Here is a 57,236-nt window from a genome sequence, read left to right as displayed (position 1 = left end):
CTGGGTGCACATGCGCATGTTCGAACTAACGGGCACCGCCGATCCGCTTAAAGCCTTAGCTGTTGAGCTAGCCAGTAAGGTACGGGTGCTCTGCTTCGATGAGCTGTTTGTCAATGACATTGGCGATGCCATCATCCTTGGCCGCCTGTTTCAAGTCATGTTCGAACAAGGGGTCGTCGTCATTGCGACCTCCAATCAACCCCCTGAGCAGCTATACGCAGATGGTTTTAACCGTGAACGGTTTCTGCCTGCTATCACCGCGATACAACATCACATGAAGGTTGTCAGCGTGGCCGGCGAACAAGATCACCGCTTGCACCCCTGCACCCTGCAAACACGCTATTGGATCGCCGAAGCGGGTAAACCCAGTGCACTGAAAGCCACTTTTGACGAATTTAGCGGCGCGCATCCGGTCACTGAGGAACCATTGGCAATGGGTCCACGCAGCATCCATGTGATCAAACGCAGCCCGGATGTGATCTGGTGCAGTTTTGCTCAGTTGTGTGAGCAGCCTTTGGCCGCCCAAGACTTTATTGGCCTGTGTGACCAGTTCAAGGCCATTCTGCTTAGCGAGGTACCGCCCCTGAGTAGTGCCCAACGTGATGCAAAAATCGCCAGGGGGACGGAGGATGCTCCGGTAAAAGTCGAAGCTGGTGACCGCCAGTTACCACGCCTTTCCAGTAAAGATGACAGCGTGCGGCGGTTTATCGCGCTGGTGGATGAGTGCTACGACCGCAAGGTCCCGCTGTACATCGAAGCAGCGGTCCCCCTCGAGGCACTTTACACAGAGGGCTACCTCGAATTTGCTTTTCGCCGCACCCTCAGCCGTTTGCAGGAAATGCAGCTAACACGCTTTGGTCACTGAATCAGCAAAGTGTGAGATCAATAAAAAAGCGGACATCCCAGTTAAGGATGTCCGCTTTTACGAGGGGGGTTATTCACCCCCAATTGTCATCAGGCTAATGACAATCAGTTATGGCGGATCAGGTGATCAAACGCGCTCAGCGATGCTTTAGCGCCTTCACCAATCGCAATAACGATCTGCTTGTACGGCACTGTGGTGCAGTCGCCTGCAGCAAATACGCCCGGTACGTTGGTCTGACCTTTAGCGTCAGTCACAATCTCACCAAAACGGCTCAGCTCAATGGTGCCTTTCAGCCAATCAGTGTTCGGCAGCAGACCGATCTGGACGAAGATACCTTCCAGTTCCACAGTGTGCACTTGCTCTGTGGTGCGATCTTTGTAAGTCAGGCCGGTCACTTTCTGGCCATCGCCAACCACTTCAGTGGTCTGCGCGCTCTTGATCACAGTCACGTTCGGCAGGCTGTTCAGCTTGTTCTGCAGAACTTGGTCAGCACGCAGGGTGTCAGCGAACTCCAGCAGCGTTACATGGGCGACGATACCAGCCAAGTCGATAGCCGCTTCAACACCAGAGTTACCACCACCGATCACCGCTACACGTTTACCCTTGAACAGCGGGCCGTCACAGTGTGGGCAGAAGCAAACGCCTTTAGCCTTGTACTGCTGCTCACCCGGTACGTTCATTTCGCGCCAGCGGGCCCCCGTCGAGAGAATGACGGTCTTGGCCTTGAGGCTACCACCGCTCTCAAACTTCACTTCATGCAGACCGCCTTCGCTTGCAGCAGGAATCAGCGCGGAAGCACGTTGCAGGTTCATGATGTCCACGTCGTACTGACGCACGTGCTCTTCAAGGGCGCGAGCCAGTTTCGGACCTTCTGTCTCCTGCACGGAGATGAAGTTCTCGATGGACATGGTATCCAGCACCTGACCACCAAAGCGCTCAGCTGCCACGCCGGTACGGATGCCCTTGCGTGCAGCGTACACAGCTGCTGCAGCACCTGCTGGGCCACCGCCAACAACCAGTACATCGAACGCTTCTTTCTCGTTCATCTTCTCAGCGTCGCGCTTAGCGGCACCAGTATCGATCTTGGCAAGAATCTCGGCGGCTTCCATACGGCCTTGGCCGAAGACTTCGCCATTCAGATAAATGCTTGGCACCGCCATGATCTGACGACGCTCAACTTCTTCCTGGAACAGTGCACCGTCAATCGCTACGTGGCGAATGTTCGGGTTCAGCACAGCCATCAGGTTCAGTGCCTGGACTACGTCCGGGCAGTTCTGGCAGGACAGCGAGTAATAGGTTTCGAAATTGAACTCGCCTTCAATGCCTTTGATTTGCTCGATGATTTCAGGCTCGAGCTTCGATGGGTGGCCACCTACTTGCAGCAGGGCCAATACCAACGAGGTGAATTCGTGGCCCATTGGGATGCCGGCGAAAGTCAGCGCGATTTCAGCACCCGGGCGATTCAGCGAAAAGGACGGGATGCGAGCATCAGTACCGTCTTCGCGCAATGTGATCTTGTCAGTCAGGCTGACGATATCGTGGAGCAGACCACTCAGTTCGCGGGATTTTTCGCTGTCATCGAGGGTCGCGACAATCTCAAACGGCAGAGTGACCTTCTCGAGGTAGGCCTTCAATTGGGTTTTAAGCGTTGCGTCCAACATGATTCAGGTATCCCTTATCGCAAATTCTTACAGGAATAAAAACGCCCGGACGGATGGCGCCCGGGCGTCGGGCACTTGCTGGGCTGGGTCACAGCCCTTGAAGCGCGTATGAATCTAAGCTGCGGTAGTGAGAGCGCCGCAGGTGCGGCTGCTCTCGAACCGGAATTTAGATCTTGCCAACCAGGTCCAGGGACGGAGCCAGGGTCTTCTCGCCTTCTTTCCACTTAGCCGGGCAAACTTCGCCTGGGTGAGCAGCGGTGTACTGAGCAGCTTTCAGCTTGCGCAGAGTCTCGCCAACGTCACGAGCGATTTCGTTGGAGTGGATTTCCAGAGTCTTGATAACGCCTTCTGGGTTGATAACGAAGGTGCCACGCAGAGCCAGACCCTCTTCAGCGATGTGTACGCCGAAAGCGTTGGTCAGTTGGTGAGTCGGGTCACCGATCAGCGGGAACTGAGCCTTACCAACAGCCGGGGAAGTTTCGTGCCACACTTTGTGGGAGAAGTGGGTGTCAGTAGTTACGATGTAAACTTCTGCACCAGCCTTCTGGAACTCGGCGTAGTTGTTAGCTGCGTCTTCGATCTCAGTCGGGCAGTTGAAGGTGAATGCTGCCGGCATGAAAATCAGAACCGACCACTTGCCCTGCAGAGACTGCTCGGTAACTTCGATGAACTTACCGTTGTGGAAAGCGTTAACTTTAAACGGTTGTACTTGAGTATTGATCAGGGACATCTCTGGTTCCTTCTTGAGGGTTGGAAAACTTACGGGATCCATATTAACGCTAAAAAATAAAAAAGCTTATTGATTAGCGCCATCACATTGATTGAGTAACTCAATCGAACCTTTGGCTCACTCGAGCGACGGATCAATCCGCAGCGCCAGTTTGCCATTAACCTGGTTGCTAGCAAGCGTAGCAAAAGCCAGATCCGCATCCTTGAGCGGGTACAGCTGCTCTAGCTTAGGCTGAAGTTGTTTCTGTTCAAAGAGCGGCCACACGAATTGGCGCAACTCGCGGATCAGTTCAGCTTTAAAATCATCATCACGGTTGCGCAAGGTAGAACCCGTTAGCTGAATTCGCTTCCCGAGCAGTTGCGCCAGATCCAGCTCTGCTTTGCGCCCGCCCATCAGACCGATATTCACCCAGCGTCCATCACGGGCCAGCAGCTCCAAGTTTAGAGCGGCATAGGCACCTCCAACAGGGTCCATGATGACATCAAACGGCGCGAAATCTCGTAATCCTGGCAGATGCGCGTCATCTCTCAGCACACCACCCTGAGCCCCAAGACTCTGGCAGTAATCCAAGCGCTCAGCAGAACCCACACTGACCCAACATGGGCTGCCAAACGCTTTACACAGCTGAATAGATGCAGAGCCCACTCCACTAGCCCCCGCATGCAGCAATACCTTTTCGCCTGGGCGCAGGCGCGCCAGTTGAAAAAGATTGAGCCAAGCAGTTCCGTAGACTTCAGGTAGCGCAGCTGCTTCTGCCAGGCTGACGCCCTCAGGAACAGGTAGAACATGGCGTGAATCAACCACCACCTCCTCCGCCATGCCTCCTCCCGGTAGCAACGCACACACGCGATCACCCAGCTGCCAGGCGCTACCCGGGCCGACTTCAACAATCACGCCAGAACACTCCAATCCCAGCGCCTCACTGGCCCCGGGTGGTGGCGGATAAAGCCCTGCTTTTTGCAATAAATCAGCACGATTCAAGCCCGCTGCTGCTACGCGAATGCGAACTTGTCCCACATCACAGGCTGTTGTCGGGTACTCAGCCCACACAACACGCCCTTCAACGCCTTGCAATGCCTTCACACAGCCTCCATAGTGCAGATATACCGGGCCTGGCGAAACCGCCGGGCTTTTGCATTGCGCCGATGGAACCCGGCGCCCTTAAAGATGGCCTAATATGCGTTATCAACTCCCCACACGTCGAATCAGCATGAAGCGAACCATCCTCAGCGCCACTCTAGCTCTGTCGCTCGCCTTTAACGTCCTGCCTGCGGCAGCCAAAGTCCCAGCGTCCAGCACATGGGATTATCTGCAGCCAGACCGTGACCAGGTCATCGCCAGCCTCAACGTCGTGGAGTTGTTAAAGCGTCATCACTACAACAAGCCACCGCTCAATGATGAGCGCTCTGAAAAAATCTATCAGGGCTACCTGAAGATGCTCGATCCTGCGCGCGTGTATTTCACCGCGGCGGATATTGCTGAGTTTGATCAGTGGAGCACACGCTTCGATGATTTCCTGCGTAACGGTAATCTGGAGCCCGGATTCATCATTTACAAGCGCCACTTGGAGCGTTTACAGAATCGTTTGGAATACGCACTGAACATTCTGAACAAAGGGGTGGATAACATCGATTTCACGGTTGACGAATACTTAGTAATCGACCGCGAAAACGCACCATGGGCGAAAGATACAGCTGAGCTGGATGACCTTTGGCGTAAGCGTGTCAAAGACGAAATTCTTCGCCTCAAAATTGCTGGGAAAGAGCCCAAAGCAATCCAGGAACTGCTGACCAAGCGTTACAAAAATCAGCTCACCCGCTTGTCACAAACACGTAGCGAGGATGTGTTCCAGGCGTATATCAACGCCTTTGCCATGTCCTACGACCCGCACACGACTTACCTGTCGCCTGACAATGCGGAAAACTTCGATATCAACATGAGCCTTTCGTTGGAAGGCATCGGTGCGGTTCTGCAAAGCGACAACGAGCACGTTAAGGTTGTTCGTCTCGTGCCTGCCGGCCCTGCGGAAAAGACCAAGCAAATTTCCCCTGCCGATAAAATCATCGGTGTTGCTCAGGGCAATAAGGAAATGGTTGATGTGATCGGCTGGCGCTTGGATGAAGTGGTAAAACTCATCCGCGGCCCTAAAGGCTCTCAGGTTCGCTTGGAGGTCATCCCGGCCAGCAACGCACCGAATGATCAAACCAGCAAAATCGTGACCATTACCCGTGAAGCGGTGAAGCTGGAAGAACAAGCCGCCAAGAAGTCCATTCTCAATCTTAAGCATGAGAACCGTGACTATAAGCTTGGTGTTGTCGAGATCCCGGCTTTCTATCTGGACTTCAAGGCTTATCGCTCTGGTGATCCTGATTACAAAAGCACCACCCGCGACGTTAAGCGTCTGATCACCGAGCTTGAAAAGGAAAAAGTCGACGGCATCGTTATCGACCTTCGTAACAACGGCGGCGGCTCCTTGCAGGAGGCTACAGAACTGACAGGTCTGTTCATCGAACAAGGCCCGACCGTACTGGTTCGTAACAGCGATGGTCGTGTCGATGTACTGGCCGACGAGCACAAAGGCGCCTTCTACAAAGGCCCGATGGCCGTACTGGTCAATCGCCTCTCCGCCTCTGCTTCTGAAATTTTTGCCGGCGCCATGCAGGACTACCACCGCGCACTGATCCTCGGCGGGCAGACCTTCGGCAAAGGCACTGTGCAAACCATTCAGCCGCTCAATCATGGCGAGCTGAAGCTGACCTTGGCCAAGTTCTATCGTGTTTCAGGTCAGAGCACCCAACATCAAGGTGTGATTCCGGACATCACCTACCCGGACATCATGGACAACAAGGAAATCGGCGAGAGCGCCCTTCCTGAAGCGCTGCCGTGGGACAGCATCAAACCAGCTATCACTCCGGAAATGGACCCCATCAAGCCATTCCTGGCGCAGCTGAGTAAGCTCCATGAGAACCGCACCGCAACCGATCCGGACTTCACGTTTGCCCGTGAGCGTCTGGCATTGGCTAAAAAACTCATGGAAGAGAAAACCGTCAGCCTGAATGAAGCCAAACGCCGCGCAGAGCAGAGCACCATTGAGTCACAGCAATTGGCCATCGAAAACGCCCGCCGTCAGGCCAAAGGTGAAGACCTGCTGAAGAAGCTCAAGGAAGAGGATGAAGACGCTCTTCCGGTTGAAGAGGAGAAGGTCAAGCCAGAGGACGATGCCTACCTCACCGAGAGTGGCCGCATTCTGCTGGACTATCTTGGCCTGAACACACAGGTGGCCAAGCATTAATCGGTATCAAAACGCCTGTGCAAGAGCTTAAAGAGGGGGCTGGTTCATTCCAGCCCCTTTTTTTGCGCCTCAAATACAACGCCATTATTACGCTTCGCTAGCTGGGTGATTATGAAGTTTAGGGATGCATAACGCTGAAGCTGACAGCAGGCAACTCTCTACTCGACCCGCTCAATAAAGCTGCTGAAAGGGCCCCAGCTAATGAAAACTCAGGTCTAACTGCACGCCGACTGTTTTTTCCGTAAAGTTGACGGTATTTGAAGGAGGAGAACACCATGATCATCTCGGCCTCAACCGACTATCGTGTGGCGGCGCAACGACGACTACCGCCTTTTCTCTTCCACTACATCGACGGCGGTGCTTACGCCGAGCACACACTCCGTCGTAACGTCAGCGATTTGTCCGATATAGCCTTGCGCCAACGCGTGCTCCGCAATATGTCAGCACTGAGTCTGGAAACTCGGCTATTCAACGAAACCCTCAGCATGCCAGTAGTGCTCGCCCCAATTGGGCTGTGCGGTATGTTCGCGAGGCGCGGTGAGGCACAGGCTGCCAAAGCAGCAGCGGACAAAGGCATCCCCTTCACCCTATCTACTGTTTCTGTTTGCCCGATTGAGGAGGTTGCACCGGCCATACAGCGTCCGATGTGGTTTCAGTTGTACGTCCTCAAAGACCGGGGCTTTATGAAGAATGCGCTGGAACGCGCCAAATCAGCTGGCGTTACCACCTTAGTATTCACTGTCGATATGCCGGTTCCAGGTGCCCGCTACCGCGACGCCCACTCAGGTATGAGTGGCCCGAATGCGCCACTGCGCCGCATCCTCCAAGCCTGTACACATCCACGCTGGGCCATGGATGTCGGCCTACTTGGCCGCCCTCACGATCTGGGCAATATCTCGACCTACCGCGGCCACCCAACCGGGCTGGCTGACTACATTGGCTGGCTGGGCGCCAACTTCGATCCGTCGATTTCTTGGAAAGACTTGGAGTGGATTCGCGAATTCTGGGACGGCCCAATGGTGATCAAAGGCATTCTGGACCCGCAAGATGCCAAAGATGCGGTCAGTTTCGGAGCCAACGGCATTGTGGTTTCTAACCACGGCGGGCGTCAGCTTGACGGTGTGCTCTCCAGTGCACGGGCCATGCCGGCGATTGCTGATGCCGTAAAAGGCCAATTGGCAATTCTGGCCGACTCAGGCATCCGCACAGGCTTAGACGTGGTACGCATGATCGCCCTGGGCGCCGATACCGTTATGCTCGGCCGTGCCTTCGTCTACGCACTGGCAGCAGCGGGCGGCGCGGGCGTCAGCAACCTACTAGATCTGATTGAAAAGGAAATGCGCGTGGCAATGGTGCTGACCGGTGCGAAATCCATCAGCGAGATCAACGGTGACTCGCTGGTACGTGAACTGAAGCACGCCTCATCCTGATCCCGGAGCCAGTATGTCCCTACCCAGCGCCTTTCTCCGTACGGTTGAACACCTGATACCCAGGGATCGTCTGTTTGACGACCCGCTCTCCACCCTCGCCTTTGGTACAGACGCAAGTTTCTATCGCTTGGTCCCGCAGCTGGTCATCCGCGTTGAGGCTGAACTTGAGGTGGTTGATCTGCTCAATCTGGCCCGTGCGCACCAGGTATCCGTCACGTTCCGCGCCGCAGGCACAAGCCTTTCAGGCCAAGCAGTAACCGATTCAGTGCTGATCGTGCTGGGCGACAACTGGAATGGCCGTGAAATCCGTAGCAATGGCCAACAGATTCGCCTTCAGCCCGGCGTTATAGCTGCACAGGCAAATGCTGTCCTTGCCCCCTTTCAACGTAAAATCGGCCCAGACCCTGCCTCAATAAACGCCTGCAAAATAGGCGGCGTGGTTGCTAACAACTCCAGTGGCATGTGCTGCGGCACTCAGCAAAACAGCTACCAAACATTAGCCGGTATGCGGTTGGTGCTTGCCGATGGCACAGTACTCGACACTGAAGACCCTCATAGCGTCCAGCGTTTTAGAAACAGCCACGCCCATATGCTTCAACACCTAGCTGATCTGGGCAAACAGACACGGGCCAACACCGAGCTTGCGGATCGAATCCGCCACAAATACCGGCTTAAAAACACCACCGGCCTGTCCTTGAACGCCCTGGTCGATTTTGATGACCCATTAGATATCCTCACACACCTGATGGTGGGCTCTGAGGGAATTCTTGGCTTCATCAGCGCCGTCACTTACAACACTGTTGCAGATCACCCACACAAGGCTAGTGCCCTGCTGGTGTTCCCAGATGTCGAAAGCTGCTGCCGTGCGGTGACCGTATTGAAGCAGCAACCGGTTTCTGCGGTGGAGCTTCTTGATCGGCGCAGCTTACGCTCTGTGCAGGACAAGCCAGGTATGCCGATCTGGGTCAAAGCGCTGTCTGATCAGGCCTGTGCCTTGTTGATTGAGTCGAGGGCCGCCAGTGCCGCCTTGCTGGATGAACAGATTCAGCGTGTCATGCACTCAATTGCAGACTACCCGCTGGAAAAACAGGTTCCGTTCAGCACCGACCCGCAGGTTTGTAACCAACTCTGGAAAATCCGCAAAGACACATTCCCCGCCGTCGGTGCTGTACGCCAGACGGGTACGACAGTCATCATCGAAGACGTCACCTTCCCAATTGAACAACTGGCCGAAGGGGTTAATCGCCTGCTGCAACTTTTCGACAAGCACGGCTACGATGAAGCCATCATTTTCGGCCATGCCCTGGATGGCAACCTGCACTTCGTTTTCACCCAAGGCTTTGATGCCCCACAACAAGTCGCCCGCTACGAAGCTTTTATGGGTGATGTTGCGCAACTGGTTGCCGTTGAGTACGGCGGCTCCCTCAAGGCCGAACACGGCACAGGGCGCAATATGGCGCCCTTCGTTGAGCTGGAATGGGGTAAAGATGCCTACCACCTCATGTGGCAGATAAAGCGACTACTGGACCCACAAGGCATTCTTAACCCGGATGTGATCTTAACGACCGATGCGCAGCTGCATCTGAAAAACCTCAAGCCGCTGCCAGCAGCAGACGATATTGTCGACAAATGCATTGAGTGCGGCTTCTGCGAGCCCGTATGCCCCTCCAAAGGACTCACGCTGAGTCCACGTCAGCGCATTGTGATCTGGCGTGATATTCAGGCAAAAAAACGGGCGGGGATCGACACCTCAGAGCTAGAAGCCGTCTACAACTACCAAGGCATCGACACCTGCGCCGCGACCGGGCTCTGCGCCCAACGCTGCCCGGTTGGCATCAATACCGGCGACTTTATCCGCAAGCTGCGGCGACAAAAAGCAACTCGCCGGCAAAGTGCTGACTGGATTGCAGATCACTTCAAACGAAGCCTGCAAGGTGCGCGACTGGTGCTTAGTACGGCCAATACCGCCCATAAAATTCTCGGCAGTAAGCGCCTCAACCAATTGTCCGCCGGGATGCGCCACCTTAGCCGTCATCGGCTGCCGCAATGGACACCGTCCATGCCACAAGCGGTTACTGCTATCCAACTGGCACCAACTGTTCAGGATCACCGTCCACGGGTTGTTTACTTACCAGCCTGCGTATCGCGAACCATGGGCCCTGCCGTGGGCGACCAAGAACAGATCTCCTTGTTCGACAAAACTATCGCTTTACTGGAGAAAGGTGGCTTTCAGGTGGTCCTACCAGACCAGCTTGATAACCTTTGCTGCGGCCAACCCTTCGCCTCCAAGGGCTACCCCGACCAAGCTGATCGTAAACGCCAAGAGCTTCTCGCCACCCTGCTTAAAGCCAGCCGCGGCGGCGTTGATCCAATATATTGCGATACCAGCCCCTGCACCCTGCGCCTCCTTGAGGACCCTCAAGATGAACGCCTGAGGCTATTCGACCCGATAAAGTTTATCCGTGAACAACTGCTTGACCGGCTTGATATCGAACCCCAACGGCAGCCGGTAGCCGTACACGTGACATGTAGCACCCAGCATTTGGGGGAAGCACAAGGACTGATTGATATCACCCGGCGTTGTGCAACAGAGGTTGTGATTCCCGAAGGTATCCACTGCTGCGGTTTTGCGGGCGACAAAGGCTTCACCCATCCCGAGCTTAACAGCCACGCCTTGCGTAGCCTACGCTCAGCCGTGCAGTACTGTGTGGAAGGTATCAGCACAAGTCGCACCTGCGAGATTGGCCTCAGCCAGCATGGTGGTATCGACTATCACAGCGTGGTGTATCTACTGGATCGAGTAAGCCGCAAAAAAACTGCCGCAGCCATAGCGTGAAGCCCATCAGCTACGACCGACCTGCCCTGCAGTAAGGGTTGAGAAGTACTCTGCACGGGCCGGGTCGGCAGCAACACCTTGCGCACCTGCCCGATAGAGTTCTGACAGTCTGTAAGCCGCCGCGGGGTGCCCCGCCTCTGCCGCCTGAGTCCACCACTGCACCGCTGTCGTAGCATCTGGTGCAGTGTGTAAATCACCCGCGAGGCTAATCACGCCAAGCTGGTAGGCTGACTTTGCATCCCCAGCTTTAGCTGCCAAGGTCAAAAGCCGTCGCCCTTCGTTTCGAGCCGCTGCCCCTTGGCCACGAAACAAGAGAATGTGGCCATAAAAACTCTGTGCTTCACGATCCCCTAAATTGGCCATTCGGGAGAACTGCCCTTCCATCCAAGCCCACATGCGAGGCTGTTTAATCAGCCAACGCCAGTGAAACAGGCGGCGAGACAGCCAGTACCCCAAACGCGCTTTAATTGTGTGAAACATCAGAGAACTTCCGGATAGGTGAATTCGAAAACCCTGGCTACTTCAGATGCATGCCACGACGCAGCGGCTAGGCCATCAACCTCACCGTTAAAACGATTAAGTCGCGACGCACACTCAAAAAAACCAGGGCGCGGAAGGCGACTAACCCCCTGACTGATAACCAATGCACTACGCAGGGGACGGTCAGCCTTTGCATCCAACCCCGCCAGATACTCAAGGGCTGTTGCCAGCGTCTGCATTGCTGGCGTTGGCAACTCAAGGCGCTCAATGAGTGAGCGGTAAGTTAGCAAATGGCGCTTCTGGCGCGCCAACTCAAGCTCCGCTAATAGTGTCTCCCAATTCTGACGGCTGATGCGCAGAGTCAAGGTGCAAGCTCCCAGCCCTCAAGTTCGAGCTGCCAGGCCAATGCGCGCAGAATCGCATCATCCGGCGTTCTCTCACCGCTTTCTATCATTCCCAGATAGTGTGGGCTGATGCCTACATTACGTGCCAGCTGATCAATGCTTAGCCCTTTAGCCTCACGCAACGCAGAGATCTTAGTTAGCGGCGGACGGGAACTAGGAGCACGCACCGCAGATGGCTCATTCAAAAGCCCTGCACTGCGCAGCAGTGTCTGGTACTCATCCCACGGCAGGACGGCATACTCAGGCTGACCATCACGCTCAATTATCTGAACTTTCATCTGAAAAACTCCGAGCAATTAAAATGCCGTGCAACCTCAATTACTCGGCATTTTAGCAGCCTTAGTAGCAAGCAATCCGAATGAATGGTTAGAAAACACTAGAATGTACGCCATCGCATGGGGCGCCTACCTTGCCGACTCAAAAAAACGGACTCAGTAAATCCTGACGCCATCTACAGTCCCCTTTCATGGCGTTTGGGAATCGGGAATATGCTCTAAGGTTTGCCGAATTTGAGGGGGCTGAGCATCTCGCCATTGCTTAAATGCCGAAAGCTCACCCGACCACTTTTTTAGTACCCAGGCAAGCACGGCCAAATCATCTACAAATCCCACACCCAGCAACCAGTCTGGAACAGCATCCAGCGGTGATACGAAATATAAAAGAGCGGCAATCACTGAAAGAAATGCCTGTGGCTTGATGGCCCGGTATTCACCCTTGATCCAAGCGACGCAGAGTGACTGGAATAACTTGAGATGCTCTTTTATGTCTGTGAAACCGCTACCAAGACCCTCTCGTTTTCGAGCAACCGACATCAGCAAGGACGGTAACCGTCCCGTCTTGAGGAAACGTTTCGCCAGGAACTCGTAACGCGCAAAATTATTGAGTGGTTTCATGCTGACTCCTGCCAATCCCGCACAGAGACTGGGCTTGCGGCAGTTACCCACAAAGCCTGTGGATAAACCTGTGTGCAGAATATCTTCAATGCTGCAAAAAGCCCGTACTATGCGGTCTGCAGACGGATCGACCAGTTTTTGAACATACAATAAAACCCCATATATTTCAGTAACTTACAAACCAGTAAAAATTAAAAGTGAAACTGCTACTGACAAACAAATTAGGACCTTGGGAATGTGCATAACAGTAACATCAGTACACTGTCAGCAGTACACCACCGCACCTGTAACCAGACCAAAGTACAGTCCAGTTTTCTTAAAACAACAACGCCCCGACTTGCGGGGCGTTATTGTTTTAAGAGGGCAAGAGTTACTCTTTCGCAGCCTCTTTGATACCGATCAACTCAAGGTCAAAAACCAGCACCGAGTTCGCAGGAATTGCAGGTGAAGGGCTCTGTTCGCCATAAGCGAGGTTGCTCGGGATATACAGCTTGTATTTTTCACCTACGTGCATGAGTTGCAGGCCTTCTACCCAGCCTGGAATCACACCACCAACGGGCAGATCGACTGGGCTACCGCGCTCGACGGAGCTGTCGAAAACACTGCCATCTGTCAATTTACCTTCATAATGAACGGTAACCACATCAGACGGTTTAGGCTGCGCACCATCAGCCTTCTTGATCACTTCATATTGCAAGCCGCTTTCGGTGGTCACAACACCTTCGCGCTTGCCGTTCTCTTCAAGAAACTTCTTGCCAGCCTTAGCCGACTCTTCACTGATAGCAGTCATACGCTCTTCAGCACGTTTTTGCAGGAAAGCAAACGCCTCAATCAGCTCTTCATCTTTTAGACGCTGCTCTTTCTTGCCAATGGCGTCTTCGATGCCCAAAGCTACTGCTTTAGGGTCCAGATCATCCATGCCTTCCTGAGCCAGGCTTTTGCCCATGTTCAAACCTATGCCGTAGGAGGCTTTCTGAGGTGCTGTTTCGAGTTTGATTTCGCTTGTTTGCGAATCACAACCAGTCAGAACCAGTCCTACCAGGGCAACCGCCGCGGCTAAACGATGTTGTTTCATGCTTGATCCTTGTTCGGTACGCCTTGAGGCACAGTTATAAAACCACGAGCTTAACAGGCCGCTATGTTTACTGGCTATGGGCTTTGGAATAAGAAAAATCGCATAAGTTCAAATATTTAGCTGAACTTAAGGATAGGTAGAGGAATATGTATCACAGGAGGGGAAAAGAAGGGAAATGGCGCAGCGGACGGGACTCGAACCCGCGACCCCCGGCGTGACAGGCCGGTATTCTAACCGACTGAACTACCGCTGCGCGTAACTTAAAGAGATTGGTGGGTGATGACGGGATCGAACCGCCGACCCTCTGCTTGTAAGGCAGATGCTCTCCCGGCTGAGCTAATCACCCTTCACTCTCGAAGTGGGGCGCATTGTAGAGAGCAAGCCCGAGCTTGGCAAGCGCTATTTCCAAAAAAAATACCAAATATTCCAAAGACTTAGCCAGCACTTGGCCTGATGCGCCTGCAGATGAATAATGCATCTTAATAACTAAACAGGCATGAACTGTGATTTCATCTCAGGTTCAGACACTATCTGCTCCACCAGATCGTTGATGCCTTTTCTACCCTGCTAAGCGCAGGCTTATATGGAGATTCACGCGTATATGTGGTTTCGCAACCTGCTGGTCTACCGCCTAACCCAAGATATTGCTCTTGATGCCGACACCCTAGATCGCGCCCTGGCTACCAAGGAAGCACGCCCTTGCGCCAGCCAGGAACTCAGCACATATGGCTTCATCCCTGCACTGGGCAAGGGTGCAGATGCACCTCTGGTGCATGTGAGTGGCGACTTCCTGCTCGTAGCTGCGCGTAAAGAAGAACGCATTCTGCCGGGCAGCGTGGTTCGCGATGCTTTAAAAGAGAAAGTCGACGAAATCGAAGCCGAGCAAATGCGCAAGGTCTACAAAAAGGAACGCGATCAGATCAAAGATGACATCGTCCAAACCTTCCTGCCCCGCGCCTTTATCCGTAAGTCCGCGACCTTCGCTGCTATTGCGCCTAAGCAAGGCCTTATTCTGGTCGACAGCTCAAGCCACAAACGCGCCGAAGACCTGTTATCGACATTGCGTGAAGCATTAGGCTCACTCCCAGTTCGCCCGTTGACAGTAAAGATCGCCCCATCTACGACCCTCACCGACTGGGTCAAGACGCAGCAGTCAGCTCCAGATTTCCATGTACTGGATGAGTGTGAGCTGCGGGACACCCACGAGGATGGCGGTGTCGTACGCTGCAAACGTCAGGATCTGACCAGCGATGAAATCCAGCAACACATGAGTGCCGGTAAACAAGTGACACAGCTGTCTCTTGCCTGGCAGGACAAACTATCCTTCGTACTAGATGACAAGCTGGCCATCAAACGCCTGCGCTTTGAGGATCTGCTCCAAGAGCAGGCCGAACAGGACGGCGGTGATGACGCACTTGCCCAGCAAGACGCGAGCTTCACGCTCATGATGATGACGCTTGTAGACTTCCTTCCTGCACTCTTTGAAGCCCTAGGCGGTGAGGACACCCCAGAAGGCATCTGACGGCGCTAGCGGGCAGAGGCATAACCCCTCTGCCCCTTACCTTATCAATCCCTGTCGAGCAGATGGAATCGCGGAAGACTGATATGCCAGTGAATGGCTGCCAGGCGGATGATAAGCACCGACAACATTGCAACAGTGGTATCGAGCCAGTGAACCGTAGCAAATTCACGCATGCTGATAAACACAAAAGCTCCAACCAGACAGGCTGTCGCGTAGATCTCTTTCTGGAATATCAAGGGAATTTCGTTGCAGATCACATCCCGCATCACCCCGCCCGCAACCCCCGTCATAACACCCATAATCACTGCGGTGCTGTATGGAACCTGGTTCTGTAATGCCACCTCACAACCAATCACGGTAAACACCGCAAGACCGAATGCATCCGCCACAAGCAGCCCTTTCTCGTGAATTGGCCGAGTCATTCGCACCCACAATACAGTGCCAATGGCAGCAACCGAGGCCACCAAAATATAAAGATCGTTGCGAATCCAGCTTACCGGATGATTATCCAGAATAAGATCGCGCATCGTCCCGCCCCCCAAGGCCGTGACGATGGCAATAACCAGCACTCCGAACAAGTCCATGGACTTACGCCCCGCCATGAGTGCTCCCGTAATCGCAAACACGGCGACACCGAAAAGATCGGCTAAATAGAAGAGTGTCTCCATTTCCTTAGTTCGACACCGGAGTACGCATCGTTACAAACTCTTCTGCAGCAGTGGGATGTACACCAATTGTTTCGTCAAAAATCTGTTTGGTAGCCCCCGCCTTAAGCGCAACTGCCAAGCCTTGAATAATCTCCCCCGCTTCCGGCCCGACCATATGACATCCCAGAACCCGGTCTGTCGAAGCATCGACCACCAGCTTCATCAAAGTTCGTTCTTGGCAGTCGGTCATGGTCAGCTTCATTGCGCGGAATCGGCTCTCGTACACCTTGATGGAATAGCCATCTTCCCTTGCTTGCTCTTCAGATAAACCAACAGTACCGATATTCGGCAAGCTGAAAACGGCTGTCGGGATCATCCGATAATCCACCAAACGGTACTCGTCAGGTTTATAAAGCCTACGCGCCACAGCCATTCCTTCAGCCAAAGCAACAGGCGTTAGTTGGACGCGCCCGATAACATCGCCAATGGCAAGAATCGATGGCGTAGAGGTTTCATACTCATCATTGACCTTAATGAACCCCCTCTCATCCAACTCAACATCTGTATTCTCAAGGCCCAGGTTATCCAGCATCGGCTTCCGGCCTGTCGCAAAGAAGATGCAGTCGGTCTCTAGTGTTCTGCCATCTTTAAGCGTGGCCAGCAGACTTCCATCAGCTTGCTTGTCAATCCGGGTGATATCCGTATTGAACTGCAGATCCATCCCGCGCTTGAGCAGTTCATCCCTCAAGTGTTGCCGGACTGCCTCATCGAATCCACGCAAAAACAACTCACCGCGATACAGCAACGACGTATGCGCTCCCAATCCATGAAAGACCGAAGCGAACTCAACAGCAATATAGCCACCACCCACTACGAGAACCCTGTCAGGCAGATCTTTAAGATAGAAAGCCTGGTTTGAGGTAATAGCCAGGTCAGCACCTGGAATAGCCGGTACCTGAGGCCATCCGCCAGTGGCGATCAAGATATTTTTTGCAGTGTAGCGCTTACCACTAACTTCGACTTCATGGTCGCCAGTGATGCGACCGTGCCCTTCAAGCAGGGTAACGCCACTGTTGACCAGCAGGTTGCGGTAGATTCCATTGAGCCGTGCGATTTCCTTGTCCTTATTGGCAACCAGTGTTGCCCAGTCAAAGCGCCCCCCCTCCGCCAACTGCCAGCCATAACCGCGTGCCTGCTCGAAATCCTCGGCATAGTGCGCACCGTATACAAAAAGCTTTTTTGGTACGCATCCCACATTGACACATGTGCCACCTAAATAACGGCTCTCAGCTACAGCAACACGGGCGCCATAACCTGCTGCAAAGCGTGCTGCGCGCACGCCCCCAGAGCCCGCACCAATTACAAACAGATCAAAGTCGTAAGTCATTTCTATTTCTCCGGCCATAACCAAGCATACCCCAAGGTTGCCAAAACACCCTCTCCGACACACTCAGCCTTGCAGCAACCTGAATGCAAACAGCCACCCGAAGGTGGCTGTTCGCTCCTGCCTGACTCAACGGATCAGTAGGCTTTGCCTGTTTTGTAAAGGTTTTCAAAGCAGAAATTGGTCGCCTCGATATAACCCTCTGCGCCACCACAGTCAAAACGGCGGCCCTTAAACTTGTAAGCCATGACGCAACCAGCCTGAGCTTGCTTCATCAGCGCATCGGTGATTTGTATCTCTCCGCCTTTACCTGGCTCGGTCTGCTCAATGAGCTCAAAGATATCCGGAGTCAGGATATAGCGACCGATAATCGCTAGGTTGGAAGGAGCATCCTCAGGCTTAGGCTTCTCAACCATGCTGTTTACCCTATAGATGTCCTCACGAATCATCTCACCAGCGATCACACCATACTTATTAGTTTCTTCCGGCGGCACTTCCTGAATTGCCACAATTGAGCAGCGGAACTGGTTGTACAGCTTGACCATTTGAGTCAGAACCGCGTCACCCTCAAGATTCAGGCATAGGTCATCCGCCAACACCACGGCGAACGGCTCATCACCAATCAGTGGCCGACCACAAAGAATAGCGTGGCCCAGGCCTTTCATTTCAACTTGGCGGGTATACGAAAAGCTGCACTCATCAATGAGTCGACGAATACCGACGAGGTATTTTTCTTTATCAGTGTTACGAATTTGGTTCTCAAGCTCATAGCTGATGTCAAAGTGATCCTCAAGCGCACGTTTACCGCGCCCAGTGATCATTGCAATCTCCGTCAACCCCGCCTCAAGCGCCTCTTCCACGCCGTACTGAATTAACGGCTTGTTCACGATTGGCAGCATTTCCTTGGGCATAGCCTTAGTAGCTGGCAGAAAACGGGTTCCGTAGCCAGCTGCTGGGAACAAGCATTTTTTAATCATGTTTGACCTTGAGTAGGATTGAAAAAATTTACTCATTTTATCAGGCAGAAAAAGCCTTACAACTGATGAGTGATGCGACAAGAGTATGAGATCAAAAGTGCTGCTGCAGGTTCCTCAGGCATAAAAAAACCGGCTTTAAGCCGGTTTTTAAAGCACAAATAGGTGCTTAAGTATGGTGCCCGAAGCCGGGGTCGAACCGGCACGAGGTTACCCTCGAGGGATTTTAAGTCCCTTAGCGTTTGTTTGTAAAACAAAAACTTACGTATATTTTCGTTCCGCAATAATAGTTGACACGCTCCTCTCTAGCCCAGCACTGGCAAGGGGGGAATAAAGATTGCGGAAGCCTGCTCATAGTAGTCAGATCGGCAATCAATCAGGATTCTCTCAATGCAATCCCATCCCGTCACGGCTACGTTACGCGCAATCTAAACGCATGGGATTGCTATGAATGAGTCAGAGCGCGAGCTGCTTGAGCAGCTAGTTGCAGAGCAGAAAAAAACAAACCAACTCCTGATTGCACTGGCAACATCGGTGAGTGAAGAGCTTGTAATCTCTGACTCGCCGCAGGTCGAAAACCCGTCAAGACCTCCGGAGACGGTGCTTCAGGCCCCCATCTCGTAGCTCCAGAAGCAATACTGACCAGCCGCAAGGGCAAACCAGAGCTGATGCGAGGGCCTATCACTTCGTCATCACGCGCTCTACACTCGATCGACACTACCCGCACGGAGCACGGTCATGACATGGACTTTTGTCTGCTTGATCCTGGTATAACCTCGCCTGCCTTCGCAAACTGCGTAGGCTCCGACAGCATCAGTACCTGCACCGACAACGCTGGCAACACCTATAACGTCCAGCGCTTCGGCAATACCACAAACGTACAAGGCTACGGTGCCAATGGTTCCACCTGGAATCAGACCAGCAACACCGTCGGCAACACCACTTATCATAATGGCACCTCGGCCGGAGGCGGCAGCTGGAACGGCACCAGCACGCGCATTGGCGACACTACCTACAACAGCGGCACCGACTCCGACGGCAACTCCTACCAGTCCAGTTGCAATCAATACGGCTGCTATTAAATGACATTGCTCGAGTTCGGGGCTGGGGTGACCGGCCTCCTCTTTCTGGGCGGTTTGGTGATGACCCAAATGCCCAAGCACTGGCAGACAATACAGGGCTGGCTATTGATCAGCCTGGCAGGCATCCCACTGTTCTGCATGGCTATCGCGATCCTGGTGAAAGTGCCAATGCTTCTTTTCGGTGCCATTGCACTGATCTGTTTTCAGGCTGGGCGCAACAGTCGGTAGTGGTACTGATGATCCCACTGCTATGCCATACATCCTCACTAGCAATCCCCCTATCAGTACTTGCTGCCCAACTCACTGAACGATGCAGCCGCTCATGCCGAAAAATTGACGCCAGTCTCTCTCTCAGAGTTACCTGATGGAGCCGCTCACAATTCAGCGGCCGGGCCTGGTCGTCTGTAGATCTATGTAGGACAAACCGGGACAGAGTTTTTCGTGCCTGTTATATGCCGCTGTAAACGAGAAACCTTCGATGTACCGGGTTCCATAGCCCCCAGCCGGACAGCCTGAATACAGTTCGTTAACCGCAGCTGTGACCAACGCCTCAAGCTATGGAGAGCAATCATGCATACAACTCAAGTACTACTATTCCAATTTGATGCTCGTGTAATCCGCACCTTGCTAATCGACGAACAGCCTTGGTTTGTGGCTTCCGACGTTTCATCTGCCTTGAAGTATCGAATCGCAGGTGACATGACTCGTAATCTGGATGACGACGAAAAGGGTACGCAGATTGTGCGTACCCCCGGCGGCGATCAGGAAATGCTGGTCATTAACGAATCAGGTCTTTACACAGCTATTCTGCGTAGCCGGAAAACTGAAGCCAAGCGTTTTAAAAGGTGGGTCACTGCCGAAATCCTCCCGGCGATTCGTAAATATGGCTTCTACGCCGTGTCACCCAGCAAGAGCCTCGCCAGTGTTGACCAAACTATCGGCGCTACCGGTTTCAACTGTCTGGCAGCCGTTCTGGATGGCAAACTGCGCAACTTAAAAGGTGGGGCCAAGCGGGCTGCGAAAAACCATTTGTGGCAACAGGTGCACCGCGCTTTCTGCGTGATCAGAGCGAAGGACATTCCGTCATCCCAGCTGGATGCAGCTCGTAATTTCATAGCGTCTTACAATGTCTATGAAGGTGAATGGATATCCAATAAGGTTCCCATAGCCCTCCCTCGGCTCAATGTCGATTACCCACTGGAGTTCCTGACGATTCGCCGGCCAGATATGCTCATCACTCGCCAGCCGTACGGACACTACCTTGACTTAACCCTTAAAGATCTGTGTCCCTACAGCTCGCCCTGCGAACTGGTGTTGGCAGAACTTGCCCGCAATGGATATAACGTAGATGCGGCTTGGTGGGAGGTGCGGACGTATCGCACTGAGGTGGAACGACTTCTTTCAGCTATATCTGCACTTCAAAAAGAATCAGCCTCGCCTCAGAGGTACGCAATTTGACACTGCTAACAAGGTTGAGGGGGCTTCCCCCCTCATGCCGAAACTGTTCTTGTTAGCAGTGCATCTACACCGTCCGCACGCACTGCCTATATCTGAAACACAGGGCTGCAATTGATCAGCCATATCGGCATCCTCTAGCTATTGCAGTCATGGTGAAAGTGCCCGTGCTTCCATTTAGCGGCTTAGCCTTCACAGAATTTATTCGGGCACCGGTAGACGTCAATAACTATCTAAGAGACCTGCGTAAAGATTGAGAAACCCAGTCGATAGAACAGTCCCCACTTAGAAACCAAGAAACCTTGATTTCGCCTGCCCCCTCAAGAATTCTTATTATATGCTCAATCAAAAACGGATTGACATCGAGCTTGCTCTTAATATGCGAAAGCATCAAAAGATGATTATTCACTATATGTGAAACTACTGATTGAAAAACACTACTATAGTTCTCCACATGCTCACGAGCATACAGCTCAAATCCTGAATCAGATATAAATATTAAAGGAAAGCCTCCCCCGAGGTGATGCTTAAGTTCAAACGTCCCGTACTCACCTAGATACTCAATCGAGTTTTTTAGCTCACCTTCAGGAACTATAAACCCATCATCATTACAGAATGCCGCAAGCTCGATTTGTTTTGAACCAGACCTAAGGGCAAACTCACAGGCTGACTTACAAACAAAGCTATCTACATTATTGAACGTCCCTACTCCTATACCAAAACTCGAAACAAAGGAAGGAGGAGCCCCCAAGGCGGGTTTGTCAGAAGCGCCAAAGATTGAAGCGAGAATTCGATCAAAATTCTGTTGATATGAAGAAGTATCACTGATTTTTTCCCAAAGTGTTGCCTGCAATACTTCAGGTACTTCACAGTCATCAATAACAACTGGAATCAATTTGCTGCCACTATTTATCCGTTTCACACAAGCGGCATCTAGTTCATGCTTAACCCATGGTTTTTCAACACTATATCTGGAAAGAACAACAATCACCGCCTTGGCATTTTTTATGCCTTCCTCAAATATCTTTGTAATCAAACTATCTCCTGGCTTCATCTCCCACTTATCAAGCCAAGCGTCAACCCCATTGGACCTAAGCTTATGTGCAAAGTCCATGACAAAGCGCTCTTTATCTTCACTTGCATGACTGACAAACACCTTTGGAGCGTTTTCCATATGGATTCTCTGGCAGAGTTTTTAATATTCTTGTGAATCGCCCCGGGTTTCGTGGAGGCCGTTTCGTTTAAGTCAGGCCGCCATGGCCTGACTTGCTTGTTGCTGGTGGAAGTTTGCCTCAGCCTCCGCAGGCGGGATATACCCGATTGAGCTCAACAGCCGCTGGTGGTTGTACCAGTGCACCCATTTCAAGGTCGCCATCTCAACAGCTTCACGACTCTTCCATGACTGCCGGTAAATCAGTTCAGCCTTGTACAGCCCGTTGATAGTCTCGGCCAAGGCGTTGTCGTAGCTGTCGCCCTTGCTGCCAACCGAAGGCTCAATGCCGGCCTCTGCCAGCCGCTCGGTATAGCGGATCGAGACGTACTGACTGCCACGGTCGCTATGGTGAATCAGGCCACCCATACGATGTGGCTGTCGGGCGTACAGCGCTTGCTCCAGGGCATCCAGCACGAAGTCGGTCTTCATGCTGGTACTGACTCGCCAGCCGACGATGCGCCGTGCAAAGACGTCAATCACGAACGCCACGTACAGCCAGCCTTGCCAGGTCGAGACATAGGTGAAATCCGACACCCACAGCTGGTTCGGACGCTCAGCATGGAACTGGCGTTGGACACGATCCAGCGGACACAGCGACTTGTCGCCGGCCACCGTCGTCCGTACAACCTGGCCACGCCTAATTCCCTGCAACCCAGCTCGCCGCATTAGCCGCTCCACCGTACATCTGGCGACCTTGAGGCCCTCTCGCAGTAACTGCTTCCAAACCTTCACCGCGCCATAGCACTGCATGTTGGTATCCCACACGCGCTGGATCTCCAAGCTCAACGCCTCATCGCGCTGAGCACGGCAACAACGCAGTGCCGGATTGCGCAGTTGGGCCGCATGTCTGCGGTAACCGGACGGGGCGATCTGCAAGACACGGCAGATCGACTCGACCCCGAGACGGTCACGGTACTGATCGACAAAAGCCCTCAGGACTTGGTGCGGCGGTCGAGCTCCGCCTGGGCAAAATACGCACTGGCCAGACGCAGAATTTCATTGGCCTTGCGCAATTCCCGGTTCTCCCGCTCCAACGCCTTGATGCGTTCGCGCTCTTCGGTGGTCGGGCCTGGACGCTGGCCTGCGTCGGTCTGATGGCGGCGAATCCAGCCATGCAACGTTTGCGCTGCACAGCCAATCTTCGGCGCGATGGCTTCAATGGCGGCCCACTCGGAGGGGTAGTCGTTCAGGTGTTCCAGAACCATGCGCACGGCACGTTCACGGACTTCAGGGGAGTAGGTCGTAGTCTTTTTCATGGCCTCATCTTCTCAAGAGTTGAGGCCTCCACGAAACCCGGGGCGATTCATTGAGGGTTTATTAATACTTACTTTAACTCTTCCGTTCAACCATCTGAATAGTTTCTAGGCGCTTTCCTGTGAATTCTAACAATCGACTCTTGATTACTTGCAGGCGGTCTAATTCCCTCCGTTTCCTCTCCCCGCCCCATGCACTGAGCCGCACGACGTCCATCCGGGCGTTTATCACGCTCAACTGTCGCTGCAATTGGCCCAGCGGCTTGCGCATGGCCAAGATGCCGCGTTTCTCGCCTATCAACTCCCTTGCTTCATTCACTCGCCCCAGCTCTTGCAGACGCTTCACGTCGGCATAGACCCGCCCCGATTCCTTTAGCCCCTCGTAAAACAGCGTGCTGTAGCGGTCATACGACGCCGGTGCACCCAGATCCTTGTAGAAGCGCCGGATTGGCTGGTACTCGTGCCAGCGCTTAGCCGGTTCCTCCTCACCTTTGGCTGTGCGCCAGATTGTGTCGATAATGCCAGCCCCCAACCCCTACCTGCCCCAAATATCCTGCCCCAAATATCCCTGAATCAGGTGGTCAGCCTGTAAAGGCGATAATGTTAAGTCGTCACCCAGAATCGAGGTTGCCTCTGAGATCATGTGCGCAGGAGCTGTGGTACTGGCCCTAGCTCGTAATGTCGGGCTCATCCTTTCCATACCCGCACTCTCAATAGGCCGACCGGTGAAAGCATCCTTGTTGGAGTACACGTCGAGCGAAGGCTGGAACGCTTGTGGCACGGGAGAGAAGGCGAAGGTTTGCGTAACCATCGCCCAAAGACGCGCTCGGAATAGCCTGCCACTGGCCTTGTCATCCACAACTTGCTCAGCCAGACGCTCGGTCAGGGTCGACACAGCACCTACCTCGAAAGGCTTCGGGATGAAAAACGCCTGATCACCGATGCGGAAGAACCAGTAGCTATCCTTCTGCCAATCCTCAAGCTTCCGGTATTCCTCGTCGTCGTGGTTGGACAAGTAGAGCAGCATGCTGGCCATGGCTAGGGCACCGGTTACTAAGCCGAAACGGGCAGCAGCTTGTCGGTCGCTGGCCGTTCCCTTTCCGAAGGCAGTGAGCACAGCAGGTTTGACGCCAGACCGGTACAGTTTGTCCAATCCCTGCAATCGAGCATTTAGGAACGGAACAACCCGGATCAGGAAGCGCACTGCCGGCCAAGCACCTTCTTGACTGAAGTCCATTAAGTCGCGAGCCTCATAAGAGGCTCGTAACGCGCCCTTATCATGGTTCTGCTGGTAGGCTGCTGCACGGTTCGCGTTCTCGGCAGAGTTTGCGAATGAGTTATAAGCATCCCACCCAGCAGCCAATAACTTCGGAACCAACTTCGGTCCGTCTACCAACTTAGCGCCACGTAGCCCCCGACGCAGACCAGCCTTTACCTCTTCAGGGTCGGAGCCATATATGTGCCCGAAGCTAAATGCACCGCCACTGGCCAACATCTGGGCACGGGTTTTCTCGTCGCGGAAGCTTTTGATGCCTTGAAACATGTTAGCGGCCACGTTTTTGCTAACCGGTGTGGTGGCGGCGGCCTGGACTGAGTCGCGCAGGAAGTTGGCCAAAATGAACTGAGGCGTAATGGTGGTCATGTTAGTGAAGACCCTCTTGAACATGGCCATCGCGCGCACCGCGAAGTTGTTGAGGCCTGGGTCTGCCAGCGAAGTGAGCGCCTCAAATACCAGCGCGTCATCCACCTGGTAGAACACCCGATCGCCGCCTTTGAGCACAAAGGTAGACGTCTTTGGATCGCGTGCCGCCTCCGGAACAACCTTGGCAATACCCAGCTGCTTGGCGTTAGTAAGAGCTTGCTGGGCAGCCTGGTTCTTCAGGCTAGCGGTCAGCAGGTGATGGAAGTTCATCAGAGTATTTTCCAGCAGATCATTGAGGTTCTGCTTACCCCCCTTCAGTTTCTTGTACGCCTCCTGCCGACTCAGCCCCTTGGCCGCACGCGGGCCGGTTGCCTTGGCCTCCTCGTCCATCACCCGATAGAACGGTACATAGAACTCGTCCCGCCAAATGGCACGGTTCTCCGAGCTTATGATGCCGGTCTGTTCAGCGATGGCCAGTACGTCATCGCGGTACTGCTGGAACTCGCGGAATACCTCGTCATAGACCTTGGAACGGTTGCGGCCATCGGCGGTGGTGCCACGATTAATACCTTTCAGGGCAGCAATGTCCTTGGCATCGAACAGATTTTCACGCCCTTCTGCGGCCAACTTGGCGGCACGGTTGCCAGCTATCCAGCCCATGAAGCGCTCAATCTCAGAGGCATCCCCTAAGCGTGAAAACACTTCACCCAGCCCCAGGCTGCCGTCATCGCGCATGCCAATGACCTTCTGCTGCTGGTCAAGAATGATACGACCGTTGTGCATCATGGCATTGAGCGCACCAACAGCAGACGGTGCCATTCGGGCCAGTACCCAGGCGCTGGATGTGATCGAGGAATCAAGAAAATCGCTGCCGCTCAGCGCCTCGTCCATGTCTTTGAGTGCAGCATATTTGTCGACCACCCCCCGACGGAGCTTGGTCATTAGGCGGTCAGTGTGCTCTCGGTACCAGTCAACGGCGCGTTGGTGAACTGTACGCGGCGCAATCTTGCGCAATGCGTCCTGCTCGTCAGCATTGAGGTCGGGATGGGCATCACTAATGTGTGGTCGGCGGACGCCAAACAGCGAGTAAAGGTTCTCGCCGGGATCTACAGGTGCTTCAGTTCCGGGTCTATTGCTAGTTGCTTCTTGGCCCACTCGGAAGAGGCCTTCATCTCGCGCCGCAGTGATTCGATCTCGGAGTCGCTCAGGCGATAACTGTCCCTTGTCGAACGTGAGGAGTGTTCGAGCTTCAGATTGGGTGAGGCCTTCGAAGCTGTAGCCGAAGGTGTCACGCCACCAGGATTCGATGCTGCCGTATTTGTCACGGACTTCCGCCAGAGTGGATGGATCAAGCGATAGCTTGCGGGAGTAGTTCTTGCCGGTCAAGGAGACGGCCCCGACTACCCGACCACCGCTGTCCTCGATATGGGTCTTCAGCTGCGCCAGGGTGCCGCCCTGAGTCAGGGTGTCATCGAGGATCAGGAAGTCTCCAGCCACCACCTTGCCGGCGAAGGTTGGCTGCTTTGCGATGCGCTCCAAAGCGCTGGCCCTGGTACGGCCGATCTTCTGTTGCTGCATCAGCTCTGCCTCAACCTTCAGTCCTAAGCGCTGAGCTAGCACCTCCGCTGCCATCAGCGGAATTCGGTTCTTGCCAGCACCTTCAACTGCCAAAACCGGCACGATTCGCGGCTCGCTGTCTTTCGGAATCAGCCTACGCACCTGCTCCACGAACGCGGGGGTCACGGCGTCGCGGGCTACACGCAGCGCGGCGGCATCATCGCCAGGTTTGGCCGCCTCGTAGTCCGGGTGGTTGTTCAGGAAGCTGAGTGGATGCGCCAGCACAGCATCCGGGAACTCCTCGGACCAGCCCCGGCGCGAATACAGCACCGCGCTATCGACGTCCTGCTTGCCGTTCTGCTGGCGCAACCAAGCCCGCGATTGCTCGCCCAAAGCCAAGATATCGGTGTAGGTCCAAGGCACTTGTGGAAACATCTTGCGCAGCAGCTCGCGGATCTTCGACAGCACCCGCTGCAACATGGTTGGCCGGTCACCGTCCTCAAGCAGGTGCGCCACTATCTCCTGAGCCACCAGCAGTCGCTGCTGTTTAGGATCCAACCGCATCAGCACAGATGCATAGGCGTCTCGGATCTGTCCAATGCGTTGCCGGCCCTTGGCCGTAGACTGCTGGCTGGAGTAAAGGCGCTCCATAGTGGCGTCCAGTTCGTCGCCCAGCAGGCCATGAATACCACGGTGCCCGACCTCTTCATGCACTGCGGTGTAGATAGCATCGGCCACGCTGACGTGGTTACCTGCGACCACGTACGTTTTTCCGGAACTGCGCACACCGCGTAAGTCCTGTGGGGCTACACCATCACGCTTGGCACGGGTACGGGTCGATAGTGGTAAGTCATCAAAGTCTTGCACAACCTCAACGCCAGCAAGTTCCGGAGAAACCTTCAGGGCGTCACGCAACTGCTCAGCTGAGACCTTTGCGCCCTGTTCGGTTGTGTCCGGCTCCTCGGAATCCTGGCGGTATAGTTGTACCCCTTCCTCGGTTTCACGAGTCTCGATGACATCGACCAGCTTGCTAAAAGCCTCATTGATCGCCTTGCGTTCCTCTCCTGCTGGGAACGGCCGTTTCCAGCCCCAAGGCGTAATAATTCCTGCGTTTTCCGGGCCGTAGTTCAAGAACGGACTGCTATTGCCTCGCTCCGCAATCATATCCTCGACGTAACCTTGGAAGGCACGCGCCGCCATCTCGTGCGGGGTAGTCCAGTAGTTGGTGCCACGGCCCTGGTCCAGCTCCTTGGCGTCCATGGCAAAGCGCGTCGGTAGTTGCTTGGTTTTCGTACTGCCATCTTGTGCATCGGCCAGCATCTTTAGACGCGACGAGTAACCAGACATGACACCTCGCAGGCGATCAAGCTCCCCATTATTGTCGGCATTGAATCCACTGCGACCCCGCACGGCCTTATAGATTGAGCTGATCTGTTCCAGTGCATCGTTAGTCCAGCGCATGCCGCTGAGAGCATTGCGGCGCGTCAACTTCGCGTCAGGCTTAGTCGAGCGCAGATCAGTCTCCAGTTGCACACCATCAATAATCTGCTGGGCCACAGTATCGAATTCTGCCAACTGTTCGGCGCTAGCTGGCCTGTTATGGCGCTTCGAGTATTGCGGGTTCTTCTGCTCAGCCAGATCCGTACGCAGACGCGCTAACCGGTCGGCTACCTCCTTGCGGGAGCGGGCTACAAAAGAGTCGGCCCGCGCAGTGTCCTCAACGTACTGCTCAGCCTTACGCTGCATGGTGTCCATCAGCGTGGTGTAAGCCTGGCGCACTTCCAAGCGCACACCGGAGCCAGACCTGCGAAAACCAGAGCTAGCTCCCTCAGTCTCAAACGATCCGGAAGTCTTCAAGGAGCGTGTGCCGTCCTTGTCTACCACCCACTCGGCAGAGGCCTTTCCGTCCTGCCGACCGAAATAATGGTCAAGCGCGTGGAACCACTCATGCGCCAGGGACCCAGCACCGTTCATTTTGGTTAGATTGATAACGGCCTTCGCTGGTTCGTAGTGTGCACGGGCACCGCTCAGTCCATGGCCACGGGCACCGAATGCAAGCGCCAGTTCGCCGTTAAGGCTGATCGCCTTCGGTGGAATGCCCATCACTTCAGCCAAGTCCAGCAAGCCATCGTAGGCATCATCGAGCAGTTGCTGCCGCTCTTCCTGATTATTCCAATTACCGAACTCAACCCCACGAAAACCGAAGGTGTCGGTAAATGCGCTGTCCTTAACTGGCCCATCACGGCGAGCAGCGCCAATGCGCTGAGCACTTTCAGGGCGCGGCAGGTCGGCCTCACCAAAGGTTGTGTTGGTCTCAATGATCCGCTGCGCATTGGAAGCCATGTACTCCATGGCCTCCAACCGAGTCGGAAATACCTGGTCGACGACCTTCACCTGCTTGTGATCATTGATGGTTCGCCAGATTTCAAAACCATCACCGTCGCCCTGGCGCTGCGACACAACACGATGTTTGCGGGCCACTGCAATCAATGGCACAGCTTGTTCAGCTTCCTCTCGCGTGGCATAGCTTCCTACCCTTCTGGACCGCTTCATCCAATCCTTGCTGCGGCTATCGCGCACCTCCCAGCGTCCAACCTCTGCTGGATTAGCACTGCTAACCACCTGCGAAATATCGAAACGGCGAGCCCATGCAGGGCGGGCATCACTGTCACCTGCACGGGCAGGACGCGGGCCAGTAGAAACCGCCCGGTCCTTACGGGCTCCGCCGATCTTCTCGCCGAAATCCACGATCTTGTCTTTCGGGACAGTCTCGGCAAAGGGCTGCGGAACCGGTGAGCCCTCTTCTTCTGTTGCCGCCACCGGTTTCGCCAGGTCTCCGCCCTTCAGCCACTCCTTGAACTCGGCCACGGGCATAGCCGAGACCTTGCCCATCTGCCAGTCGGCGTCAAAGTTGCTACGGTACGCGGCTACGGCCGACTCCTCGTCAGGGAAACCGAGCATTACCTTGTGTTCATCGAAACTACCGTCTTGCTGGTTGAGCTGATCAACAACGAACACCTGATCGCTCTCTGCCTGCGGCCCCAAATAGACATCCACCTGCTCACCGTCGGTACCAGTGGTGCGTCGGATATAGCCATAGTGATCGCTCATGGTATGGCGCCATTCGCTGCCGTCCGGACGCTTACCGCTACGCTCGGAGCCACGCGGATTCTCAATCGACAGCTCCAGTCCGTGTACCCGCACCTTCCCCTTCTTGTAGTTACCCGCTTCGATCTGAGCCGCTGACGGTGACGGCAGATCGTTGGTCGGCGAGGTAGCTGCCTCGTTGGCTTTTATGTCCAGTGGGCGCATCGCCTGACTTACCAGATCCTGCTGCACCTGGATCGCATAGCCACCATCCACAGGGACAACTCGAGGCTGCCGACCAGCAGCTCGAGCCTCGCGAAATGCCTTGCTTGCTTCGGCCCCCTTAGGTGCGTCGAACGGTTTGCCGTTTGGCTTGTGCAGAAGCTCGATCTGGCTACGATCACGAGACGTGGCTGTCGGCGCCTGCTGGTCCATACCCGAGCCACCGCCCATGTTGGCCGGATCGTGCTTCGGATTGACCCAACTGCGAGCCTGCTGGTCCGGCTGCCGCTCGCCATCCACATTCCGCACAGGGCCGATGTCTTGCAGGTTGCCCTGAGCATCGCCATAAAACACTTTCTCAGGCGCTGGTAGTGAAGATACCCCTGGGGCAGGCAGAGCCAACGGCTCGGGTGTGGCCTCGAACTCTGCATCCGCGCGACCCTGAGCCTGGTGCCGCTGTGTTTTACCCTCACCCAATGCGGCACCGAGCGTGGCATGGCCTGCTCCACCAATAGCGCCCAGTACAGCGTCGGCAAAGGTGTCTTCGGTCAGACTGCGCTGCTCGCCGATGGCCTTGTTAGTCGAAGCCCTCGCCGCTACAGACTCGGCGACCTCTTGCAAACCTTCTGTTGGCGCGTCTATAGCAAGGCCATATCCCAGACGTCGGCCTACCCCGCCGCCAACAATGCGTTGCAGTGGCCCAAGGGCAAACTGGGTAGCCAGGCCACCAGCAGCACCGACTGGCGCCGCGCCATCGAAAGCTCCATCACGCGCTAAGATGGAGAGCTTCTGTCTTGCTTCTTCTTCCGTCGCGCCTTGGCTACGCATCTCTCGATACACTGACGAATTAGCCAACAGGTCTAAGTCAGAAGTATCGGTAATACGCTGCTCAACTTCGTTGGCAGCGGAACCGCCGGACTGTAGACCACCCACGGCCATCATGGCCGGTGCCTCGGCCTTTCCGCGAGTTGCGAGCATCACACCAGCCTGCGGTGCGAACTGCCCAAGCAGACCCGCCATCTGTAAACCGTAACCCGCCAGACTCGGGGCTTCGCCCATGCTCCAAGTCTCGGGATCCAGAACATCTCCGGACGGCGTGCTCTTCGCAAGAGCGTCTTTGGCGGGCTGACTTTTACTATCTGCGACAGCCTGCCCCTTCTCGTCCAGCCAGCCCCCTACGGCACGCGCGGCCGGGTCGACCACATTGGCCACAGTCTCTCGTATGCTCCACGGCTCTGGTAGTTTGGTGCCATCAGGTAGCGTATCTGACAACCCAGAGTCTTCTGGTCGGATCATATCGCCCAGACCACTGACGACAGCACCGGTGCCCTTTAGCAGGCCAGCACCGGCCTCCTTAGCAAAGTCCGTGGCCCCCAGTTCGCCCTGGGCCTCGATTGGCTGCGTAATGGAGCCTAGCGTGTCTTGGTCGTACAACTCACGCGCCCGCCCCTCCATGCCAGCCGGCACGCGAGGCAGCACCACATCCTGAAAGTAAAGTTGACGAGCGCGCTCTTGGCGCTCTGGGGCCAAGGAGCGGAATGGCTCGCTGGCTGCCACATCCGCCCAGCGGCGGGGTTGGCCGTTATTCGTCATCGTTGCCTCCCGGCAGTGATGGAATGTGTTCAGCAGTTACCAGAGGCCCAGCGCACGGATCTCGTTATCGGCGTCTGGGGCGGCTCGTTGCTGTGCAGCGGATGCCGGTGCTCTTTGCTGCTGAGGCCCGTTCAGACGGTCAAACATCTCTAGGCCTGCTTGAAATGCCTGATCGCTCGATACTCGCGATTCGGCCAATGGGTCCTGGTTGCTGCTGATCATCTTTGCATAATCCAGAGCGAAGTCCTGACGGTTCTTACCGCGCGCACCACGCACCATCGACCAGGCTGACTGGACATCCGGAGCTGCACCTGAATTGACCAACCATCTCGCCGTTTTCACGTCGGCAGGAGCTTCCTTGTCGTCGAATTGGTTGACGAATCCTAAGCGCTGCCCAAGGGCTACGGCACGTTCTCGTCCACCGGACGATTGCAGTACTCCCTGTAGAGATTTGTAGCCTGCTACGCGATTAACCAAATTTTCTATCGGCACTTGCAGCACTTCGTCATCATCGGCGCTACTCCGACTTTTGGTCATGGGAGCGTTATACGTCTTGCCATCCGCGCCAATTACTTCGAGTTCAAAGGCGATGGTGCCGGGTCTCTGGCCTGGATAGACACCGACAATGCGCTTCCTCCCACCATCACCACGCTGGACGTTCGGCCCAAACATGTAGTTGATCGCTTCTAGCGACTCTGGATCGTTAGCATCAGCCGGGTTGTTCGGGTCCAACACCTCGCCAGCCCGTTTCACCGCAGCCTCCATGCGTGGATCCGCCACATGCGCAGGTGACAGCCATGGATAGCGCTTGAAGGTTTCAACCTCATCGTCCCCCAGCTCTTGCCCTTCAGCAATCTTCCCGTAACCGGCGCGCAAGATTTGCATGTCTCGCTCATCGTTGCGCTCCTGCTGCCGCATACCCAACTCTCGTTCCTGAAGACTGAACCTCCGATTATCAGCACGCATCTGCCGATCGAACTGCTTGCTGGAAATATCCATCTGCCGCTCGTCCAGAGCATGGCGCTGATCAAACTGGTTCTGTTGTTGGCTAAGTTGCCGCTCGTCCAAGCCGAAACGTCGCTCTGCAAGGCCTCTCTGCTCCAGCATTTCACGCTCGCGCATATTTAGGCCGCGTTGCTGCATGGCTATCTGCTCATCAGCGTTCTGCTGCGCCTCCTGACGCGCTCGGTAGTTATCCATCAACTGGAAGCCTTCACGGAAACCATCCCAAGCACCGCGCGTATCAAGTCCGCTCATCATCGTCCCCTTACATAAACGAGCCAGCTAGCAGACCGACAGCTCCGCCAATAGCCGCCCCCCATGGGCCGCCGGCCTGAGCGCCCATCATGGCACCAGTTGTTGCCATACCTACCTGCGACTGCTTACGCTGAGTTTTTTGCGCTTGTTGCTGCTGTTCCTGCGCAAACTTGTTCTGCTGCTGTTGTTGGCCCAGTTCCTTCAAGCCCTGGAGCGCTTCGCCTTCCATTTCTTGCTTCAAACCGAGTAATCCATATCCCATAGCCTCTTACCCCTGCTGTACTTGCCCGGTATTCGGGATGTTGGAAAGCCCCATCCCACCGGCGAGGATGTTGTCCTGAAGGTCTCGGGCCGAAATGGATGCCTGATTGAAGGCCGCGGCCGAATCAGCAGCGCGTCCCAGCGAGAGTTTGCGTTGCTCCACCGCACTCTGTGCTGGCGTAAGCTGCAATCCCATACCAGCACGCTGCATCTTCAGCGCCTCACTGGTGTTTGCGTAGCTGGTATTAACAGCCGCAGAAGCCATTTCACCCTGCTGTCGTGCGAAGGTTGATGAGTTTGCAATGTCTGCCAGCTGGTCGATGTAAGGGCGAAACCGTGTTTTCCAGTCGTCCCACTGTGCGCGATACAACTGGCCAAGTACGTCAGAAGCGCCCTGATCCCCCTGAAATGCCTTATTGGCATCTATTAAGATGCTTGCCATTACATGTTCCTCACGTAGACCGGGTTATTGGTCAGAGGCTGTGTCTGGCCCTGCATGTTCAGTCCAACCCCATTTCCGTTTGGAGTGCTCAACTTGGCCATGGCGAAGTTAGCTCCCGCACCGGCGATCCCCCCGAGCAACTGCAAATTGGCAGAACGACGGTTAAACGCCGTCGCAGAATCCTGGCGAGCGTCGGCAGCCGACTGAGAAGCGATATCACTGAGCCCGCTCTGCGCCTGACCTGACTGACCTGACCCAATGGCGACGACATTCTGCAAGCCTCGGATCTTCTCCGTTGTCTGCTGAAACTGCGCACGCCCCATGGTCTCGCCGCCCTGCTGCGCACTTTCTCCAGCGAAATCATCCATCGTGCCGCTCCAGCGACCGCTGTTCGGGTTGATCCCCCCTTGCCCCAACTGGTCGCCAATATCAGCAAGCCCTTTGCTGAGCTGTGCCTGCGAGGCCTGGGTCGTAACCCCACGCAGATAACTCATGCGCTCTGGGGAGTCGAGGTCATCGACCCGACGCATATATTCGTCCTCAAGCGGTGCCAACACTTGTTGGGCGTAGTTCCACTTCTCAGCCGCTACTTGTGCGGCATAGCGCTGCTCAGGGGTGTCCTTGATTGTATTGTCGGCTTTACCGCCTCCACCACCACTCATGCTGAAGCCCTCCCTTTGTCGAGGCCGTCGATGTAGCCTTGCAGAGAGTCTTCGTGGAAGTGCATGCGCACGTCTTCCGACACCTGCTGCATCCAGCCCTTGCCACCCACCAGATACGCGCACTGCACCACCAAACTGGTAAGTTGATCACGCAACACAAACGCCAGAGTCTGGCAGTGATAATCGCCGCTACGCTCAAGCCTCACGCTGTCACGCCAGTCCTGCAACGCAGCGGCCATTAACGGGCGCAGATAGGGCTCATGTGTGCGGTAAAAGGGATTCGCCGGCAACTCAATCAGCGCCTCCCAGAAGGCGGCGTAAATCATGTCGTCGGATACAGGGCGATCCCGGTCTATCAGATCGTCAAGGGTTTGAGAGATGCGAAACAGCGTTTCGCAGAACAGAATTGGCGCGGGCTGCTGTTGCAGAACATGTTGAAGAAACTCGCGCTCCTCAGGACGTGGCATCGTTGTCTCCCGACAATGAGTAAACCTAGACTAGCAAGTGTTATGTGCGACTGAAATCGGCAGTCAGAAGGCCGAAGTTATTGAGCGCCGGGCCTGCCGTACCAGCATGCTGGATTGTCCCGTATGCAAGTGAGCAGCTGATATTAGCGCGGTCCACCCCCTCGAAGCCGATCATTGGTATCGTCTTGATTTGAGTGTTTTTATCACCCGTGTCGGCCATCACCACCATCGTGCAAAGCTGAGACAATAGAATGCCCATATCGCCATCCCTCGCTCCCCAGGCATGCCGATAAAGGCCGTAGCGATCAGCATCATCAATGCTTGTAGAGTTCCAGAAACTGGAACCCCAGTAGGCACCTGGCGTGTAATAACCGCCCTCGGCCTGCTGCCAGTTTTTCAGCAACCCCCGGAACGGAGTGATCGGCCAGCCGCTGTCGAATACCAACTTACCCTTCCCATCCCAGACGCGCATGCCGTACTCATCACCGCTCTGAGGAGCTTCAAAGCCGCAAACCCTATAGCTCCAGCCGGTATGTTGACCGATCTGCGCGGCATATATGTAGTTGAACGTGTCATGCGTGTAACGAATCGACGTAATGAAGATGACGCGAAAGCCTGTCCAAGCGCCTGGTCTACCGATATGTGAGAAGCGTCCGACTGCCCCACCCTTGTAGTACAAGTTTGGAACGCCAAAGACCATAGGCGGGTGCAACGTGGTGAAGGCACGGCCATAACTTATCAGGCAAGACGCAATGCCTTGGTCGCTGTATGGGGTTGCCGGTAAGTGGGTAACCTTGATGTCACCGCCGAAATACCGGGCCAGTACCGGGTGGTCCGGGCCTATGATCAAATTGCCCGCTTCACCGCGAGCAAAGAATCCGTAGTAGTCGCTCATAAATTGGCGAACAAATAAATGATGACGTCACGCATATATGTGCCACCCCACATAGGAGGAAAAAGCTCGATAAAACCGTCACCAACCCTGATCGCCGGAATGTCGGTTCCCACGAAGTGCCCCTGAGCACCGTAGCGACCGTCGTAGATCCATGTTGACATGAGCTCAGTTGCCGGAGCGGCTACAGCGAACATGCCGGCGGCAGCATTCACAGCTTGGAAACGCAAAACCTCGGACGTAATGCCCCCCGACAGCACAATGGTGTCGACCTGCCGAACGGTAAACGTTTCGGAATTGATGATCTCTCGGCCAGTTGCATCACGAATGAGCAGCCCGTAGCTCATACGGTCAAGTTCCCTAGCTGTACCCGCTTAACGCCGTTTCCATCAAATACCTTGATGACGTTCTCACGTACCTCCATCCGGCCACTTGTACCGGCACTGTTCAACTCCAGACCACCATTCTTGTCTAGAGCCCAGCGTGGTCGCCCGTTCGCCCCTGTCTGGCTGGACTTGAGAACGCCCGCAATATTGGCATCACCGACCCTTAAGCTATCAACATCAAGCATGTCTGCTCGCAACTTCCCCGCCAGAGTGGTGACCGGCCTACCTGTAGCATCGAATAACTTGCCGAACGTGATTGGTCCCAGTTGCCCCTCTTGAATAGAGGCCTCGCGGATAAATGCACTGTCGATGTACACCTTTCCATCGACCACCATAAACGGCTTCACTGCTGAGCTTTTAGCTCCTGGCCTTGCAATCCAAAACCGGTCAGCTAGTACTGCAAAGTCGGCTGTCTTACCATCATTGGCTGCACCGAAGCCTGAGACATAGCCATTCACGTCCAGTTTGAGAGTGAACTGAGCCGACAATCCCTTAACGGCTTCGGCTTGTTGCTGAATACTTGATCCAAAACCGTCCAAGCGACTGCGCAGCGCTTGCTCAAGCTCGGACTCACCCAGTTGGCCAGACAGCTGGCCCAATAAATACTTAGCGTCAGGCAGTGGCTTGGCGAATGTGCCATTGGGCGAATTCGGTGGTCCCTCAACATTTGAGGTGCTTGTGAAAGAAACCCAGTAGAAGAAGCCTGGCATGTCCAGAGGATTGTCGACGCTCACGACGTCGTCACGCACCTTGTCGCTGTAGAACATCCCCGCTTCCCGGCCAATGATCTTGGCCTGTCCGATGTTATCGACCTCGGAGCGATAGATATTGGTAAATGCATGGTTGTTGTAGATTTCCTGTGGCGTATCCCAGCTCAGATGCACCATGCCAAAAAAGCTACCATCTGCTGAAAATCCAGTCGGTGCAGGCGGCATCGACATGTCCGGAAGCGGTGTACTTGGGATCAGTCCACCATCTGGGTTCCCAGGGATGCGCAGCTTGGCCAAACCGCCATCCAGCATATCGCCCACGGTCAGCTTGCGATCAAGCTTGTCGCCCCTCATACCCTCGCCAGTTTCGATAATTTCCTTAAGTGCCTGGAAAAGCGGGCGAAGCTCGGACGGAACTCCAGGCGGCAGCGGCGGTAGCGTAGTTCTCTTGTTTGTCATAGGTGCCTCACGGCAAGCAGTTACACAATCTCGGAAGCCGAGGTTGCTACTTGAATCGACTGCACCTCACAGGTGCCCTCGACTTCAATTTCCCAGTCGCGGGAATCTACATACCCCGGAGGTAGGCGTACTAGACGCTTATCTTCGATCTCCAGCTCAGCGGCAACCTCTCCGTCGGCCAGCAGACGTAGCGTCACCGGGTAGTCGCGTGCAATTACTTTGGCGCAGGAGAACCCCCCTGAACTGGGTGAAACCTCGTATATCTTGGAGCGCCATCGCATTGTCATAGCTGCCCCCTTCCCCCAGCCGACAATGCTGTTTCCCTGGATCAAGCACAGCGTGTCCTTGTCCAGATCGAAGTAGCCACCCGAGGCGTTCACGTCGTAGAACTCGAAGCCATCGCCAGGTGTGAAAGAAAAGCAGCCGCCTTGATAGAAGGCCAAGTAGCGCCCGTCATAACGGTATGCATGAATTGTTTCAGGCTTAAGCGCTTGCCACTGTTCCTTTGAAATCATCTGCGAAGTTAACAGCTGAGCCTCACCTCCGCCTATGGCCACCAAACCACTCGGCGATGCATAAACAGCGTATTCACCCATATCTACAAGTGACCGCCTGGAGACACAGGGCTGAAGCTCATCGAGTAACGAGTCAGCCATACCAGCCGGTGATGACCCGCTGATCAAATGTGGGCGCCCATTGGTAACCACTACTAGACCTCCAGCCACAGCAGCGATGCCTACAATGGTCTCGGGAATGGCTATCTGGTAGGAAACCGGCCAAGCGTGAGGCATGTATGCTTCACTGAAACACAGAGTGTTTTCAAAGAAGCCGGCCATGAATCCGCCTGGCAACGCCGTAAGCCCGATCAGGCGATCGTCAGGCATATCCCACTCCAGCGATGGCAGCGATACCCCCATGGACTCGCTATACACGTTATCCGTGTATGTACCCAGTGCAGCCGCAACGGTGGCCACCTCTTGAAATACGCCAGCTGACTCTGCGCGATAAATACGCTTGCTTACTATGTCATGTGGTCCACTTGGGACCCCCGGCAACGCCAGCACTAGATCACCACCTGCGGGGGCACCACTGACCATATCCCAACGAATGGCAGGATTGCTTGGCAGGCATGGCGGGCCCTCTTCACCAAACCGGCTAATGAGCGTCACGACATAGCTGGCCTGCACAGCAGTAAGTGGCTGCTTGTCCTGTTCAACCCGGTCACCTGGAACCGAGACAACTGGTGACTCGGCAGGAACCGGCACTCCTAAGCGAAAACTGCTACTCGGGTATGGGCCACTGCCAGAAGTGATCTGACCGATCCCGCCCATCTTTGGGTAACCATCACCAGTCCAATAAACTCTGCTCCATGCATCATTTGCCAGCAAAGACTTGATCACACTGACCTGTTTTCCTCCCCCCCATACCAGCCAATAACCTGCACCATTATTCCCGCCTGGGTAGCGATACAGAGTCGATGGAGCGATAACACTGGGAAGACCAGCTAATTTTGCAGGCGCACGCTCAGGCTTCAGGGTTCCGCGACGCAGATATACGTTACGTGCAACCTGAGCATTCTGATCAGGCAATAAACGCTCATCTGCAATTGGAATTTCACCACGGAAAGCAGCCAGGGCCAGCTTCATACAAAACTACCAGCTGGGGGCTTGGGTCGATGGGTTGGATTGGGGAACAGAGCAGATTGCGGCCAATCCCTCAATTGCACCCGGTAGGCCCGCCAAGCGGTTGAGTCCAGCCCCAGGTCTTCCTGAGCCCAAATCGCTTTGTCGGCTCTTGTCAGTTCGCTGTCACGCCAAAGCCGTTCGGCGACTGGGTCGACTGGTTGCAGCTTTGCCCCATCATCAACCCACTGCCCTACCCACTCGCCGGTTTCGAGGCGTGGGCCTAGTTTGCGAGGCGAGTCACAAGGCTGGAGGGGCCGAGTGGAGGACCAATTCGTCAACACAACATTCTTATCAGGGCAGTCACAGAGGAAGCGACCGGTGCTGTCCAGTTCGAATCTCATGAAGCCACCTCGTAACTCGCACAAAATGCCCAAGATGCATTGGCGCTAGCAGGAACACCGAGAAGACCTATAGTAAGACGCCCATCAGTGCTAAGGGCGAGATCTCCAAGCTTCCATTGGAGATTGTCTGAGTACACGGTGCAGATAATCGGAACATATTTGTCAGGGCGATAACCCGCCGGAAGCGTCATCGCTTGCAAGCCAAAAGTCGGAGCATCTACACGCTTAAACTGCCCCATCAATGTCCCCCGCCCCCCAAATCTACGAAATCGCAGCGGCTCTGCCATGCCACTGAGGGTGAATGAGTTCACCAGCGTCGGAGTCAGCCATCCAGAATCATTCATGGAGGTGGCCATACTGACGTTTCCGGATAGATCAGTACTGATCGATCCAATCACATCGCCAACCAGGGATATTGTGCGCGCAGCCACCAACTTGCTTGCTGATACTGCGTTGGCGCTGATACCAAGCTTCCCAGCCAGAGCATTAACCATGGTTGTCGCGAAATTGGGGTCGTTTCCTAACGCAGCAGCCAGCTCTTTGAGTGTGTCCAATGCTGCAGGTGATGAGCTGACCAAAGCAGCAATTGCAGCCTGTACCGCGGCCATAGTTGCAATCTGGTTGGTGTTTGTCCCCAGTGCAGGGGTCGGTGCTGTAGGAGTACCGGTTAGAGATGCCGATGCCAGCGGTGCACGAGCGCTAATCTGAGCCTGTAATTTGGCAATACCGGCAAGCAAGCCATCAGTTGCACTGATAGGGGAATTCGCACCGGTCTGTAATCCAGACAAAATCACAGCCAGTACTGCGCTAGAAAGATCACGCCATGTCTTATCTCCAGCGTAGAACTGCCCGGCAGTGCTGAGGGCAATCAGATCCTGCTTACCATCCATTCCACCCGCAGTCAGCCTGGCCTCGATCAGCGAGCCATCCAGCCAGAGCCTTGCCTTTGTACCCTCTTGAGCACGCGATATTGTTAGGGTAGTTCCGTTCCATGAGGTCACCTTGACGACCTCCCAGGCCGTCTCGTTACCATTGCCATCCTGCTTGATGAGCGTTAGCAAGAAATGATCCCCAGCAGCTAGTACAGGTAGCCCAGCCGAACTGGCAACGACCAGCAGAGCATCCCCAACCGAAACGTCACCCACTAAGGCAGAGGCGTAATTGTTGATATATCGCTGCGTCATACTTCTCGTACCCTACAGAACAATTCGTCCTCGAAAATTTCACCGCCAGCGGTTTGCACCCTGACGGTGATCTTGTATATGGCACCGTCAACACCTGAACTGACCCAAAGCCGCACCCGGTTGCCGTCGACCAAGGTCGGCACCACCGCTAGATCTGCGCTATCAACCAAACAGGACATCACAACTGCGATCTCGTCGCCTTCGTCCAAAGCCTCGTCGTACACAATCGACTTGCTCAGCCGCTCTGACGGCTGTTTAGTAAAGGTCCCTAATTTCATTCATCGTCTCCATTCGCGGATGGCCGGCAGACGCACAAAATTTCGCGGTATTACCAACCGAGAAAAGATTTCTTCCGTTGGATCAAAGGCATTCGGGTTGATGTAGCTATCGGACTCTCCGAGAAAATCAAACACCGCTGTGCCTCTGCCTACACGTCGGCGCACACCAACGCCCAAAGCCTCCAGCTCAGTCACTGCTGCCCCAGAGCTAGTTATCACTCGGGTACCACTCATTGAGCTGTCTATTCGAACGATCGTTGCCTCTAAGTCTGGATACGTGCGCTTATAGCCAGTACCGAATGTGAGCAGAGACAGCACGGCTATACCTTCACCGCGCACAATCACCGCACCGTCAGTCACCATGTGCTGTTCCAGCACCGCTAAGCCGCTAATCGGCCGGATGGCATGGAAACCTCCAAGCACTTGCACTCCGAACTCCGCAGCCCCCGCCAGGGTTGGCTTAATCAGAGAGCCGCTACCAGAGCCCAGCAGTTCAAAGTCAAGAGAGCCGACGAAGGCCTGCCGAAGCATTCCTGAATCCTGTAGGTCCAACTCCAGTGGAGTGCCCCCCGAGAAGCCAATGTGCCGTACGCCTGCCGCATCAATATGCGAGGCCTCTAAATCACCAGTGAGATGTGATGGCACAAGCTCAACAACGCTTAGTCGAATTGCCGAGGGCATCAGAGAACCGCCAACGGCAATATCAGCAGCCCCCAACACCATCACGCGCTTGGCCGATGTCATCTCAACCTGCATCGGTCGAATGAACGCTTCACCTTCGATGAAAACTATGCCGACATGGCCCAGCATCTCTAGGCCAAACACCGCAAAGCCGGAGCCTAGAACTGTCCGAGAGTAGAAAAGATCAGCCGCAAGATTGAATACGGCCTCGCCGCTTCCATTACGGGCCACTGTCTCGATAAGAGTTGCATTGACAAGAGTGACCCACTCGCCCGTCGTCCGGCGCACAGCACTCGCCAGAAAGTCCCCCGCAAGAAGCTTTACCGCTGCGCCAGTACCGTGGACGACTCGCCTTGCCAGTATCTCGGTTGAGACGCTGAACAGTGCCTGTCCCGAGCCAAGGACAGGCACTCTCCTACCAGCATTGAGCCTGCGCTCATTGAGTGCGGAACCGTTCAGGCGCACGGGATACCCCTTAGCGGGAGATCAGACGCAAAGCGCCAGGGATGGCCGAAAATATATCGGTTGGGTCGATAGTCTTGGGCGCTGTCAGCGGGGCGTGTGCCCACATATTTCCGCTACTACCCGAATCCCAGATAGAGAAATGAGTAACTTGAACAGAGGTAGCACCGTTATTCGCCGGGAAATTCAAGGTATTGGCGTTGGTGATTTGTTTCCCACCACCAGCTTCGTCGGCGGAGGCCGTCCACGCAGATGACAGCGGTGTGCCTACAGATTGGCGGACATACGAAGGCCAAACCGCAGCACTTACCTCAGTTTTCAGAGCAGCATCGGTCGGATCAGCCGTGTGCAGTGCGACAAAGAAGTTAGAGGGTAACGGCAGCTGAGTGCCACGGAAGTGCTCAAGCAGAGCAGATTCAAGGTAGTTAGACGCAGCAGACATAATCGGCCCTCCCGGGCTAGATTTTGGGTGTTTGAAAAACCGTTACAGGAAACGCGGCACCTGCATACGCAGGTTTCCTTGTTGGTGTCCGGTTAAGGCCAGATGCCTAGCGTCAGCCTGAGCAGCCACGAAATACCGGTTGTGGAAGTCGCTTAGCGCCAAGTCGCGCCATGGCTGCGGCATACTGAACAGCCGATACTTAGCACCATGAATCAGAACCTCCGACCAACGCCCAAGCAGTTCGGCGGGCATATCGCGACCCAGGATCGGCTGGCAAACGAGCGCCCCGTCCAGTTCATCGCTCGTAGGCGGATGGCGAAACTCCACGGTACTGGCAGTCGGTTGCCAGAACGCATCCCCCGGAGCCAGCTCTCGACCGGCGTCCCTCAGCCAAAAAATTCGCAGAACATCGGCTCCGGGCGGGATCTCAATCGCCGGAGAGTCGGATTGGGCAGCCACAACAGCAAGTCCATCGCTGTGCACCCACACGTTCCCCTCACTGCACAGCTCACGCTGTGCCCAGCGCAGCATGTCCCGCAGAGTTGCTCGCGGGCAGCCCGGAAAGTCTGGCTGCAACTGGTCAATCAGGTCATTGATATTCATTGCGCGCTCTCTGCGTTAGGGCTAGCGGCTCCATCACCCTGGAGTTTGAGCCCGAGTGCGCTCTGGGCGGCCTGTAGATGCGAGTTGGCGCGAGCCTGGTTAGCACCGCCCTCCGCGTCCTTGGTGAAGGCTCTCGCCAGCACAAGGTCCAGCAGGATCGGCCCGTAGGTATCCGGAAGCCGAATTGCCTCAGTCGAGTCGGTCGAGGCTTGCGCTACAGCATGTGGTGTCGGCACAGCCGAACAACTGACCAGCACCTTCGCCCCAGTTGCTGAAGGCGGGTAGACGTAAAAGATTCGCGGCTCATCCTCCTCAAATACATAGTGCTCGATGGCTATGCTGGGCGTTTCGCCATGCCAGCGCGGACGCATGGCATTCAGCTCAGCACGCAGAATGGGGGTTATGACTAGCCCTTTGGCCTGCTGAGCAGTGTTGTGCAACACAGACAGCAGGCGCTCGTGCCCGCTCGGAATGGTCTGCCGGGTTCCTGCGACACAAGTAACTTCTGCGGTCACAGTATTCGCACCAGGGCGAATACCGATCACAACGCTGTACGCCTCATTTAGCCAGTCGAGCAGCTCCTTGTTAGTCCAGCGCGTACCGTCCTTGCTACGCTCCTGCAAGATCGTCCGTGCACGCCGCAGGACATCTCCCACAGTCACAGTCATTCTTTAGACCTCTTCCATGTGGCTAAGCTTTGCCAGCTCAGGGGTCCAGATAAACTCGCGGCCGTTCTCTCGGTTGCGCAGCAGGCGGTTAGCCGGTGCAGTTTCCTCCAGTTCCCACTCACCGCCCTCTTCTTCCAACTCGGGCAGCTCTGCCTCGTCCAACAGACTGTTCGTAGGCTCGGGCTGGCCAACCATCGGAGCCTCAGCCACCACCGTTACTGGCGTTTGCGGCTCGGTCAGTACGGCGCCCTCCTGCTCTTGCCCTGTGGCCTGATTTGTTTGGCCATTGAGCTGCGAATCCTCGGAGCTATTCGGCTCCTGATGCACGTTTTCCAGGACGGCCCCCAGACCGGCTAGAATGTCACCCCGCAGATCCTCCAGCTTGCGGCGTTTGTCCAAGTCGATGCCCAGCTCTTGCTTCACCAAAATTTCCAGCTCGTCCTTGGTCTTCGCGGCCTTCACCGCAGCAATCAATTCTTGCTCGTACATGGATTCACTCCAAGTTAACGAGAGCCGCCCCGAGGACGACTCCCGAAGCGGGCTCAGCCCTTGGTGGCGTAGAGATGACCAAGCGCTTTCGAGTCGATGCACTTGGAGCCGTAGACGTTCAGACCGCGCACCAATTTCCCGAAGTCGCTCGGGTTCGGTAGGGTCTCCATCTGGGTCATTTGGCTGGCGAAAGTCAGTGCCTTCTTATGACCGAACTGGATGTGGGTGCACTTCTTATTGCCGGCAGCAACATCATTCACCACCGACAGGTTATTGCTGTTGTAGACCGTAAAACGGTCCAGTACACCCAGCTTGCCATTACGGATCACCGATTGGGCGTCGCCCATGATGCCCGCATCTCGCAAGTCGGACTTTTTCAACATGCCGGACATCCAGGCCGGCAGAATGATCCAACGACCTGTTTCCGGGACGTTCTGCTCATCCAGTACGGTCGCGCAGTCGACGAGCAGATCCAGGACTGTGGCTTTTGTGACCACCACGGGATCGCCTGCGGCCCCCAAGTTGAAACCACCACTCTTTGCACCCGCGTTACCGCCGGAGTTTTCGGCGTGCGCATCGGAGTAATGTTTACCCAGCAAGCTTGTGTCGATGGCGATTTTCATCTGCTCGCCACCGTCATTGGAAAACTCGTCCATGAGCTTGATGTCAGCCTGGTAGGCATCAACGTCGTTGACCTCAAAGGCAAAGTACTTCGCCTGATCGATCTGCAAGGTCACCTTATCGGACGTCGGTTTCTCGTAGGTGAGGCCGCCACCGATCTGGTAGTCCTTGATGACAATATTGGGCACCGTGCGGATTTCGACGGTATCGCCCTTCTGCTTGATCTCGCCCTCGTAATCGGTGTTTGCGATCTCACCGAAGACAGTGGCGGCGTAGAGTTTCTCGACCAACTTGCCCGACCAGATGGCCGGAATAAATCCGACCGTACTGGTAGAACTTACGTTGGGGTGACCTGGTGCGCGGATAGGACCGGCCATGGTGTTTCTCCTGTGTGACGCCTCCCGGCGTTACTGGACCGCAGTTATTGGGTGATGCGGCCCTGCGATTGGGCGGCGAAAATATCGGTTTCGAGTGCCGCCGCGTCCGCCGGCAGGTACTTGCCCGCTGCCTTATCCTTGTAGAACTGGCTGATATCGGCAGAACTCCACATACGCTGCTGCGTAGCAGGCTGGAGAGTTTCGGCCCCAACACGGCTGGCTGCCGGCTGGACCTGTTCCGGAGGGATTGGGGGCGGCTGAGTACCGGGCGGCTTGGCGGCGGCGAATGTAGCTTGCGTGTAGGCGTTAAAGAGCGCCGCCACGCGGTATGCACTGAGTTCCTTCTGTGCGTTGATCAGCAATTGCTGCCGCGGCACTCCACTGAACGGGTCGATCTCACCGAGCCACGCATGGAACTGCTGGTCATCGTTGATCTGCCGAAAGTTCGGGACTGCTTGCTCCAGATCGGTCCAAAAGCGCGCGGTAGCGTCCTGCTGCCGCTCATCTCGAAGCTGGCCAACCTCCTGACGCAACGTTTCCACCTCGGCAGCGCCGACCGTACTGGCCGGACCTGCTGCCTTGCTGGCAATGCGCTGGATGACGGCTATTAGCTCGGGGCCGAACTGCTCCAGTTCTTCTTTGCTCAAGTCTGCTATGGCGTCCTGCGCACGCTGCGGAGCGCTTGCAGCAGGCAATTCCTGCTTAGCCTCTTGCAGTTGGCGTGTCAGCTCAGAAACTTGGCGTTGAAGTGGCGGTACTTCCGCATCGTACTTACCCTTCAGTACGCTGAAGCGGTGCTGCCAATAGGCCGCATCCCGGATTTCAGTTGCCTGTGGGGCGGGTTCTTGCGGGACGGTGGCTGCTACGGGCTGAGTCGGCTCAGTCGCCGTGGGCTCATCGGGAGCCGCGGGTGCGGGGTTTCCCTCTTGCTCGGGCTGATTGAGGGCAGCGATTGCGGCGTCTGCGGCCTCAGCTTGGACCTGGATGTTGCGGGGTAGCATTGTGCTGGTCATACGTGTCTCCGTAGTGGTGAGCCGACACTTGCCGGGGTTCACAGGTTGTGGGTATTGCGGGTTCTCCAGCCATGGCCAAGGCCGGGAGCGCGCCCACAAAAAAGCCCCTGAGACGAATCCAAGGGGCTTTGTTGTGAGGGCTGATTAGTTAGATCAAGTACCGAGCGTTTTCACGAGCCGACTCAATGTCCTGCAACAATTCCGCATAGGCCTGCGCACGTCCCTGCAACCGGGCAATACTTTCAACGCCGACGGCAATCTCAAGGTCCGTACGTGCCAACTCCCTGCGTTCTCGGATCAACTGAAGGAACGTCTGCCAATCCGGAGTGGCGTCCGATTGCAGGCGAGCCAGCGCTTTGATTTGCTGCTCTTCCGGTTGCATTTCCGCGTCCTTTCAGTAGTGCTGCTGTCGCGCCAAGTTCGAAAAGAATTTCCTGAGTTTCCGCTCGGGTTTTCTCGGCCGCGGCCTGCGTGTTGTCCACCTCAGCGGTGACACGCTGTTGCTCTAGTTGGGCAGCCTGCTCCATTTGCTGGCCTTGCTGAGCGTTCTCTTGGGCAATCCGGGAACTGATCTCTTCGTCACTGGGCACAAGGCCTGGCATATCGAGGATTTCCGCCACGGCTCGCAGCAACTTTGCCCTGCCCTCAACACCGAGAATCTGCATGTCCACGGGGTTAGCGGTCCCTTGCAAAAACTGCTGCCGCAGCATCTGGGTCTGTTCACGCTGCAACATAGCGCTGGAGCCGCGTGCTACTACCCGGCAGTCACCTTTGATGGCCTGATTATTCGAGTAACGCATGTTAAACAGCCAGAGCGCGTGAATGACTCGACGCACAAGACCGCGGTCGATATGACGGATCGCATCCTTGATGCCCTTATTAGCCGACTCCATCAGCATTGACAGGCCGCTCGCAGTATTTCCAGCGCCACCGATCTTCTCGCTGCCGTATATATAACGAGGGATATTGGTGGCATCGTCGGCACGCCTTTCCCACTCGCTGTAAACGCCCATCAGCTCACCCGCCATACTGGCCGGCTGGAAAAAACGAATTGCGGGCGATGGCGTGGTCTGACTCATAACTGACTTAGTTCGCCAGCGTTTGAGCGGGAACATAATGTTCGGGTTTTCTCCCGGCATCAGTCGTGTCTCGTCGATCTCAACCTGCGGACCAGACGAAAATGCCATGTTATTGGCCTGAGCACGGGCAGTCGCACAGCACATGTCTTGCACGTCGTTCATCAGTTCGGGAATGGCCATGCCCCAGAACGATCCCGGTACCGGCTGGAAGCTGGCAGCATTGTAGGGTCTGGCCCCAAGCGGGTTACGGTTGATCACGCAGCGGATAACGTGCTGCCCGATCAGAATAGCGTCGATCTCGTACTCATCCAGCGGATCTGGAATCTGTTCGGCAGGAACTCCCCATTGCAGCAACATCAGGCCTTGAGCGCTGCCCCAGTAGATCAAGCCTTCAATGGTCTCACCGTGATTGTTGAGCCAATCACCACTGCGATCTTCGATCACCGCCCGCTGGCCATCTACTGCCAGCCAATTGCGCAGACCACCGCGCCCATGTTCAAGCAACACTTTGCGGATAGCGTCCTCGGAATAGCCAGGCACACCGCGCAGTTTGTTCAGCCCCCGCCGGGTATAGCGCTCCCGCTCAATGATATAAGCCCCATCATCGACATCCGATGAGTCCGCTGAGGGGTAAATATCGAAGGGGCTGACCCGCTTGAATTGTGGTTTAACGACCTCAGTTTCAATCAACTCCCATCCCTGCCCCCACCCCAAATCCGGTGTTTTTTGCAGGTATGGCCCTTTCAGAATAGCTACTGGGTAGGTTGCAAAGTCATCAATAAACATCTCAAGCGCGTCATCCCAACCACCCTCCGCAAGCTGGTCGGCAATCAGATCCTGATGCGCGTCTGCGGCCGACCGAGCACGCTTGTCGATCTCCTCAAGCAGCATCTGCTCCAAGGTTTCTCGGGTCAGCGACTGCGCAGCTTGAGGGTCCTGCTGCAAGCGCCCCATCAATGTCTGCTTGAATGCCTCCAGCACTCCCTGCGGAATATCCGACACCGGCGTAGGGTCCAACCCCCATGGGCGGCCAGTAGTTGGCATCAAGATGTCACGAATCCATGCAGCAGCGGCCCGGCACTTGGTTGTTGTTAGTTTCGGATAAAGCTCACTACCGCCCTGAGCACGAATTGCTGTGAGTTTGTCGGCTGGATAAATACCCTTCTGCCGCTGCGCGCAGTCGATTAGGCGGCGCTCAATCTCCTGCTTAGTAGTCTTGGCGGCTTCAAAACAGCGGCGAATGTGACTGGCCAGCGAACTTTCGAGAGCTGCACGCTGCTGCAATTGATCTTGGCGCGCCTGCTCTTGAGCGATCAATGTACTGGCCGGAGTGAAGCCTAGAAGCCCCATGTCACGCATGCTTCATGGCCTCATAGACCGCAGACACCTCATCTTTACGACCGCTGCGGCGCATCAACGCCGCGTGGCGAATGCCTTGCAGATTATCGAACAGGTCAAAAAGGTAACCAGCTGGATCAGCTGCAAACTCGTCCAGTTTCACCAGCAACTCCACGCCGAGGGCCTCTGGCATTTCGAAAGATAGACGCACTGCGGGCAGCTGACCGCTAGCCTCGCGCACCAATACGTTGTCGATCTGTACTGCGCCGATGTCAGTTCGCAGGCGTGCCGAAGCAACAGCGAAAACGGAGACTTTTGTAGCAATAAAGACGGCTCCTTGGTTGGCGTCGACGTAAATCTTGCTCATGTATAAGCGCTCCAGCTGCCCTGGCTCTGGTGTGTGGTTGGGATGCTGCTGCTCGGCAGCGGTGTGCCGACGACACCGGCCAGTTCGAACACGCCACAGCGTGACATTGTTTCAAAAGCTTTAGCACCGTGGCTGGCCCAGTCGTGCCGAGGAATATCCTTGTAGCGGCCGAGCTTGTCGTCCCACTCTTTCCGGTAGCTATCAAGGCAGTCAATCAGCCGGTCGACTCCCGTAGATGCGGCTGCGTCCGGTGCGCTGTCATCCAGCGTGGTCTCAGAAAACCAGCAGAACGGCAGGAAGGACCGAACCGCTTGGATACCTTCCGCATGGCTGCTAATGCGCGGAACAGGATCCTCAAATCGAATGCCGTGCTGTAAGGCAACTTCATATCGCGACTTACCCGTACCGATCTCACGCACAGCCAAGTCGTGCGGGCCAAAGTGCTTGCCGTAGCTGTAGCCCTTCTTCTTCAGCTCAGTGGCGTAGTACTCGATACCCTCACCACTGTCTTCCAGGTAGTCGATGATATGCACCTCACGCCCTACGATCTGAAAGAAGACGATGGACATGGCGTCGCTCATACCCAAGTCCCATGCCGTGTGCACGGGTAGCACTGGCGTAAGCCTGCACTTGGTGGTGATTCTCCCGTTCTTACGCAGCCAGAGCATCTGCTGCATGTAGTAAGCACCATCGACACTTTGCGCGAACGCCTCGTCGGGTACAGACGGGTACTCACGCTTCATATCATCGTGCAGGCTCTCCGCCTTCTTCGCGTACCAGGCTTGCTGTGCAGCGGAGGTACGAATACCGAACTTTGTTTCGAGCTGAGAGAAGTACTCGCGCATCCACTGCGGAACGGCGATGCCGCTCGGGGGCAATTGATAGGCCGGTTCCTGGTGCCACGGAAAGAAGTGGAACTGCCAATCCATCAATGAGGGAAGCTTGCCGCTGGCCAGTAGACGCCTGGCGATCTGGGTATAGTCGAAGAAATAGCCTTCGCGCCCCTCGGCCGTACTTTCCAGCGTCACCTGGTTGCCAAGGCCTACCGCCTCAAACGCACCGGTAACGATCTCCTGCGCCTTGTCCGGGTATTTCCGACATATCTTCCCAAACTCGGATACATGCAGGCGCTGTAAGGTGTCGCCGCGGTATCCGGTGGACACCTGAATGCTTGATCCGTTATCGAATACATAGCCCAGATCTTTGTCACTTTTGGGCTTGGGAAAACGCAACCCGATCAACTTGAAGATTGCTTGCCAAGCTGTGTCCTGGGCCAGTTTTTCGTAAGCGAGCCTGATCTTGTTGCGGTAAATGTCCTTGGCGCTGTCCAGGCGGTGCGCAATACAGCCTGCACTGAAGTTCGGCGTCCAGAGGCAGTCATCCAGCGAGTCGATCATCTCGAACGTGGTAAAGCCTAACTGCCGCGCCTTGAGAATGAGATCACGACAGTGGCCGTCGGTGTAACGCTGCCGTTGTGCGTCGTTCGGTTTGAAACGCCGGACCCTGCCATCTTTGTCCTTAATCTTGTAGAGCGTGTTTAGCCGGTACCATTTATTGCACAAAGCCCGCAGAAGTAGCTTTTTGCCCTTCAGTTCCTTACGGCGGTGCAACTCCAGCAGCTCCTCCCCCTCACGTACTACGGTGGCTCGCAACTCACGAGGGATCATTCCCCTGCCACCTCGGCCAGCAACTCATCCAATGACTTGCCGGTGCCCCTGCTACTTTCCTCGTCCAATCCATAGGCCTGGCGCTCCAAGCGAATAGCACGATCCATGGCAACGGTTGCATTGCCCAGCGCCTTACCCACGTAGTCCAGCGGCAGGTCGATCTCAACCACTGCACCACCGCGTACCTGGACCTTAACCTTGCCATCGGCCAGCTGCTTCTCAAGCAAATCCATCAGCTTGTCAGTCAGATCCTTAGCACGGCGGATAATGCGTTGATGGCTCTGCACCACCGAAGCGCCCACAGCAGCTGCGTTTTCGACGATCTCAGCATCAGTTACCGACTGAACAACCTCAGCTGCTGCCGCACGGTTTGTTTTCTCACGAACGCGCTGGCGAATTTGCTCTGACAGATCACGGGACCAGCAACCATCGGCTGCTCGCTTGCGGATAGCCGCCTCAGACGGCCCATGCACGCGGCTCAACTCACGGTTGCTGTATCCCCCCGTACGGTAATCGCGCTCGACCGCAGCCCAGTCGTAGCGCTGACGGTCGCGGCTGATCATTGCGCTATTCACTCCCGATAAGTTGAAGCAGGCGACACAGCCATCCCATCAGAGTTGACTGGCCTGCCCCTGCACAGCCTCAACCAGCCCCTGATGACGGCGCTTACACTCCAGATACATTCCGGAGGCGGCTACATCCGATAAGGTCAGCTCGGCTGGGTCGCCGGTACCATCTTCATTTACTGGCACCTGCTGTAGATCGGGGCACAACTCCAGAAGGCTCTGGTCGAAGCTCACCGGCACGGGCGGCGTTGATGTTGTGCATCCAGCTAGCAGGAATGCGGCAATTAGGGTCCATCGGCTCACGAACGACCTCCTGACGAGTACGCTGGTAGATGGTGGTGTTTGTCACCTTGATACCCGCAATGGCCTCGGTAGTTTTCTCGGCCACTTGGGATACCAGCTCACGCGCCAGTTTTTCCTGTGCCTGATCAGCCTTCAACTGCGCGGCTTCGTCGTAACCGACCTTCCAGACATGCATTTGCCAACCAAATACACTGCTGATAACAGCCAGACTCAACAGCACAAGGGCACGCATTAGATTGATTTGCATCAGTCGAGGCTCTTATCGTCAGTGGCTGGCGCATTAAGCACTTCGGACTCAAGACATGTGCTCTTGGCGATCATGGGTAAAACTTTCGATCCAGCTCGAAGTGCGGACCGTCCTTAAAGGTTTTCCAATCGCCGCCCCACACAATGGGCACCTTCAGCTTTGAGGCCGCTGTCTTCATTGCCTCGGCAAGCTTGTGATACAGCGGCCAGTCCCAGCGCACCTCGGTACCGATCATTGCGGCCAAATCCACAGCATGAGAAACAGCACCAAGCTCAGGCCTGGCAGCCGGCTTCTTAGGGATATGGCGGCTGTTAGTTGTGGTGCTTGCGCCTTTGGCCACAAGCACCTTCTGACGCTCAGCCGTGCGAACGCCCTCAGTGACGCTGAAGTCCACTTCGGTCAGGGTGATGGCCAAACGAACTACCCCCTGCAAGTCTGGGTGCACTCCCTCTAAGCGCTGCTCGCTACGCCTACTCAGCTGGAACTGGCTCATATCCCGATAGCCCTCTTGAGTTCACGCAGAATCTCCACCAGGGAGGCAGTGCGGCGCTTCTCGGCATACACAAACCATGCGCGGACAACGACCCAACCGGGTAGCCCACAAACGAATACCAGGCCAAGTAACGCGATCAGCCCGAATTGATCGTTTGCCCAGTGCTGTAACTCATACCAGCGGATCACACCGGCGCCACCGCCTAGGCTGAACATCAGCGTACTGATCAGCGCGACTGTGAATTCACGGACGGTCTTAGGCACAGTCATGGCCATGACAACTATCGCAGCGGCCAGTGCGACCAGAAGTCCAAGCACACCCAGCTTGTACAACGCAATGCCGCCAGCAGCAGCCGAGGTTGGCTCAGGCATGGTATTTGACCTCATGAAGCATCTCCTGGGACTTTTCAGCCCTGGTGATGAGCCCACTTTGTGCGGACTTCAGGGAAAGGGTGCCGACCGAAGTCGGCGGGTTGGCAACGTCTCTCGACGTGACCACGGCGACGCCTCTCGGCGGGGCCGTATTCTGGTGACATACACGGACACCCCATTCTTTACGTAGAGAATGGGGTCAGGGTGTATCTAGGAATGTGGTGCTGTCTTTCCAGCTGTCCGCCATAGCTGCGCCTGACGCCAACACCCCATCGCATCGGTCTCGTCATCCGCCACACGCGCCCGGCCCGGAGCAACCCGTGAAAAAGCCTGCGCGGGCTGCCAGTGTTTTTCGGTGAGCGCCCCACCGCTGGCTGGGAGCGTCCAGGCTCCCCCGCAGGGCCGCCCTGGCTACGGGTGTTGCAAAGTTGCAGGTAATAAAAAACCCGGCGCGGTGGCCGGGTTTCAGATTGGGCGGTGTGCAGTCGTTACTTCACACGTTGAAAGTATCCTGCTCCGAGTGGCACGGGGTGTCAAGCACTACACTCATTATCAAGCTTCGCCAAACGCAGACTCTAGGTCTGCTAGGTTATACTTCACAAGCTTTATATTAAACCTATAGGTCGCTGCGATATTAGCAATGCGCCCAACACTCACCAAGCCCACATCTTGATCCTCTACAACAATTACAAATACAAACCTGAACCTAATACGATCTTTAAAGCTTAATGCCTCATAAAAGCTATCTACCTTTTTCAAAATCGCACTAATACTGCGCTTATCCATTTCAAACCGGACCAGCTTAATCTCAAAAACTACCAACTCCCCATCTACTTCAGCAACTGCATCAAAAATAATCTTTGGCATCCCCAAGGGTGAGACGTTTTTAACAAGTTCAACACCCATCTCATTTGATAATTTTTTTAACGCTAAATTCTCTGCACTATATACCTTGCCTGATATTTCGTACCGTTTACGTCGAAAATTTTCATTGGCAATCGACTCTTTAAAATCCGAAATCCCTACTGTGGCATCTGTATCTTCAGTATTTACAACAAATTCCCGATTAAGCGGCACTTCATCTTCGGGTTGTGTACGAGGTGGATTCGAAACTGGATCGACCTCAGCCGCCTCAAACTGCTCATCAATGATAATTTGATCAATTTCTAAGTCTGACTTCTCAGCGATTGCTTGTGCAGAACCGGCCCTAAACATATTCGTGAAATTTGACTCGTCCCTGTAGTCACCTGGGGCATAAAGCACATGATGCTTCCACCACAAAGTGATATAGAACAACAGGACTATCAGGCAAGGAAAACCCATCAGAAACCAAACGTAAGTTTCTTGTACTGGCCGCTCAATAAAGGGAAGTACAGCTGCCCCACTTACTTCTGCAATACCTGCGAATAGAGCGATAACTGTCAGTGGATTTTTTATGTGACCTATCTTTTCGAGCATGTTTAACCCTGGGTGGGAGTATCATCTGGCTGTCATCGTATCTCAGGCAGCTACCGTCATGCCACGCTCCTGCATAAGCACCGACGCCAAAGGTCCCAGCGCCAGCCGATCCAGCCGATCACACACCCTGAACAACTCCTGCACGATCCAACCCCATTCCCGAGACCAATTACGCCGGTCGAGGCGCACACTGTGCCGCTCAAGCAACCAACCACGGAACAGGCGCGGTTCTGCAAGCGGATCAGGATTACCCATGCCGCCCTGTACCATGAAGCGATAGCGGTACAGCACGCCGGCGGCAACCCACTGCGCTAGGCGTTGTTTCTCCTCGGTCAGCTCAGCGCGTTTATCCCAACTTTCCCAAAGCAACGCATGTGCAACCTCAAACCACTGGTTGGATTGCCGCGTACTAACCTCTGGCGCGTACAGGTTGTGACCGTAGCACTGCAACGCAAGCGGCAAAGATGCGATTGCATGCTGAAAGCGCCCCGCCAGTGCCTGGTGCGCAATGCAATGCAGGCTGCTGTCGATCTCGCTGAACTGCACCTGGCCCCAGATTGAGCGATCAACTAGGTTCTGAAGCATTGTCGTGCTGCTGTTGTACATGCAGTCGTGCCAGGCCTGCCGCGCACTGATCAGTCTCATACAGCCCCCAAACTGCGCGTCATTTGCGCAGTAACTGAATTTCGGTACCACATTGCATCCCTACTCACCGCAGCGTTACCAAGCGTTCGCAAGCGCGCACCGGGCTGTTGCGCACTTTTCACAGTTCTTCCCCGTTGTAGAGCGGCACAATGCGCACTCGCACGCAGGGCGTTTCCGAATAACGCCTCCGGAACATGCCGTCGGTGTTCTGCACGTCATCGCGCCACACTACGCCGTTGCAGCCGTCGCAGATGGCCTTGAGCACATTATCCGTGTCCGGTTTCTTCATGGGCTTGATCTCACCGGCCAAGGCAAGTGCCTTCCGCTTTTTCGACATGGACTGAGGGACGCCATGGAAGATGTACAGCTCAATCAGTGCGGGGCCAGTCATGAGCTCACGCCCAGCCATGGCCTCCTGCGCAGCTAGCGCTACCAGGCCCTCATAAGCCACCGTCTTCGTGGGTGTGAACATGCGTGCGTGCGGGCCTACACGACCGATACGTGGCCGGCCTTTGCCTTGGGGTTCGCCCGGCACGGTGAACTCAATGGGGCGCAGATCAGGCATGTTTCGCATCTCCGCGCTTGATCCCCAGCGAACTGAGCAATTGCTGCCTGGCAGATACACCTGCCGGAATACCTTGCTGAAGAATGCGTGCCTGCAGGCGCTGTTCCTGAACGGCGTCAGTTGCGGCGACTTCTGGACACATATCACCGCCCTTTCCTGCTAACTGCTTCGGAGGGGCAGGAAACTTCTCGCCTGCTAAGGCCGCTTTCATAGCGCGCTGGTAAGCGCTGTAGAACGCTTTCTCATGGCGCTCAGCTGAAAGCTTTCGCCAAACCGAATGATTCATCTGCCTCCAAGCCCAGTAAGTGGCTGGATGCATCACCGAAAGATCCCGCCTGTCAGCGGGAGCAGTTTCGTAACGCAGCACCTGGGCATAAGCCTCGTCACGAGATGGTGCCCCAAGAGCTTCAGGTTCAGGGTTACGACAGAGCTCCAGGAACTCAGAGGGTGCGCTGGGATATTTCATCGTGGCACGCAGACGATCCAGCCCGAACTTGAACTGCGCATCGGTGAGCTGGCGAAACTCACGAACGGCCATGTATTGAGTCTTCGCAGCGTTCAGGCGCTCTCTGGATGGCCAACTGTGGCGAAACAGCAATGGCTTGAGAGACTGCATCTCGGTGAACAGCAAATTCACACGCAGAGTCAGCTCATGCTTGCGCTCAGCCTTCATGGAGCTGGAGCCTGTCTGCCCAGCTGGTGTCATTGAGCTCATCTGCGAGACTACTGCTGCCGTGATTGAAGCTGCTTTGCTCGGCGCCTCGGCGTTGATTGTTGGCTTCGTCATTGCGCACCTTCCGCTGGAGTGATTGAGCCAGTTCATGTTCCCACTGGCCTTGGGACTGACACTTATCGGGGCGGTTGATCCAGTAGCTGAGAAACTCTCTGAACAGGTCCTCCGTGAGCGATTCAGGGTTGATAGCTCTGCGAACACACGTTGCCTTCCAGCCTTTGGGTGAAGGCTGCCAGGTGTCGTGCATTTGGAATCTTTGTGCGATTTCGCTAGGAGGAGGATTAGGAGGAAGACCGGATACCGGAGGTGTGCCCACTTTTGGCAATTCACCCCCTGCCACTTGACTGCCCTCTTTTTCCTGCAAAGCCTTGTCGTTACTGGGCTGCTGACTGCCCTCTTCCCTGCCCACTTCATCTGCCCACTTACTGCCCACTTTTTTTTGGGCGGATTTATCCCGTGATGCCAACAGCAGCTCAAAAATAAGTCGGCGCTCAGCCTGATTAGGGCCTAGCAGGCCCACTCGCTGTAACCACATAAGTGCGCGGCGAAGCTCCTTCTCACTGGGCTCCCCCCCTTTAATACCCTGGTGGGGTTCGACATACAGCTCTTCAGCGATGGACTTCCACGACACACCACGCCTCGCACCGACAACACCCGAGGCGTAATCCATAAATGGGCGTAAACCAAAGACGTAGATCTCGCGGGCTAGCATCGGCAAGCCACGCAATGCCTCACGCTCCTCATCGTTGATCTGGTACGCCCCCATACATCAACCCCTCACCAGCTCCAATCGCCGACCACTCTGTGCCAGCGCGTAAAGCTGTTGCTGCAAGCTCTCCAGAGCTACGGCCAGCATGGCCTCGCGAGGGGTGCAGCCACGTCGCACTGCCTCCTGCTCTAACGCCTGTATTTCACCTGCACTGAGCTGCATCAGCGCTGCATCGCATACTTGGCTCGAGAACATGACGCTCCCCTCCTTTAGCTAGGGCCTTTCAGGCCGTCTTCAGTTCGTCAACACTCTCGCCCAGAGCCTGCTGCGCCAAACTGGCCAGCGCAGCACTGAGCTGATCGGGTGTTAGTTGTTCGCCGCGAAACAGCGCAGCCAGCACATGAGCGCGCTGCTGCAACAGAACTGCGGCAAATATCTGTGCCTGCTGGCCCCCTTGCTGAAGCCTGTGCCCTATGAACATGCAATCACGGGCATAGCCCGTCAGGTTCTCGGCATGACTTAGTTTGGCGGCCTCGATCAGTTCAGCCTGGTCTGCCTCGCAGACCCGCAGCTTGATCAGCTCGGTTAAGTGGGTGCCGGGCGCTTTACGCCGGCGATCTTCTCGGAGTTTCACCTTGGATATGCCTCGGGGTTGGGATGAAAAGTACAAATAGGTGTCAGGCGCGGCGTGGTAGCGTTGGAGTTCTCACACAACCAACGGACACGGAGGCCCGACATGGAACTGAAAGAGATGGCAGAAATGCTGCTGGCACTGCACCTGCGGCAACAGGCAATGCACGATGCGCTCACCATAATTTGCTCCGGACTTCACCAAGAGCAGTCAGAGCTAGCCACAGAGCTGATCCGGAAATTCCAAGCAATAGCAGCAGTACCACCGCCACACATAACACCCGCTCTGGCCGATATCGCCACGCGCTAAGCAGCCACTCTTTCAAGCGGAGAAGTGATTTTGATGGCTTCGGACAAATCACCAAGCCCGGAGTCTTTTCGGGCGACG

57 protein-coding genes, 2 tRNA genes and 1 other annotated feature (2 of these 60 only partly in view) are annotated in these 57,236 nt (G+C 55.3%); of the genes, 8 read left to right on the top strand and 51 right to left on the bottom strand.

Annotated elements, in window-relative coordinates; translation table 11 throughout:
- Positions 1-865, top strand: partial view of a cell division protein ZapE gene (gene zapE, locus WG219_10220; GenBank protein WXL27795.1) — the 3' portion only. The gene continues 251 nt to the left of window position 1, outside the view; the window shows 865 of its 1,116 coding nt (coding positions 252-1,116); the start codon falls outside the window, past its left edge; it ends in the stop codon at positions 863-865.
- 104 nt (positions 866-969) lie between these two features.
- On the opposite strand, the gene ahpF is transcribed toward zapE, so the two are convergent.
- The 3 genes from ahpF to WG219_10205 all read right to left on the bottom strand — a co-directional run bounded on the left by ahpF (position 970) and on the right by WG219_10205 (position 4,339).
- A complete protein-coding gene (ahpF, locus tag WG219_10215) occupies positions 970-2,526 on the bottom strand; it encodes an alkyl hydroperoxide reductase subunit F (protein WXL27794.1) in 1,557 nt (518 codons plus the stop codon).
- A 166-nt stretch (positions 2,527-2,692) separates the two neighbouring features.
- Positions 2,693-3,256, bottom strand: a complete 564-nt coding sequence (ahpC, locus tag WG219_10210) for an alkyl hydroperoxide reductase subunit C (GenBank protein WXL27793.1) — start codon at positions 3,254-3,256, stop codon at positions 2,693-2,695.
- 117 nt (positions 3,257-3,373) lie between these two features.
- On the bottom strand, positions 3,374-4,339 hold the full coding sequence (locus WG219_10205) for an NAD(P)H-quinone oxidoreductase (GenBank protein WXL27792.1): 966 nt from the start codon (positions 4,337-4,339) through the stop codon (positions 3,374-3,376).
- A 94-nt stretch (positions 4,340-4,433) separates the two neighbouring features.
- Here WG219_10205 and WG219_10200 point away from each other — a divergent pair, with 94 nt between their 5' ends.
- The 3 genes from WG219_10200 (at position 4,434) to WG219_10190 (ending at position 10,814) form a co-directional block, all read left to right on the top strand.
- A complete protein-coding gene (locus WG219_10200; GenBank protein ID WXL27791.1) occupies positions 4,434-6,548 on the top strand; it encodes a carboxy terminal-processing peptidase in 2,115 nt (704 codons plus the stop codon).
- Positions 6,549-6,823: 275 nt separating this feature from the next.
- Positions 6,824-7,978, top strand: coding sequence for an FMN-dependent L-lactate dehydrogenase LldD (gene lldD / locus WG219_10195; GenBank protein WXL27790.1), 1,155 nt, complete (start codon positions 6,824-6,826; stop codon positions 7,976-7,978).
- 13 nt (positions 7,979-7,991) lie between these two features.
- Positions 7,992-10,814, top strand: coding sequence for an FAD-binding and (Fe-S)-binding domain-containing protein (locus tag WG219_10190; GenBank protein WXL27789.1), 2,823 nt, complete (start codon positions 7,992-7,994; stop codon positions 10,812-10,814).
- Positions 10,815-10,820: 6 nt separating this feature from the next.
- Here the strand turns inward: WG219_10190 and WG219_10185 are convergent, their stop codons facing one another.
- The 7 genes from WG219_10185 to WG219_10155 form a co-directional block, all read right to left on the bottom strand.
- Complete coding sequence (locus tag WG219_10185; protein ID WXL27788.1) at positions 10,821-11,294, bottom strand: sel1 repeat family protein; 474 nt, start codon at positions 11,292-11,294, stop codon at positions 10,821-10,823.
- Positions 11,294-11,659, bottom strand: coding sequence for a hypothetical protein (locus WG219_10180; protein ID WXL27787.1), 366 nt, complete (start codon positions 11,657-11,659; stop codon positions 11,294-11,296). The genes WG219_10185 and WG219_10180 overlap by 1 nt, the downstream gene beginning before the upstream one ends.
- Complete coding sequence (locus WG219_10175; GenBank protein WXL27786.1) at positions 11,656-11,976, bottom strand: helix-turn-helix transcriptional regulator; 321 nt, start codon at positions 11,974-11,976, stop codon at positions 11,656-11,658. Before WG219_10175 ends, WG219_10180 begins: the two co-directional genes overlap by 4 nt.
- A 186-nt stretch (positions 11,977-12,162) precedes the next feature.
- The gene (locus WG219_10170; protein WXL27785.1) at positions 12,163-12,591 is read right to left on the bottom strand and encodes a DUF1232 domain-containing protein; all 429 of its coding nucleotides are present in this window, start codon (positions 12,589-12,591) and stop codon (positions 12,163-12,165) included.
- Between the two features lie 370 nt (positions 12,592-12,961).
- Positions 12,962-13,666 (bottom strand): FKBP-type peptidyl-prolyl cis-trans isomerase, encoded by a 705-nt coding sequence (locus WG219_10165; protein ID WXL27784.1) that lies wholly within the window; start codon positions 13,664-13,666, stop codon positions 12,962-12,964.
- A 176-nt stretch (positions 13,667-13,842) separates the two neighbouring features.
- Positions 13,843-13,919 (bottom strand) — tRNA-Asp (locus tag WG219_10160).
- A 17-nt stretch (positions 13,920-13,936) separates the two neighbouring features.
- A tRNA-Val gene (locus WG219_10155) sits at positions 13,937-14,012 on the bottom strand.
- 255 nt (positions 14,013-14,267) lie between these two features.
- Between WG219_10155 and rdgC the strand changes: the two genes are divergently transcribed.
- Positions 14,268-15,188 (top strand): recombination-associated protein RdgC, encoded by a 921-nt coding sequence (rdgC, locus tag WG219_10150; GenBank protein ID WXL27783.1) that lies wholly within the window; start codon positions 14,268-14,270, stop codon positions 15,186-15,188.
- A 44-nt stretch (positions 15,189-15,232) separates the two neighbouring features.
- On the opposite strand, the gene WG219_10145 is transcribed toward rdgC, so the two are convergent.
- The 3 genes from WG219_10145 to galU all read right to left on the bottom strand — a co-directional run bounded on the left by WG219_10145 (position 15,233) and on the right by galU (position 18,196).
- Positions 15,233-15,856, bottom strand: a complete 624-nt coding sequence (locus WG219_10145) for a trimeric intracellular cation channel family protein (GenBank protein WXL27782.1) — start codon at positions 15,854-15,856, stop codon at positions 15,233-15,235.
- 4 nt (positions 15,857-15,860) lie between these two features.
- On the bottom strand, positions 15,861-17,222 hold the full coding sequence (gene gorA / locus WG219_10140) for a glutathione-disulfide reductase (protein WXL27781.1): 1,362 nt from the start codon (positions 17,220-17,222) through the stop codon (positions 15,861-15,863).
- Between the two features lie 134 nt (positions 17,223-17,356).
- A complete protein-coding gene (gene galU / locus WG219_10135) occupies positions 17,357-18,196 on the bottom strand; it encodes a UTP--glucose-1-phosphate uridylyltransferase GalU (GenBank protein WXL27780.1) in 840 nt (279 codons plus the stop codon).
- Positions 18,197-18,936: 740 nt separating this feature from the next.
- On the opposite strand from galU, the gene WG219_10130 reads away from it, so the two are divergent.
- From WG219_10130 to WG219_10120, 3 genes are all read left to right on the top strand, one after another.
- Positions 18,937-19,275, top strand: a complete 339-nt coding sequence (locus WG219_10130) for a hypothetical protein (protein ID WXL27779.1) — start codon at positions 18,937-18,939, stop codon at positions 19,273-19,275.
- Positions 19,276-19,503, top strand: coding sequence for a hypothetical protein (locus WG219_10125; GenBank protein ID WXL27778.1), 228 nt, complete (start codon positions 19,276-19,278; stop codon positions 19,501-19,503).
- A 342-nt stretch (positions 19,504-19,845) separates the two neighbouring features.
- The gene (locus WG219_10120; protein WXL27777.1) at positions 19,846-20,733 is read left to right on the top strand and encodes a BRO family protein; all 888 of its coding nucleotides are present in this window, start codon (positions 19,846-19,848) and stop codon (positions 20,731-20,733) included.
- Positions 20,734-20,959: 226 nt separating this feature from the next.
- Here WG219_10120 and WG219_10115 read toward each other — a convergent pair whose 3' ends face one another.
- From WG219_10115 to WG219_09930, 38 genes are all read right to left on the bottom strand, one after another.
- A complete protein-coding gene (locus WG219_10115) occupies positions 20,960-21,904 on the bottom strand; it encodes a toll/interleukin-1 receptor domain-containing protein (protein ID WXL27776.1) in 945 nt (314 codons plus the stop codon).
- 72 nt (positions 21,905-21,976) lie between these two features.
- Positions 21,977-23,199, bottom strand: a protein-coding gene (locus WG219_10110) for an IS3 family transposase (protein ID WXL27775.1) whose coding sequence is annotated in 2 segments (ribosomal slippage) — positions 21,977-22,914 and positions 22,914-23,199 — 1,224 coding nt in all. Because the reading frame shifts where the segments join, the coding sequence is not laid out codon by codon here.
- Positions 22,805-22,921, bottom strand: a sequence feature (AL1L pseudoknot). (Overlaps the previous gene by 117 nt.)
- Positions 23,200-23,272: 73 nt before the next feature.
- Positions 23,273-23,728: a hypothetical protein gene (locus WG219_10105; protein WXL27774.1), complete on the bottom strand. Its 456-nt coding sequence runs from the start codon at positions 23,726-23,728 to the stop codon at positions 23,273-23,275.
- A gap of 3 nt (positions 23,729-23,731) precedes the next feature.
- Positions 23,732-31,297 (bottom strand): LPD38 domain-containing protein, encoded by a 7,566-nt coding sequence (locus WG219_10100; protein WXL27773.1) that lies wholly within the window; start codon positions 31,295-31,297, stop codon positions 23,732-23,734.
- 36 nt (positions 31,298-31,333) lie between these two features.
- On the bottom strand, positions 31,334-32,554 hold the full coding sequence (locus WG219_10095) for a hypothetical protein (protein WXL27772.1): 1,221 nt from the start codon (positions 32,552-32,554) through the stop codon (positions 31,334-31,336).
- 10 nt (positions 32,555-32,564) lie between these two features.
- The gene (locus WG219_10090; protein ID WXL27771.1) at positions 32,565-32,795 is read right to left on the bottom strand and encodes a hypothetical protein; all 231 of its coding nucleotides are present in this window, start codon (positions 32,793-32,795) and stop codon (positions 32,565-32,567) included.
- Between the two features lie 27 nt (positions 32,796-32,822).
- Positions 32,823-33,257, bottom strand: a complete 435-nt coding sequence (locus WG219_10085; GenBank protein WXL27770.1) for a hypothetical protein — start codon at positions 33,255-33,257, stop codon at positions 32,823-32,825.
- Positions 33,257-33,919, bottom strand: a complete 663-nt coding sequence (locus WG219_10080; protein ID WXL27769.1) for a hypothetical protein — start codon at positions 33,917-33,919, stop codon at positions 33,257-33,259. Before WG219_10080 ends, WG219_10085 begins: the two co-directional genes overlap by 1 nt.
- Positions 33,916-34,386, bottom strand: a complete 471-nt coding sequence (locus tag WG219_10075) for a hypothetical protein (GenBank protein WXL27768.1) — start codon at positions 34,384-34,386, stop codon at positions 33,916-33,918. The genes WG219_10080 and WG219_10075 overlap by 4 nt, the downstream gene beginning before the upstream one ends.
- 40 nt (positions 34,387-34,426) lie before the next feature.
- Positions 34,427-35,281 (bottom strand): hypothetical protein, encoded by an 855-nt coding sequence (locus tag WG219_10070; GenBank protein ID WXL27767.1) that lies wholly within the window; start codon positions 35,279-35,281, stop codon positions 34,427-34,429.
- Positions 35,278-35,625: a hypothetical protein gene (locus WG219_10065; GenBank protein ID WXL27766.1), complete on the bottom strand. Its 348-nt coding sequence runs from the start codon at positions 35,623-35,625 to the stop codon at positions 35,278-35,280. The genes WG219_10070 and WG219_10065 overlap by 4 nt, the downstream gene beginning before the upstream one ends.
- A complete protein-coding gene (locus tag WG219_10060; GenBank protein ID WXL27765.1) occupies positions 35,622-36,833 on the bottom strand; it encodes a DUF1983 domain-containing protein in 1,212 nt (403 codons plus the stop codon). The genes WG219_10065 and WG219_10060 overlap by 4 nt, the downstream gene beginning before the upstream one ends.
- A 20-nt stretch (positions 36,834-36,853) precedes the next feature.
- Positions 36,854-38,479, bottom strand: a complete 1,626-nt coding sequence (locus WG219_10055; GenBank protein WXL27764.1) for a hypothetical protein — start codon at positions 38,477-38,479, stop codon at positions 36,854-36,856.
- Complete coding sequence (locus tag WG219_10050) at positions 38,476-38,859, bottom strand: phage tail assembly chaperone (protein WXL27763.1); 384 nt, start codon at positions 38,857-38,859, stop codon at positions 38,476-38,478. Before WG219_10050 ends, WG219_10055 begins: the two co-directional genes overlap by 4 nt.
- Positions 38,856-40,043: a hypothetical protein gene (locus tag WG219_10045; protein ID WXL27762.1), complete on the bottom strand. Its 1,188-nt coding sequence runs from the start codon at positions 40,041-40,043 to the stop codon at positions 38,856-38,858. The genes WG219_10050 and WG219_10045 overlap by 4 nt, the downstream gene beginning before the upstream one ends.
- Entirely contained in the window at positions 40,040-40,321 is a 282-nt protein-coding gene (locus tag WG219_10040) for a hypothetical protein (protein WXL27761.1), read from the bottom strand. The genes WG219_10045 and WG219_10040 overlap by 4 nt, the downstream gene beginning before the upstream one ends.
- Positions 40,322-41,467 carry a hypothetical protein gene (locus WG219_10035; protein ID WXL27760.1) on the bottom strand — a complete coding sequence of 382 codons (1,146 nt, stop codon included), beginning with the start codon at positions 41,465-41,467 and terminating at the stop codon, positions 40,322-40,324.
- Positions 41,468-41,477: 10 nt separating this feature from the next.
- Positions 41,478-41,906 carry a hypothetical protein gene (locus WG219_10030; protein WXL27759.1) on the bottom strand — a complete coding sequence of 143 codons (429 nt, stop codon included), beginning with the start codon at positions 41,904-41,906 and terminating at the stop codon, positions 41,478-41,480.
- 42 nt (positions 41,907-41,948) lie between these two features.
- Positions 41,949-42,509, bottom strand: coding sequence for a hypothetical protein (locus tag WG219_10025; GenBank protein ID WXL27758.1), 561 nt, complete (start codon positions 42,507-42,509; stop codon positions 41,949-41,951).
- The gene (locus WG219_10020; GenBank protein WXL27757.1) at positions 42,506-43,177 is read right to left on the bottom strand and encodes a DUF6682 family protein; all 672 of its coding nucleotides are present in this window, start codon (positions 43,175-43,177) and stop codon (positions 42,506-42,508) included. The genes WG219_10025 and WG219_10020 overlap by 4 nt, the downstream gene beginning before the upstream one ends.
- Before the next feature lie 3 nt (positions 43,178-43,180).
- On the bottom strand, positions 43,181-43,666 hold the full coding sequence (locus tag WG219_10015; GenBank protein ID WXL27756.1) for a hypothetical protein: 486 nt from the start codon (positions 43,664-43,666) through the stop codon (positions 43,181-43,183).
- Positions 43,667-43,719: 53 nt separating this feature from the next.
- Entirely contained in the window at positions 43,720-44,664 is a 945-nt protein-coding gene (locus WG219_10010; protein WXL27755.1) for a hypothetical protein, read from the bottom strand.
- 44 nt (positions 44,665-44,708) lie between these two features.
- A complete protein-coding gene (locus WG219_10005) occupies positions 44,709-45,677 on the bottom strand; it encodes a hypothetical protein (GenBank protein ID WXL27754.1) in 969 nt (322 codons plus the stop codon).
- Positions 45,678-45,937: 260 nt separating this feature from the next.
- Entirely contained in the window at positions 45,938-48,115 is a 2,178-nt protein-coding gene (locus tag WG219_10000; protein ID WXL27753.1) for a hypothetical protein, read from the bottom strand.
- Positions 48,108-48,461: a hypothetical protein gene (locus WG219_09995; protein ID WXL27752.1), complete on the bottom strand. Its 354-nt coding sequence runs from the start codon at positions 48,459-48,461 to the stop codon at positions 48,108-48,110. The genes WG219_10000 and WG219_09995 overlap by 8 nt, the downstream gene beginning before the upstream one ends.
- The gene (locus tag WG219_09990) at positions 48,458-50,128 is read right to left on the bottom strand and encodes a terminase (protein ID WXL27751.1); all 1,671 of its coding nucleotides are present in this window, start codon (positions 50,126-50,128) and stop codon (positions 48,458-48,460) included. The genes WG219_09995 and WG219_09990 overlap by 4 nt, the downstream gene beginning before the upstream one ends.
- Positions 50,125-50,691: a hypothetical protein gene (locus tag WG219_09985; GenBank protein ID WXL27750.1), complete on the bottom strand. Its 567-nt coding sequence runs from the start codon at positions 50,689-50,691 to the stop codon at positions 50,125-50,127. The genes WG219_09990 and WG219_09985 overlap by 4 nt, the downstream gene beginning before the upstream one ends.
- Before the next feature lie 175 nt (positions 50,692-50,866).
- The gene (locus WG219_09980; GenBank protein WXL27749.1) at positions 50,867-51,244 is read right to left on the bottom strand and encodes a hypothetical protein; all 378 of its coding nucleotides are present in this window, start codon (positions 51,242-51,244) and stop codon (positions 50,867-50,869) included.
- 70 nt (positions 51,245-51,314) lie between these two features.
- Positions 51,315-51,737 carry a M15 family metallopeptidase gene (locus tag WG219_09975; GenBank protein WXL27748.1) on the bottom strand — a complete coding sequence of 141 codons (423 nt, stop codon included), beginning with the start codon at positions 51,735-51,737 and terminating at the stop codon, positions 51,315-51,317.
- Positions 51,734-52,123, bottom strand: a complete 390-nt coding sequence (locus WG219_09970) for a hypothetical protein (GenBank protein WXL27747.1) — start codon at positions 52,121-52,123, stop codon at positions 51,734-51,736. Before WG219_09970 ends, WG219_09975 begins: the two co-directional genes overlap by 4 nt.
- 537 nt (positions 52,124-52,660) lie before the next feature.
- On the bottom strand, positions 52,661-53,566 hold the full coding sequence (locus tag WG219_09965) for a hypothetical protein (protein WXL27746.1): 906 nt from the start codon (positions 53,564-53,566) through the stop codon (positions 52,661-52,663).
- Positions 53,567-53,608: 42 nt separating this feature from the next.
- Positions 53,609-54,151, bottom strand: coding sequence for a hypothetical protein (locus WG219_09960; GenBank protein WXL27745.1), 543 nt, complete (start codon positions 54,149-54,151; stop codon positions 53,609-53,611).
- 178 nt (positions 54,152-54,329) lie between these two features.
- Positions 54,330-54,776, bottom strand: coding sequence for a RusA family crossover junction endodeoxyribonuclease (locus WG219_09955; GenBank protein WXL27744.1), 447 nt, complete (start codon positions 54,774-54,776; stop codon positions 54,330-54,332).
- Positions 54,769-55,449: a replication protein P gene (locus tag WG219_09950; protein WXL27743.1), complete on the bottom strand. Its 681-nt coding sequence runs from the start codon at positions 55,447-55,449 to the stop codon at positions 54,769-54,771. Before WG219_09950 ends, WG219_09955 begins: the two co-directional genes overlap by 8 nt.
- The gene (locus tag WG219_09945) at positions 55,439-56,275 is read right to left on the bottom strand and encodes a DnaT-like ssDNA-binding domain-containing protein (GenBank protein WXL27742.1); all 837 of its coding nucleotides are present in this window, start codon (positions 56,273-56,275) and stop codon (positions 55,439-55,441) included. Before WG219_09945 ends, WG219_09950 begins: the two co-directional genes overlap by 11 nt.
- 3 nt (positions 56,276-56,278) lie before the next feature.
- Positions 56,279-56,473: a hypothetical protein gene (locus WG219_09940; GenBank protein WXL27741.1), complete on the bottom strand. Its 195-nt coding sequence runs from the start codon at positions 56,471-56,473 to the stop codon at positions 56,279-56,281.
- 28 nt (positions 56,474-56,501) lie between these two features.
- Positions 56,502-56,852: a hypothetical protein gene (locus tag WG219_09935; GenBank protein WXL27740.1), complete on the bottom strand. Its 351-nt coding sequence runs from the start codon at positions 56,850-56,852 to the stop codon at positions 56,502-56,504.
- A gap of 172 nt (positions 56,853-57,024) precedes the next feature.
- Positions 57,025-57,236, bottom strand: partial view of a hypothetical protein gene (locus WG219_09930; protein WXL27739.1) — the final stretch only. Its footprint extends 382 nt past the window's final position; only the last 212 of its 594 coding nucleotides appear in the window; the start codon falls outside the window, past its right edge; the stop codon is at positions 57,025-57,027.

Origin of the sequence: Pseudomonas mendocina, from assembly GCA_037482215.1 — a bacterium.
Lineage (GTDB): Bacteria > Pseudomonadota > Gammaproteobacteria > Pseudomonadales > Pseudomonadaceae > Aquipseudomonas > Aquipseudomonas mendocina_E.
Note: the sequence above shows the minus strand (reverse complement) of the source record. Positions and strands in the feature narration are given on the sequence as shown.

Bases quoted from the DNA above. Each gene is read 5' to 3' on its own strand.
- WG219_09955 (WXL27744.1), bottom strand. From the start codon at position 54,776: ATGCCTGATCTGCGCCCCATTGAGTTCACCGTGCCGGGCGAACCCCAA.
- WG219_09970 (WXL27747.1), bottom strand. From the start codon at position 52,123: ATGAGGTCAAATACCATGCCTGAGCCAACCTCGGCTGCTGCTGGCGGC.
- WG219_09965 (WXL27746.1), bottom strand. From the start codon at position 53,566: ATGCTCGAAAAGATAGGTCACATAAAAAATCCACTGACAGTTATCGCT.
- WG219_10165 (WXL27784.1), bottom strand. From the start codon at position 13,666: ATGAAACAACATCGTTTAGCCGCGGCGGTTGCCCTGGTAGGACTGGTT.
- WG219_10120 (WXL27777.1), top strand. From the start codon at position 19,846: ATGCATACAACTCAAGTACTACTATTCCAATTTGATGCTCGTGTAATC.
- WG219_10200 (WXL27791.1), top strand. From the start codon at position 4,434: ATGCGTTATCAACTCCCCACACGTCGAATCAGCATGAAGCGAACCATC.
- galU (WXL27780.1), bottom strand. From the start codon at position 18,196: ATGATTAAAAAATGCTTGTTCCCAGCAGCTGGCTACGGAACCCGTTTT.
- WG219_10015 (WXL27756.1), bottom strand. From the start codon at position 43,666: ATGTACGAGCAAGAATTGATTGCTGCGGTGAAGGCCGCGAAGACCAAG.
- WG219_10070 (WXL27767.1), bottom strand. From the start codon at position 35,281: ATGAGCGACTACTACGGATTCTTTGCTCGCGGTGAAGCGGGCAATTTG.
- WG219_10095 (WXL27772.1), bottom strand. From the start codon at position 32,554: ATGAGCGGACTTGATACGCGCGGTGCTTGGGATGGTTTCCGTGAAGGC.
- WG219_10040 (WXL27761.1), bottom strand. From the start codon at position 40,321: ATGAAATTAGGGACCTTTACTAAACAGCCGTCAGAGCGGCTGAGCAAG.
- rdgC (WXL27783.1), top strand. From the start codon at position 14,268: ATGTGGTTTCGCAACCTGCTGGTCTACCGCCTAACCCAAGATATTGCT.
- WG219_09945 (WXL27742.1), bottom strand. From the start codon at position 56,275: ATGGGGGCGTACCAGATCAACGATGAGGAGCGTGAGGCATTGCGTGGC.
- WG219_10030 (WXL27759.1), bottom strand. From the start codon at position 41,906: ATGTCTGCTGCGTCTAACTACCTTGAATCTGCTCTGCTTGAGCACTTC.
- WG219_09985 (WXL27750.1), bottom strand. From the start codon at position 50,691: ATGATCAGCCGCGACCGTCAGCGCTACGACTGGGCTGCGGTCGAGCGC.
- WG219_09990 (WXL27751.1), bottom strand. From the start codon at position 50,128: ATGATCCCTCGTGAGTTGCGAGCCACCGTAGTACGTGAGGGGGAGGAG.
- WG219_10175 (WXL27786.1), bottom strand. From the start codon at position 11,976: ATGAAAGTTCAGATAATTGAGCGTGATGGTCAGCCTGAGTATGCCGTC.
- gorA (WXL27781.1), bottom strand. From the start codon at position 17,222: ATGACTTACGACTTTGATCTGTTTGTAATTGGTGCGGGCTCTGGGGGC.
- WG219_10075 (WXL27768.1), bottom strand. From the start codon at position 34,386: ATGCCACGTCCTGAGGAGCGCGAGTTTCTTCAACATGTTCTGCAACAG.
- lldD (WXL27790.1), top strand. From the start codon at position 6,824: ATGATCATCTCGGCCTCAACCGACTATCGTGTGGCGGCGCAACGACGA.
- WG219_10065 (WXL27766.1), bottom strand. From the start codon at position 35,625: ATGAGCTACGGGCTGCTCATTCGTGATGCAACTGGCCGAGAGATCATC.
- WG219_10115 (WXL27776.1), bottom strand. From the start codon at position 21,904: ATGGAAAACGCTCCAAAGGTGTTTGTCAGTCATGCAAGTGAAGATAAA.
- WG219_09950 (WXL27743.1), bottom strand. From the start codon at position 55,449: ATGAAGGCTGAGCGCAAGCATGAGCTGACTCTGCGTGTGAATTTGCTG.
- WG219_09980 (WXL27749.1), bottom strand. From the start codon at position 51,244: ATGCAAATCAATCTAATGCGTGCCCTTGTGCTGTTGAGTCTGGCTGTT.
- WG219_09995 (WXL27752.1), bottom strand. From the start codon at position 48,461: ATGAGCAAGATTTACGTCGACGCCAACCAAGGAGCCGTCTTTATTGCT.
- ahpF (WXL27794.1), bottom strand. From the start codon at position 2,526: ATGTTGGACGCAACGCTTAAAACCCAATTGAAGGCCTACCTCGAGAAG.
- WG219_10145 (WXL27782.1), bottom strand. From the start codon at position 15,856: ATGGAGACACTCTTCTATTTAGCCGATCTTTTCGGTGTCGCCGTGTTT.
- WG219_10085 (WXL27770.1), bottom strand. From the start codon at position 33,257: ATGGCAAGCATCTTAATAGATGCCAATAAGGCATTTCAGGGGGATCAG.
- WG219_10010 (WXL27755.1), bottom strand. From the start codon at position 44,664: ATGGCCGGTCCTATCCGCGCACCAGGTCACCCCAACGTAAGTTCTACC.
- WG219_10100 (WXL27773.1), bottom strand. From the start codon at position 31,297: ATGACGAATAACGGCCAACCCCGCCGCTGGGCGGATGTGGCAGCCAGC.
- WG219_10005 (WXL27754.1), bottom strand. From the start codon at position 45,677: ATGACCAGCACAATGCTACCCCGCAACATCCAGGTCCAAGCTGAGGCC.
- WG219_09940 (WXL27741.1), bottom strand. From the start codon at position 56,473: ATGTTCTCGAGCCAAGTATGCGATGCAGCGCTGATGCAGCTCAGTGCA.
- WG219_10020 (WXL27757.1), bottom strand. From the start codon at position 43,177: ATGACTGTGACTGTGGGAGATGTCCTGCGGCGTGCACGGACGATCTTG.
- WG219_09960 (WXL27745.1), bottom strand. From the start codon at position 54,151: ATGCTTCAGAACCTAGTTGATCGCTCAATCTGGGGCCAGGTGCAGTTC.
- WG219_10050 (WXL27763.1), bottom strand. From the start codon at position 38,859: ATGAGATTCGAACTGGACAGCACCGGTCGCTTCCTCTGTGACTGCCCT.
- WG219_10025 (WXL27758.1), bottom strand. From the start codon at position 42,509: ATGAATATCAATGACCTGATTGACCAGTTGCAGCCAGACTTTCCGGGC.
- WG219_10170 (WXL27785.1), bottom strand. From the start codon at position 12,591: ATGAAACCACTCAATAATTTTGCGCGTTACGAGTTCCTGGCGAAACGT.
- ahpC (WXL27793.1), bottom strand. From the start codon at position 3,256: ATGTCCCTGATCAATACTCAAGTACAACCGTTTAAAGTTAACGCTTTC.
- WG219_10045 (WXL27762.1), bottom strand. From the start codon at position 40,043: ATGACGCAGCGATATATCAACAATTACGCCTCTGCCTTAGTGGGTGAC.
- WG219_10125 (WXL27778.1), top strand. From the start codon at position 19,276: ATGACATTGCTCGAGTTCGGGGCTGGGGTGACCGGCCTCCTCTTTCTG.
- WG219_10185 (WXL27788.1), bottom strand. From the start codon at position 11,294: ATGTTTCACACAATTAAAGCGCGTTTGGGGTACTGGCTGTCTCGCCGC.
- WG219_09975 (WXL27748.1), bottom strand. From the start codon at position 51,737: ATGAGCCAGTTCCAGCTGAGTAGGCGTAGCGAGCAGCGCTTAGAGGGA.
- WG219_10130 (WXL27779.1), top strand. From the start codon at position 18,937: ATGGACTTTTGTCTGCTTGATCCTGGTATAACCTCGCCTGCCTTCGCA.
- WG219_10190 (WXL27789.1), top strand. From the start codon at position 7,992: ATGTCCCTACCCAGCGCCTTTCTCCGTACGGTTGAACACCTGATACCC.
- WG219_10000 (WXL27753.1), bottom strand. From the start codon at position 48,115: ATGCGTGACATGGGGCTTCTAGGCTTCACTCCGGCCAGTACATTGATC.
- WG219_10060 (WXL27765.1), bottom strand. From the start codon at position 36,833: ATGACAAACAAGAGAACTACGCTACCGCCGCTGCCGCCTGGAGTTCCG.
- WG219_10080 (WXL27769.1), bottom strand. From the start codon at position 33,919: ATGAGTGGTGGTGGAGGCGGTAAAGCCGACAATACAATCAAGGACACC.
- WG219_10055 (WXL27764.1), bottom strand. From the start codon at position 38,479: ATGAAGCTGGCCCTGGCTGCTTTCCGTGGTGAAATTCCAATTGCAGAT.